A 57,671-nucleotide genomic window follows, 5' to 3' on the forward strand; every position below is an offset into this window, starting at 1 on the left:
TTCCTGCGGATGATTGCCGTCTTTGCTTCTGGTTCCCTCGGCAAAAATCAGATAGTTTCTTCCTGCCTTTACTTCTTTGATAACATTAATGATTACCTGCATAGATTGTTTGACATCATCACGGTCAATCATAAACGCTTTCATGCATGCAAATACCTGCTTCAGAAATGGTACGTTTGTCAGCTCTTTTTTTGCCACTACCGAGAAAGGTACCGGACACACCTGTATGATTGCAAGTACATCAAATAATCCCTGATGATTGGGAAAGAAAATAAACCCATTTTCTTTTGGAATATTTTCCATACCATGACCGTCAATTACCAGATTACCGCCTTTCACTGCTCTGTTATCTACATATTTAAGAAGCTGATATCTCTGTTCTTCACTGTAACGTTCTGCATGCGATGCATACCAGCATAACTTAAACCATCCATATGGAACAAAAAAGAGATTTCTAAATACCATCAGTAATATTCTTTTCATTTTTTTGCCCTCGATATATTACACTCCTGCTTTTTCCGAAATTTTGTCTTCATATCCCGGATTTTTCTTGATAAATGTTTCATATGCTTTGGTATACGTCTTGTAAGCATCTGTCTTCATAAATTGGGCATATGCTGTAGCCGCCTGAGTTTTCATATCATCTGTGATCTGTGATGGTGCCATGATATAATAAGTTTTATCCTGTTTACCAACCATATAAGTTTCAACACATGGATATTCCTGATCATCCTCCAGGATCAGATTGTAGGTTATGTATACATAACTGTACTTGTCATTTTCAGAAAGGATCTCACAATCCTGAACAGATACTTTCTTAGGATTATGTGCCGCAAAATATTTGAGTGTTGCTGTAATCTCTGTCTGAAGATCTGCTTCTGTATTATCTGCCTGGTTATAGCACTCCTTCACTTTCTTTTCTTTCCCGTCAGTATAGGACTGAATCAATTCCTCTGTTACTTTTTCCGGTGATTTATGACTCACTCCCCCGCATCCTGCCACACAGAGTGTCAGTAATACCAACACTCCGGCTGCAAGATATCTGTACCATTTCTTCATGGTTATTCCTCTTCCCCTCTGTTCTCATCCTGTGTCTCCTGATCTGTCGGCTGATCAGATTCTTCTGTTTCTGCACTGTCCGTAATTTCCACTGCTGCCTGCTGTGCATTTGTATCTTTTTCTTCTTTATCTCTCACTTTAGCTACACTGGCTACAGTGACACCCTCTGTAAGATTGATCAGTTTTACACCCGATGTAATTCTTCCAAGAATGGAAATATCAGCGCAGGCGATTCTGATGATAATACCTTCCGTAGTGATCAGCATTACTTCATTATCTTCATTTACAGCTCTTGCTCCGATTACATCACCGGTTTTCTCGGTAATCTTATAACATTTTACACCTTTACCGCCACGATTCTGACAGGTAAATTCGCCCATAGAAGTACGTTTACCCATACCATTTGCAGAAACTATCAGCAGACAATCTCCCTGAGAATTCAGCTGCATTGCTACCACTTCGTCTCCATCATCGATATTCATACCGCGTACGCCCATAGAAGTTCTGCCTGTACTTCTTACATCTGTTTCTTTAAAACGGATACACATACCATCTTTTGTAACAAGTATTATATCCTTCTTATCATCTGTAAGCTTAACCTCGATCAGTTCATCATCATCACGCAATGTGATAGCTGCCAGTCCGTTTTTACGCACATTCGCATATTCTTTAATCGGTGTTTTCTTTACCAGGCCATTCTTCGTAGCCATCATCAGATAATGACCATCTTCAAATTTGCGGAGCGGGATTACTGCAGTGATGCATTCCCCCGGCATAAGCTGTAACAGATTAATAATCGCAGTTCCTCTTGCAGTACGTCCTGCCTCCGGAATCTCATATGCCTTCAGACGATATACCCTTCCTGTATTTGTAAAGAACATCAGATAATGATGGGTAGTTGTCATCAGAAGTTCTTCAATGTAGTCATCCTCAAGAGTCTGCATTCCCTTGATTCCTCTTCCACCTCTGTTCTGGCTTCTGAAATTATCTACTGTCATTCTCTTAATATATCCAAGTTTGGTCATTGTGATCACTGTATTCTCTCTCGGAATCAGATCCTCTGTAGAAATATCGTATACATCATATCCGATAGAAGTCTTTCTGTCGTCTCCGTATTTCTCTGCAATTGCAAGAATTTCTTCCCGAATCACGCGAAGAAGAAGACTTCTGTCCGCAAGGATAGCCTCGTATTTACGGATTTTTTCCATTAAATCAGCATACTCTGCTTCCAGCTTCTCTCTTTCCAGACCTGTCAGAGCACGCAGACGCATATCTACGATTGCCTGTGCCTGAACATCTGTCAGTTCAAAGCGATCCATTAACTCCTGTTTTGCGATCTGCACATTCTGCGAAGCTCTGATAATACGGATCACCTCATCAATATTGTCCAGTGCTTTTAACAGACCTTCTAAAATGTGAGCTCGCTCTCTTGCTTTATTCAGGTCATATTTCGTTCTTCTGGTCACTACATCTTCCTGATGAGCCAGATAATATTCCAGCATCTGTTTCAGGTTTAATACCTTCGGTTCCAGACTTCCGTTATTCGGAATAAGTGAAAGCATATTTACGCCAAAAGTATCCTGTAACTGCGTATGCTTATACAGTAAATTCAAAACTACATTTGCATTTGCATCCTTGCGCAGATCAATACAGATTCTCATTCCCTCACGACTGGAATGGTCATTCAGGTCTGTGATTCCGTCAATCTTTTTATCTCTTACAAGTTCTGCAATCTTTGAGATCAGACGCGCTTTATTTACCAGATACGGAAGCTCTGTGACAATAATTCTGGACTTTCCGTTTGGAAGAGTCTCAATATTTGTCACTGCACGTACACGAATCTTACCGCGACCTGTTCTGTATGCTTCTTCAATCCCTCTTCTTCCAAGAATCGTCGCACCAGTAGGAAAATCAGGACCTTTTACAATATCCAGAATCTCTTCCATAGTCGTTTCGCGTTGTTCTTCAATGATATTGTCTATAATCTTGACAACAGCATCCACAACCTCTCTCAGATTATGAGGAGGGATATTGGTAGCCATACCTACTGCAATACCTGAAGTTCCGTTCACCAGAAGATTCGGATAACGGGACGGCAGTACAACCGGCTCTCTCTCTGTTTCATCAAAGTTTGGCTGGAAGTCAACAGTATCTTTGTTGATATCTGCCAGCATTTCCATGGAAATCTTACTCAGACGTGCCTCAGTGTATCGCATGGCCGCTGCCCCGTCACCATCTACGGAACCAAAGTTTCCATGTCCGTCTACCAGCGGATATCTGGTAGACCATTCCTGTGCCATATTTACAAGTGCTCCATAAATAGAACTGTCACCATGTGGATGATATTTACCCATTGTATCACCGACAATACGCGCACATTTACGATGCGGTTTGTCAGGACCATTATTCAGTTCTATCATGGAATACAATACACGTCGCTGAACCGGTTTCAGACCATCTCTTACATCAGGCAGTGCTCTGGAAGCGATAACGCTCATGGCATAGTCAATATAAGAGTCCTTCATGGTCTTTTCCAGATCCACCTCGTGGACTTTGTCAAAAATATTATCTTCCATTTATCTATTCTCCCTATTATCAGATATCCAGATTCTTTACAAATCTTGCATTCTCTTCAATAAATTCACGTCTCGGCTCTACCTTGTCACCCATCAGTGTAGTAAATGTAAGGTCAATCTCAGAAGTCGCAGCCTCATCCATGGTAACCTTAAGCAGGATTCGTTTCTCAGGATCCATTGTCGTCTCCCAAAGCTGGTCTGCATCCATCTCTCCAAGACCTTTATAACGCTGGATCTTGTTATTTCCGTCACGTCCGATTTCTGTCAGAATCTGATTCAGTTCATCATCGTCGTATGCATACCATACTTTCTTGTTCTTCTCCACCTTGTATAATGGCGGCTGTGCAAGATACACATATCCCTGTTTGATAAGCTCAGGCATAAAACGATACAGGAAAGTCAGCAGAAGGGTTGCTATGTGCGCACCATCGACATCGGCATCAGTCATAATAATAATCTTATGATAACGAAGTTTACTGATATCAAAATCTTCATGAATTCCTGTTCCGAAAGCTGTGATCATAGCTTTGATCTCTGCATTTGCATAAATCTTATCCAGACGTGCTTTCTCTACATTCAGGATCTTACCTCTCAGTGGAAGGATAGCCTGTGTTACACGATTTCTGGCTGTTTTTGCAGAGCCACCGGCGGAATCTCCCTCTACAATGTAGATTTCACAGTTCTCAGGATTCTTATCTGAACAGTCTGCAAGCTTTCCAGGAAGTGACATATTATCAAGTGCTGATTTTCTTCTGGTCAGATCACGAGCCTTACGTGCAGCCTCACGTGCTCTCTGTGCAAGAACTGATTTCTCTACTGTAGTTTTCGCTACTGTTGGATTCTGCTCAAGGAAAATCTCAAGCTGCTTGCTCACCACGCTGTCAACAGCCCCTCTTGCTTCACTGTTTCCAAGCTTCTGTTTTGTCTGACCTTCAAACTGGGGATTCTCAATCTTAACACTGACGATTGCAGTCAGACCTTCGCGGATATCATCGCCACTCAAATTGGGTTCACTGTCTTTAAGCAGCTTGTTCTTTCTGGCATAATCATTGAACGTCTTTGTCAGGGCATTTCTGAAACCTACAATATGAGTACCACCCTCAGGTGTATTAATATTATTTACAAATCCATAGCAGTTCTCTGTATAAGAGTCATTGTGCTGCATGGCAACCTCTACAGACACACCGTTCTGCTGTCCTTCGCAGTAAATGATTTCCGGGTAAAGCGCTTCCTTGCTTCTGTTCAGGTAGCTTACAAATTCACGGATACCACCTTCATAATGGAAAATTTTCTCTCTTTCCATTCCTTCTCTGGTATCTTTAAGAGAAATCTTCAATCCCTTTGTCAGGAATGCCATCTCTCTCAAACGCTGTTTCAGAATGTCATAATCATATACTGTTTCCTCAAATATTTCTTTATCCGGAAGGAAGACAACTGTTGTTCCGGTCTTATCCGGCTGGCAGTCTCCCACAACCTTCAGAGGATACATAGTTTTACCGCGTTCATATCTCTGCTGATAAATCTTACCTTCATGATAGATCCTTACTTCAAGCCATGTGGAAAGTGCATTTACTACAGACGCACCTACTCCGTGAAGACCACCGGATACCTTGTACCCTCCGCCTCCAAATTTACCGCCGGCATGAAGAATGGTAAATACTACTTCTACAGCAGGAATCCCTGCTTTATGATTGATTCCTACCGGAATACCACGTCCGTTATCTACAACTGTGATAGAGTTGTCCGGATTAATAACTACCTGAATCTCTGTACAAAATCCTGCCAGTGCTTCATCAACCGCGTTATCTACAATCTCATAAACCAGATGATGAAGACCTCTGCCGGATGTACTTCCGATATACATACCTGGTCTCTTTCGTACGGCTTCCAAACCTTCCAGAATCTGGATTTGATCCGCTCCGTATTCTGTATTTTCTCCGCCCATTTCTTTCCTCCTGTTATATATACTTATCACCAGAATATATCTGAAAACCCCTGCGTGAAAATTATAGACAGGTTTTCAAATATATTCTGGTATCTGGACATAATAATACAAATTTATTATAGCACAAAAGCCCGTTCCTTGCCACAGCCTGAATAAAAAAGAATCCCCGAAAACGGGAATTCTTCTGTATGTTAATCTTATTCTTCGGTTTTATTGATAAGGTACTGATAGACATCTCTCTTCGTCATTCCTCTGTCATTTGCTACCATTTTCATAGCTTCTTTTCTTGAATGTCCCTGATTTTCATAGATTTCCATGTGTTCTTCTATGGTAATTTTTTCCCAGGATGCCTTCTGTTCCTCTTCCATCTCCTGTCTGCTTCTGCCTTCAATCACAAGCACACACTCTCCAAGCGGCTTCTCTGTCTGATAATAGAGGATCAGCTCCTCGATAGTCGTATGGAATGCAGTCTCATGTCTTTTCGTCAGTTCCCTGCAAAGAGTCATTCTGCGATTTCCGAGAGTTTCCTTCAATTCCTCCAGAGTTCTTACCAGTCTGTGAGGAGCCTCATAGAGAATGATAGTTCTCGTTTCATTCTTCAGTTCTTCCAGAATCAGTTTTCTTTCTTTTTTATCTGCCGGAAGAAATGCTTCAAAAGCGAATCTTCTGGTTGGAAGTCCGGACAGAGTCAGGGCAGTGATACAGGCAGCAGGTCCCGGAAGAGAAGTTACTTCAATCCCCGCTTCATAACACATTGCCGCAAGCTCCTCTCCCGGATCTGAGATTCCCGGAGTTCCCGCATCTGTGATCAGTGCAATATTCTGCCCTTCCTGCATTTTACTGATCAGAACATATGCCTTATCGATTTTGTTGTACTCATGATAACTGGTCATAGGTGTTTTTATATCAAAATGGTTCAGCAGTTTAATACTGTTTCTGGTATCCTCTGCTGCAATAAGATCCACTTCTTTCAATGTTCGAAGTACCCGGAGTGTAATATCCTCCAGATTTCCTATGGGTGTTGCACATAAATACAATTTACCACTCATAATTTGTTTCCTCTCATATTACTTTGCAAATAAAATTCGGTTAAATCATATCATAAATCTTCAGTATATTTTCTGTATAGACTCCCGGCTCTTTATATACGATCAGAGGAGGTTCCACTGTAACTCTGGAATTTCCTCCCTTTAATGCCTCGATCAGAACCATGTTTGGTTCTCTGTCTATGTATGGATATACAAGCTGCATCTTTTTCGGTTCCAGACGATACTTTGTGAGAACATTCATAATCTCAGCCAGTCTGAACGGTCTGTGGACCATATAAAATCTTCCACGTTCTTTCAGAACCTTTGATGCCTGGCTCACCACATCCTCCAGATTACAGAGTACTTCATGTCTGGCAATTGCTTTTGGCATATCCGGATTGCGAAGCCCATGCTGTCCGATCATATAAGGCGGATTACTTGTCACTACATCAAAAGAAGCTGCCCCAAAAATATCAGCAGCCTCCTTAATATCACCCCGTACGATCTCAACATCGTCCTCCAGATGATTATATCTGACACTGCGTCCGGCCATATCTGCACACTCTTTCTGAATCTCAAGACCTGTAAAGTGTTTCCCATTTGTTTTGGTTTTAAGCAGGATCGGGATAATTCCCGTTCCTGTTCCCAGATCCAGAGCAGTCTCACCCTTTTTTACTTTTGCAAAGCCGGAAAGAAGAACTGCATCCATCCCAAAACAGAATTTATCCGGATCCTGTATCACATAATATCCGTTCTGAAGATCATCTATACGTTCATTATCTTTTACCAGCTGATCAGTCATTTAATTTGGAATCTCCTTTTTTATCTTCCAGATTTCCAAGTTCTTTTAATTCTTTTTCAGAGACTTTGACTTTCTTCTTTCTCGGTCTGAATTTCAGGTCATCTACCGGAAATTCCTGAATTTCTTTCTCGTCATTGATCTCTACAATTACCTTTACACGTTGACGAAGCACGTTTACACTGTGTACAGTTCCGGTAAGCCCATCCGGAGTTGTAACTGTATCTCCCAGTCCCGGAAGCTTTTTATTCAGCTCTTCATATGTTTCCTGCTCGTTCTTCAGGCAGCACATCAGTCTTCCGCACACACCGGAAATCTTTGTCTGGTTAAGGGAGAGATTCTGCTCTTTTGCCATCTTTATGGATACCGGTGCAAACTCAGACAGATATGTGTGGCAGCACAGACATCTTCCGCAGATACCGATTCCTCCCAGAATCTTTGTCTCATCGCGAACACCAATCTGACGAAGTTCGATGCGCGTTTTAAAAATTGCTGCCAGATCTTTTACCAATTGGCGAAAATCAATTCTGCCGTCAGCAGTGAAATAAAACAGCACTTTATTATTATCAAATGTATACTCTGCATCTATCAGTTTCATTTCCAGACCATGTTCACGAATCTTCTTCTGACAGATTTTAAATGCCTCTCTCTCTCTGACTCTGTTCTGTGCCTCTCTCTCGTCGTCCTCCTTTGTTGCCACACGAAGAACTTCTTTGAGAGGGTGAACAACATCTTCCTCACCTACTTCTCTTGGTGCAAGTACGACTTTCCCGTATTCAATTCCCCGGGCTGTCTCCACGATCACGTGATCGCCTGTTTTAATTTCATAATCTTTAGGACTGAAATAATAAATCTTGCCTACATTACGAAATCTCACGCCTACTACTTTTGTCATTCTATTTCTCCCTGATCGTCAGGAACAGCAATTCAAATGCCAGATCAAAATTAACATTTGCTTTCAGACGTACCTTTGTCTTCTGAATAGAATCCAGAATGTTCTCCAGATTCTCGTAGGAACGCTGCTTTGCCTGTTCTCTGATAAAATTAATTTCCTGTTTAAATACCAGATTGTCAATCTCCTGTGTTGCCTTAAACATCAGGACATCTCTGAACCAGAACTGGAAAATATCCAGATAATCGTTGATATTCTGTTTGTCCTCAGAAAGACTCTTAATCGCATCTGACAGTTCATAAACTTCCATGGTGTTTGCATATTTAAGAATCCTCAGTGCATTCTGAGTCATCTCTGCAAACTCCTGAGAAGTAGCTGCTTCTTTTGCCCTTCCAATACTGCCCTGTGCAAAGGATGCGTCAATCTCCGCCTGGTAATCCGGAACATGAAGATGCTCCATCAGATATTTCTTTACAAGACCGTCATCCACTACCTTCAGATCAAGACGAACACATCTTGACTGAATAGTCGGCAGCAGTCCCCCGATATTATTAGTCAGCAAAAGAATCACTGCATATTCCGGCGGCTCTTCAATTGTTTTAAGAAGAGCATTCTGTGCCTGTGGTGTCATAAGATCTGCATCTGCAATAATATAAATCTTGTAAGGACTGTAATATGGTCTGATATCTATATCATTGATCACCTGATCCCTGATCTCGTCAATTGTGATCGTTCCAGGTTTCTCATGACTGACCATAATAATGTCCGGATGATTCTTACCCATCGCCTTTTTGCAGGAGTCGCATTTCTGGCAGGGTTCTGTACCTCCGGCCTCACACTGAAGTGTTGACGCAAAAGTCCCTGCGAGGAGCTTTTTACCAGAACCTGGTTCGCCGGTAAAAATATAAGAATGCGATATTTTTCCTGATTCTATTGCATTTTTTAAATGTCCGATAATCTCTTCGTGTCCGATAATATTGTTAAATCCCATCATAAGAATCACCTCACCAGTCCGTTTTGTAAGATATTATACCATAAAAGAAGAACTATTGCACAGACTTTATATAATTTGCGATTTCTTTCACACAGTCATCAAGATTTATATTCTGAAAACGTTTCTCTATCCCTGCGTTCAGAATATTTTCCTCTGAAAAATCCGACTGATCTGCAATAAATCTTCTGCACATTTCCTCATATCTTGGATTTTCCTGTTCTCTCTCTCTATTAAGAGCACGACTCAGTCTTTCTCCATCTTCTACCTGGACATAAACAGGACAGACTGCATCTTCCCCATAGTATTTACGCATCTTTTTAAATGACTCCAGAGTACCGATTCCCAGATAATCGGAATCTGCAAGGTTCACCTGACCATCATCTGCAGTGAAATAAGTCCATATCCCATAAACCGTATGATATGCTCTCTCCTCGATAAGATTTCCGTTTTTTCTGAATTCTTCCAGTTTTCCGTCATCTACAAAATAATAATTTTTTCCATCCTGCTCTCCTACCCTGATTGGGCGGGTTGTATACAGAATAAGTGTTTTCAGATTCAATTCTTTATGTGCGGCCAGAAGTGAATAGATTCTGTCTTTTCCGGATGCACTCTTTCCCATGATGTAAAAAATCTTTCCCATATCTGTTATGTTATTCCTTTGCCGGACTGTATTCTTCCTGTCCAATTTCATTTCGGGCAGCTACGCAGATTGTTTCAGCAGATGTATCACTGAGTCCCTGTACTTCCAGCCCCTGTTCCATGTATCTTCTCACATTTCTTACAAATTGTCCAGTTATCTGCTCTCCCGGCACAATAATCGGAATTCCGGGCGGATACAGATAAGCAAACTCTGCACTGACTTTGCCAACACTTTCTTTCAGAGAATATCGCCTTTGCTGCGCATCCACTGCCTGAGAAATTGTCATAAGCTGTGTCATTCTCGCATGAGAAGTATGATACTGCGATTCCTCCGACTCATCTGTTTGCTGTATCTCTGCATCAATCTCTTCAATTGCAGTACACAGTCTCTCAAATCCCTCTTCTGTATCTCCCACTGCTGCAATTCCAAGAACATATTTCTCAGCCGCCATTTCCATTTCAATATGATATCTGTCACGAAGTATCTGATGGAGAAGGTGTCCGTTAACAGAAGTTCCGACTGTGGAGAACAACAGCTTGGATTTGTCAAAATCATAGATTCCACTGCCTTCGATCATAGAACCTTCGATCAGTTTTATTTTTTCACACTTTGAAAGACGCTGTCTGGCCTTCTCCAGATTGAAGGTAAATTCACGAAACATTTGCTGTCCGTCTTTTCTCAGTTTATCCATACATGCATCCATACTCGCCATCAGAATATACGACGGACTGCTGGTCTGGTAAATCCCCATAAATCTCTTTATCTTTTCCACATCTGCCATATCACTGCATATATGAAGCACCGCCGTCTGAGTCATAGATGGCAGCGTTTTATGGAAACTCTGTATTACAATGTCAGCTCCCAGATCAGCAGCAGACACCGGAAAATATTTAGAATAATGAAGATGTGCACCATGTGCTTCATCCACAATAAGAGGAATCTTATGTCTGTGTACAACTTCTGCAATTGTCTTTATATCAGACACAACGCCGTCATATGTAGGCGAAGTAAGCAGAAAAGCCTGCACATCCGTATTTTCTTCCAGATATCTTTCCACACGTTCAGGGGAAATTCCTCCGTTTATCCCCAGTCTCTGATCTTCATGTGGATAAATATAGACCGGCTGAAGCTCACGTAAATACAATGCATGGTAAACAGCCTTGTGACAGTTCCTCGCGACAAGTATCTTCCCACCTTTATTTACACTTGCACTGACTGCTGCCAGAAGAGCCGCCGTACTTCCATTTACACTGAAGAAACATTTCTTTGTCCCATAAATCTGAGCTGCATATTCCTGTGCTTCTTTCAAAATTCCTTCCGCATGATGAAGATTGTCAAATCCTGAAATCTCTGTAATATCTCTCTCAAAAAGAAAATCATCTGCTGAAGATGCCCGGTTTCTCTTATGCCCCGGCATGTGAAACGGATAATAGTCAGACTGCCCATAGCTTTCTAATTTTTTATATAATCTTTCCATTTTTTTCCTTTTTATACTATTGTGCCAACAAGTTGATTTCTCGAACAATCTTGCGTTCCAAATTTCCCACTGATTATTGCCTTTTCGTGCCTGAAATATGGAACTTCCCTGATTCAGTTAAACTTTAAATCTGTATCCTACGCCCCAGATTGTTTCAATATACTGAGGTTTTGCAGTATTAAATTCAATTTTCTCCCGGATCTTCTTGATATGGACAGTGACTGTTGCAATATCTCCCACAGATTCCATATCCCAGATTTCCCGGAACAACTCTTCCTTGGTAAACACTCTGTTCGGATTCTCTGCAAGGAAGGTAAGCAGATCATATTCCTTGGAAGTAAATGTTTTCTCCTCTCCGTTTACCCATACGCGGCGTGCAGTCTTATCAATCTTGATCCCGCGGATCTCCACAATATCATTTTTGCGTACATTGGAACCGATCAGACGATTATATCTGTCCATATGTGCCTTGACTCTGGCTACCAGTTCACTTGGACTGAATGGTTTTGTCATGTAATCATCTGCCCCCAGTCCCAGACCTCTGATTTTATCTATGTCATCTTTCTTTGCAGATACCATGATGATAGGAGTATTTTTTTCCTGTCTTACCTGCCTGCAGATATCAAAGCCATCCACTTCCGGAAGCATCAGATCCAGAATAATCAGGTCAAACTCCTCATTCAGCGCACGCGTCAGTCCGGTGTCTCCTCTGTTGCAGATTTCAACTTCAAATCCGGAAAGCTCCAGATAATCCTTCTCCAGATCTGCAATTGCCTCTTCATCTTCTATAATTAAAATTCTGCTCATTTCATTGGTACCTCCTGATACTTTCTAAGTACAAAATACATGATTGTGCCGATTCCAAGCCTGCTGGTTGCCCAGACCTTTCCTCCATGATCCTCCAGGATCTTTTTTACAATGGAAAGACCGATTCCGCTTCCTCCCTTGGATGAATTTCTCGACACGTCTGTTCTGTAAAAACGATCAAAAATAGACGGCAGATCCTTTGCTGCAATTCCCTTTCCATTATCTTCAATTTCAACCTGAATAAAATCTCCCACATCCTTTATGCGAATCTGGATGATACCTTTGGGTTTATCCATATATTTGATAGCATTGCTGATAATGTTATGAATAACACGCCGAATCTGTTCTCCATCTGCGATCACCTGCACATTATCCTCAACATAATTGGCATATACCAGTTCAATTCCTCTCGTTTCCAGTTCCAGTCCTACTTCTTCTGCGCAATCACTGAAATAATCTTCTACATTCAGTTTACTGAAAGTATATGGAATTCTGTTGGTATCAATCTTTGAATAAAAAGTCAGCTCATTGATCAGATGATCCATCTCATTCGTCTTATTATAAATAGTCTTCACATAACGGTCTATTTTCTCCGGCGTATCCGCTACGCCGTCCATAATCCCCTCTACATATCCCTTTACCGCTGTGATCGGCGTCTTAAGATCATGAGAAATATTGCTGATAAGTTCTTTATTTTCTTTATCCATAAGAACTTTCTCTTCTGCTGATTCCTTCAGCCGCTTTCTCATCTCCTCAAAATCCCGGCAAAGTTCCGAAAACTCATCGTCACCATCTACTTCCAGAACAAAATCAAGATTTCCCTCTTTGATATTCTGAGTGGCTTTCTTTAATTTAACCAGCGGTGTGGCAATACTTCTGTAAATCCATAATCCAATAGATAAAGCTGTGAATACTAATATTACCGTCGCAGTAAACAGCAGATCTTTTGCAATAATCCTTACCTGTGTCTGGCTGTGGGTGGATTCCCCTACTGAAATATCATACACCACTTCCGAAGAATCCTTTGTCTGCTGTGCAAACTTTGTATGACCTAATCCGTACAAAGTTGCCGAAAATAAAAGCAGAGGAACCAGAATACTCATACCGAATCCAACTATAATCCTTGTTTTTAACTTCATCCCGATCATCCTTTATCTGTTGATTTATAAGGTTTCTATAATTTTGCCCTCTGCAAGCATTATATCATAAAGTCTGTTTTACATATCTAAATTTTCTATAAAAAGAACAGGAATCATCTGTCCTGTTCTTTCAGATAATTCCTGTTTTATCCCATTGCACTGCAATTTTTGTGATATTCTGTAATTATTCAGCATTCCACTGTCTGTGCAAGTACTGAACAGTTACGATTTTCTTATTTAAGCAAGGTATTTCTTAAGGTCATCAACTTTGTCCAGATGCTCCCATGGAAGGTCTACATCCGTACGTCCGAAATGTCCATAAGCAGCTGTCTGTCTGTAAATCGGTCTTCTCAGATCAAGCATCTTGATAATTCCCGCCGGGCGAAGGTCAAAGTTCTCACGAATGATCTCAACCAGCTTTGTATCAGAAAGTTTACCGGTTCCGAATGTTTCTACGTGGATAGATGTCGGATGAGCAACACCGATCGCATAGGAAAGCTGAATCTCACATTTATCTGCAAGACCTGCTGCAACAATATTTTTTGCAACATAACGTGCAGCATACGCTGCGGAACGGTCTACCTTTGTACAGTCTTTACCGGAGAAAGCACCGCCGCCATGACGTCCGGTTCCACCGTAAGTATCAACGATGATCTTACGTCCGGTAAGTCCGCTGTCACCATGAGGTCCGCCGATCACGAAACGTCCTGTTGGGTTGATGAAATATTTTGTGTTCTCATCTACCATATCTGCCGGAATGATCTCATCGAAAACGTATTTCTTAATGTCCTCATGGATCTGCTCCTGAGTTACATCCGGATCATGCTGTGTAGAGCATACTACTGCATCGATACGGATTGGTTTTCCGGCTTCATCATATTCTACAGTAACCTGTGTTTTTCCGTCCGGTCTTAAATATTTTAATGTACCGTCTTTACGGATCTTCGTTAACTGACGTGCAAGTTTGTGTGCCATGTTGATGGCATATGGCATATACTCTTCTGTCTCATTGGAAGCATAACCAAACTGGATACCCTGGTCACCTGCTCCGATAGCATCAATTTCATCTTCACCCATTTTTGCTTCAAGAGCTTTATCTACGCCAAGAGCGATATCAGCAGACTGTTCATCGATTGCTGTGATAACTGCACATGTATCAGCATCAAATCCATATTTTCCACGTGTATATCCGATTTCGCGGATAGTATCTCTTACGATTTTCTGAATATCAACATATGCATTTGTTGTAATCTCACCCATAACAAGTACAAGACCTGTAGTTGTAGCAGTTTCACATGCAACACGACTCATAGGATCTTTTTCCATAAGAGCGTCAAGAATAGCATCGGAAATAGCATCACACATTTTATCCGGATGGCCTTCAGTTACAGATTCAGAAGTAAATAAAATTTTCTCCATTGTGTTCTCCTTTTTTATTCATTTACAATTGTTTCCCGACCGCAGAATAACCCACAGCCATTTATGTACTGTATCAACAGATTATTTCTCTCCGCTGATACTTTTCCGTTAACAAAAAGAAACAGCCCGAAGTAATCGGACTGTCTGATTATCTCAACAATCCTCTTATTGTTCGATCACTCGCTCAGGTTGGCACCTTCCTACACAAACAGGGGTTGCCGTGGCTTCGCAGATCCTTTGTATCTCCACCACTCTGAATAAAAGGCTATTACTAATTATTAACTTGCATTAATTAAGATTGCTGCATATCATACAATATACTTAACCCTTACAAATGTCAAGTAATTTTTTGGTATTTTTTATCATCCCACCCTGAGACGGAATTTCTGGATTTCTTTCTCATTGGATACTCTCTCAATCTCAGCACCGAGAGATCTCAGCTTATCTTCAAAATTCTCGTATCCTCTCTGGATATATACGATATCATCAACAACTGTGATTCCATCTGCTGCAAGACCTGCGATCACCAGGGCTGCACCTGCACGCAGATCCGGTGCACTTACTCTCGCACCTGTAAGCTTCTTCACACCATCAATAATTGCTGAATTTCCCTCAACTTTGATGTTTGCTCCCATACGTGAAAGTTCGTCCGCATACTTGAATCTGTTCTCAAAAATACTCTCTGTTACAATACTGGTTCCCTCTGCAAGTGCCAGAGTTACAGCAATCTGTGGCTGCATATCTGTAGGATATCCGGGATATGGAAGAGTCTTTACATGAGTACGGTGAAGTCTCTTTGGTGCACGTACACGAACTGCATCATCAAATTCCTCAACCTCACATCCAATTTCTTCAAGTTTAGCCGTAGTTGCTTCCAGATGCTTCGGAATTACATTCTTAACTGTTACATCTCCGCCTGTTGCTGCCGCAGCAAACATAAATGTACCTGCCTCGATCTGATCCGGAATAATAGAATACTCTGTACGGTGGAGCTTCTCCACACCTTTAATACGGATCACATCTGTACCTGCACCTTTAATATTTGCCCCCATACTGTTCAGGAAGTTGGCAACGTCAACTACATGCGGTTCTCTTGCGGCATTTTCCAAAATAGTACGTCCCGGAGCCAATGAGGCTGCCATCATAATATTGATCGTTGCACCTACAGAGACAACGTCAAGGAAAATATGGCTTCCATGAAGTTCATCTGCTTTCGCAACAATTGCTCCATGCATGATATCTACATCTGCACCAAGCGCTCTGAATCCCTTCAGATGCTGGTCGATCGGACGGCTTCCGATGTTGCATCCACCTGGAAGCGGTACCTCTGCATGTTTATACTTACCAAGAAGTGCTCCCAGCAGATAGTAGGAAGCTCTGATCTTCTTGATATATTCATAATCAACACTTACATCTCCAATTGTAGATCCGTTAATCTTCACAGTAGATTTATCAATACGGTCTACCTGTGCTCCAATACCAGCGATCGCTTCAAGCAATACATTGATATCCCTTACATCCGGCAAATTCTCTATCAGAATCGTCTCATCAGTCATTATGGCTGCTGCAAGAATAGCAAGTGCCGCATTCTTGGCACCGGCAATCTCAACTTCACCGACTAAAGGGTTGCCTCCTTTTATAACATACTGTTCCATATCACACCTCTTATTTATTTTCACTCCATGAGCAGAATTAATGGTCACTGTTCACTCTGTTTTTCGTTTTCTGCGAACATGTAACTTCTGTTTCAAATGCATATATGTTTATACTAAACGATCATCCTATTTTAAAGTCAGTTGTATATTATATCATATATTTATCATTTGTAAACAAAAATTATTTACCACTGTCCTTTTCCCGAGCTGTAATAATCACTTTCCCTGCTCTTTGATATGTATTATCTCCAGAATTGCCCGAAGACTTTCATCCAAATCTTTCCCCTCTTCATCAATGGTAATATCTGCATATTTCTCGTACAGAGGTACACGTTCCTCATACAGATCTTTCAGGCTCTGACCGTCCTTTAACAGAACTCCGCGGCCTTTCAGATTTCCCAGTCTTTTGGATAAAGATTCCAGTGATAATTTAAGATATATAACCTTACCTATGGACTTCAGATGTTCCATTGCCTCATCACAGTAAATAACACTTCCGCCGGGTGCAATGACCGTATCTGTCACATGAATGTCTGCATTAACCTGATTTTCAATTTCCTTAAATTTTTCCGGTCCGTCCTGCTCTATGATCTCTGAAAGCTTTCTTTTCTCCTGTTTCTGTATCAGAAGATCCGAATCCAGAAATTCATATCTCAATGCTTTTGCAAGAATAACTCCTATTGTACTTTTCCCTGAACCAGGCATTCCTATTAATGTCACATTATTCATGTTTATGTCCTTTCATTTTATCATACATTGTCTGCGTCTGCAAATTGCGGATTACTGTTTCTTTTTTCCGGATTTTTTCTTCTTTTTTTTAACGCTGTATCCAAATGTTCCCAGTTTTTTACCAATTCCCAGATATTCACCATGAGAATACACCAGAGGTTTCGCATCATTCAGATGAAATTTCTTCTTCTCGTCCATATACTGCGGATCAGCATGAACTGCAAGCACATCCGCCAGAAACATATGGTGGGAACCCAATTCCAGAACCTGCCTTACTTTGCATTCAATACTCACCGGAGATTCTGCGATCATGGGAACTTTCACAAAATCCGCCTTCTCTTTGGTAAGCTTCATTTCTTTAAATTTATCAACATCCCTGCCGGAACGGACTCCACAGTAATCCGTTGCATATGCCAGTTTCTCTGTTGTCAGATTTATTACAAATTCTCCCGTCTTTCTGAGCATATCATAGGAAAAACGGGATGGTCGCACAGAAATAGACACCATCGGCGGATTCGTGCAGACAGTTCCTGCCCATGCAACTGTAATAATATTGTCATTCCCCTCTCCGTCAGAAACACTTACCATAACTGCCGGAAGTGGATAAAGCATATTTCCTGCTTTCCAGGTTTCTTTTTCCATTTCTTATTATCCTCAGCTATTCTGTCTGCTGCCATCAGTTGTAATCGTTCTGTCCGGCCTGTGCAGCTTCCATAAGTGCCGGAATCAGCTGTTTCTTACGTGAAACAACGCCTTTCAGATCAAATACACCATCCTTTGGCTCCATATGGAAAGCAATACGTGCCATTTCCTCACTTCCCTCACCATAATAGAGAAGCTCTGTAGATTCCTCAATAATATTGGTAAGCATAAAGAATACGCGGGTAACACCATGACGGCCACACTCGCTGACCATAAACGGAACCAGACGCTCTTTGATTTCTGCCAGCTCATCGCTGTCCATGGAACTGATCTGTCCAACACCAAAGTTGATCTCATCCTCAGCAATAAATTTCTTATAATCCTGATAGAAAATTTCTTCCGGTGATTTGTCTTTCAGGTTACTTCCTGCTTTAAACATCTCTTTTGCAAACTGCTCAATATTGATTCCTGCAATAAGTGCCAGCGCACCTGCAGCCATCTTGTCAGATAATGTGCAGGTAGGTGAACGGAACATCAGTGTATCTGAAATAATCGCAGCACAGAGAAGCCCCGCAATACTCGGTGAAATCTCAAGTTTCTGCTCCCCATACATTTCATACAGAATCGTTGCTGTACATCCGACCGGCTGATTTCTGAAAGAAATCGGTACCATAGTTTCCAGAGAACCCAGTTTATGATGGTCGATAATCTCCACGATTTCAGCTTTATCGATATTGTCAACTGCCTGATCTTTCTCATTATGGTCCACAAGTGCTACTTTTTTCCTGTGCATATCCAGGAAATTTCTTCGGGAAATTGTTCCGATACATTTTCCCTTTTTGTTAATTACAGGGAACGCACGATGACGGTGTTTGATCATCTCATTCTGAATATCATCCGTAAAATCCTCTGTATTAAAAGTAACCAGATTATCTGTTTTCATAATATACCGTACAGGAATACTCTGGTTGATCAGTCTTGCGATCGTAAATGTATCATACGGAGACATAATAATTACAATTTCTCTCTCATGAGCAAGCTTTATCACCTTTTCGCTGACTTCAATTCCCATACCAACGATAATACAGCTAACATTCTGCGCAATCGCCTGAAGATGATCCTCTTCTCTGTCTCCCATGATTATCAGGTCATCCGGTTCAATATAGGCTTTGAGCATTTCCGGATTTGCAGTTCCCACCAGAACTTTTCCTTTTGTAAAATATCCATGCTCATTTCCCTCTACTACGGTACCTGCAATTGTCTCGGCAATTCTTCTGTACTGTGTCTTCGCTCTTGACAGCAGATAACTGTCCGTTGTATCCATATAAGTCTTAGCAATATCACCGATTGTGATCAGACCTTCCAGCTGTCCTTCTCTGTCTCTGATCGGAAGAGATACGATACTTTTCTCCATCATCAGATCCCATGCATTTTTCAGGGACATACTCTTATCAGCTTCCGGACTCATACGGATATCCATATCTTTTATCTGTGTTCCAATGTTAGACAGATATCCCGGCGGCTGCATGCCGAAACGATTTAACACATATTCTGTCTCTTCATTGATCTGTCCTGCACGCTTTGGAATGTATTTCACCTTCTGAGAAGTCCTGTTTTTGATGTCCGCATAGGCAATTGCTGAACAGATGGAATCCGTATCCGGATTCTTGTGACCTATTACAAATATTTTTTCCTGATTTCTCATACAGATTCTAACCTCAATTATCTAATTTAATGTTTGCAAAAAGTGCGCCAAGAGATGTGGAAGCCTCTTCCTTTGAATCTGGAAGCTCGATCACTTCCTCCTCAATTTCCTTAGCCATCATATCTGTTGCCTCTTTGATGCTCAGACTTAATTTTCCATCTTTGACAGCAGTTACTTTTACCTTTACTTTATCTCCAACTGTCAGAACTTCTGATGGTTTCTTAATTCTCTTCTCACAGATCTGTGAAATATGAACCAGACCTGACAGACCATTTCCCAGATCTACGAATGCACCATATGGCTGTAAGCTCTCAACAACACCTTCTGTTACAAGTCCGACCTGCACATTGGAGATTTTTGTTTTTCTCTCCTCTTCTGCTTTTTCTCTTAATATTTCCTTTGCAGAGAAAATTAATCTTCCTTTTTCTTTATCAATATCGAAAACCTGAACCTGGATTGGTTTGTTCAGATATTCGTTTGTATCCTCCACATAATTCAGGGCAAGCTTTGAGGCGGGAATAAATCCACGTACACCTTCTACATAGGCGATCACGCCGCCATTTACAATGCCTTTTACCACCACATCAATTACTTCTTTTGAATCCTTTAATTCTTTCAGCTTATCCCATGCAAGCACATCTGCTGCTTCTGTTCTGGACAACAGAATATTTCCATTTCCATCGTCTTTACTCACAACAGTCGCAGAAACTTCATCTCCCACATTCACCTGTTCCTTTAAAGAAAATCCCGGTTCTCTGCTGTAATCCTCTGCCGGAATAATGCCTTCCGCATAATACTTCAGATCTACCACAACTTCTTTTTCATCTACACTGATGACAGTTCCTGTAAGAATATCCCCTTCTTCAATTTTCTTAAAAGAGGCTTCCAGTTCTGTTTCGTAATCTTTCATTGATTCAGCCATTATCTGTTTTCTCCTTTACCTGGAATAAATGTAACTCTTCTCCATCTGTTACAGGATACTGAACAGTTACAAATAAAGTATATCATGTCAGCTATTTTCAAACATTATAACACAATCACTTTAATAATGGAAATCTGAATTTTCATACAGATAGTTCACACAAACGGATATTTATATGTTACAATAATATCATCAACCAACTATAGCAAATCTATAAACAAGTCCCCTGTGAGATTACAAAAATCAACGGGGAACTGCCTGTATCAGGAAAGGATATTATTATACATGAATTATGATTCTGTCCCCTTGAGGGATTTTAAAGAACTGAATGACTGGGAGACAGTTATTTTTGTCTATCAGTCTGCCCTTAAACAGGTAGAAACAAAGATTGATATTCTAAACGGTGAATTTCAGCACAGACATAAATACAATCCAATCGAACATGTAAAATCCAGAATCAAAACTCCGGAAAGCATTGTAAAAAAACTGAAACGACATGGATATGAATCCAGTATCGAGAACATGGTACGCTATGTAAATGACATCGCAGGAATCCGTATCAGCTGTTCCTTTACATCTGATATCTATCTGATCGCAGATATGATTTCCAAACAAAATGACCTGACGATCCTTGCAAGACGTGATTATATGAAAAATCCTAAAAAGAGCGGTTACCGCAGTTATCATATGCTGGTTACCACACCGGTCTTTCTCTCCGACAGTATCATTGATACCAAAGTAGAGATTCAGATCCGCACAGTTGCACAGGATTTCTGGGCGACTCTGGAGCATAAGATGCATTACAAATTTGAGGGAGACGGACCTGACTATATCACAAAAGAATTAAGAGAATGTGCGCGATATGTAGCAGAACTGGATACCCGCATGGAAGAACTCAATAATGAAATCCAGAAATATGGAAAATTATCAGATAAAAAATAAAAAATCCCCGTAAAACGAGGAGTGCCCCGGCAGTGGTTTACCGGGGCTATTATTATGAAAAAAATTTATGTGTAATGATAACACATTACAACGTCTTTCGTAGGTTCTTTCGAACTATCTATATAGTAGCAATCATTTATGAACAAATTATGAACTCGCAGTTAACTTTTCGTTTATTTGCACAATTATTTTATATTTTTTAATATTTTTTTATAGAATTACCACATATTTATAGTTCTTGTTTTATTTTATGCTTGTCTATCTTGTATATCTCCCATAATCTTCCATAACTATTTCGTCTTTTCACAGTTACGATTTGAGAATGAGCAGATTTTACTCAAAAAGACTCTTTGCAAAATCAGCCAGTTTATGCAGGATTCCTTTTACCTCTTCTTTACCAATCCCCATTTCTTCCAGTTTATCATATGCCTTCGTCACAGCACTCCTGAGCTGTTCCTCATCAATATCAGAATCCTTGATCTGTTTAACGATCTTTATGATTCTGTTCTCTTCTTCCTCCGAAAGGCTAACTCCTGCAGTACTCTCCGCAGTCTGGATCAGCGATCTGATCTGATCATCTGAAATATCCTGTTTTGCTGCCTCATTTTTCACATACATAATGATATCAACTACTTTGTCCGGATCTGATACAAGAGAATCAATCTCATTATCAGAAATAATCTCCTGTACAGATTCCGAAGTATCTGCTGCCATCACCGGTACTGCCGGTGTCGTACATGTAATTGCTGCCGCAATAATAAGTATTCCTGCTTTTTTTATTCTCATGATTTAATTACCTCCATACTTTTGCCAGTCAATAATAAGTCTCTGTCTTTTCACTGTCAGCAGATTACAGACAATGAACAGGCATTTTCATTTACCGGCTCATTATATCAGAAATCTTATGCCTTCTGTAAAATAAATATCCCAATTTCTGTCTTCATAATTCCTTCGACATTTGTTCAAATTTTTTTCACATCTTAAACACGATTTTCTCATAATTGCAGGATATACTAAAGCTATAAAAATAATAAAGCCAACGTTATTTTTATAAAATTTCTTTTTCATATGTTGATTGCCGGAAGAGGCAATTAACTCTCCTTCCTTTTAAAAAATAAATTTGAACGTAATATAAAAAGCATCCGCTTAGCCACCGGATGCTTTTTATATTTATCTTTTTATAAAATTTCTGTAAATGCATTTGCCAGCTGTGCAAACTGTGCCAGTGTCAGTGCTTCTCCTCTGACACTCAGGGAAAGTCCACACATCCCCAACGCCTGCTCAATCTGTTCTTTAGAAAATGGTATCTCCTGTGAATTCTTCAGACCATTCACCAGTGTCTTCCTTCTCTGGTTAAAAGATGCTCTGATAATACGAAACATCAGCTTCTCATTCTTTACCTCAACCGGCGGTTTTTCATATCGTTCCAGTCTGATCACCGCACTTCCCACTTTAGGTCTTGGCATAAAACAGTTGGGCGGTACATTTGCCACGATCTTTGGTTTCGCATAATATTGCACAGCCAGTGAAAGCGCCCCGTAATCTTTTGTTCCGGGTCCTACCTGCATTCTGTCCGCAACTTCTTTCTGTACCATAATAGTAATAGAATCAACAGGAACCTGATTCTCAAACAATCCCATGATGATCGGGGTAGTAATGTAATATGGCAGATTGGCAACAACCTTGATCGGACGCCCCTGATTTTTTTCCAGTGCAAGCTGGCGGATGTCTACTTTGAGGATGTCGTTGTTGATGACTGTCACATTATCCCAATCTTTCAGAGTGTCGTCCAGAATAGGAAGCAGTGTTTTATCAATCTCAACTGCTGCCACTTCCCTTGCTGCTTCAGCCAGATACTGTGTCATGGTTCCGATTCCCGGTCCAATCTCCAATACAAAATCATCCTTTGTGATCTGTGCAGAATCTATAATCTTATCCAGAACATGAGTATCGATCAGAAAGTTCTGACCAAACCTTTTCTGGAATGCAAAATTATACTTCTGAAGCACTTCTATGGTATACTTTGGATCTCCTAGATACGGTCTGGGCATAATCTTTACTCCTTTTTCTTTATTACCTGTAACTGTACAAATACGCATTATTTAGTAAAATCTTTCTCGTACAGAACAATATATCCATCTCTGTCTATACGTTTCTTAGATACATTTCGTTTAAATTTACGGATTCCTCCCTGTGATTTTGCAATCGCAGCATCTATCAGTTCTTTTACTGCGCCAACATTCATAGGAGAATCCTCTTTCTGGTTAATTCCAATCAGATTATACAGCGCAAGCATTCCCATCTGATCAATAGCATAACCATTCTCTTTTGTATAAACCCTTGCAAAATTGACAAGTTCATCATTGGTAAATACAGGAATATTGATCATTGAAGTAAACTTCTTTGCGAATTTCGGATATCTGGCAATCAGTTTTCGCATACCAATCTTCTCATCTTCCACGATTACTGTAAGTCCGTCTGTGTTAACTTCCATGGCTTTGTCAAGCATCTCTACTGTTTCCGGTGTCAGCTGATTTGCATTTTCGATCACAAGAAAGCCACCTGCCAGCTTTGAAAAAATCTTATAAATATTTTTTCCGTTGATCTGATCTGCAAAAACATATGCTACTTTTGACGCTTCCAGATTCAGTTCTTTACAGATTGCCGGAATCAGGCCTGAGATCAGTCTGGTCTTTCCGCATTCCTTACCGCCCATCACAATAATATTTCCAGTTTTAGAAGTCTTGTCTGCTGCAGCCATCTGTACATCATATAAAGTATCCACAAGCTGCTCTTTCATACCCGGAACCTTTACAAAATATGTAAATAACTGCTTCTCATCATCTGTAAGTTCTTTTTCTCTTGGTACAATATCCCTTGGATCTGCTCCATTTTCCGGCTGGATAGATTCTATAAAACGTTCCAGCTCCTCTTCTTCTGTCAGGGGTTGGGCTTCTTCCGTTCCCTCTGTATCATCTTCCGGATTCAGATCTGTATTCCCCATCGGTCCATGGAGAAATTCCTCTTCAGCTCTTCTGAGATCTTCTTCTGTAACCTCATCTTCTTCTTCAGCTTCTTCTATTTCCGGCTGCACCGGTATTTCCTTTTTCGGTTCTTCATCCGGCTTTGGATCAGCAACCTTTATATCTTGTATATCTCCGCTGAGGAAATCCGGTTCTTCCAGTTCCTCTGAAATATCATGGGCTTTTATTTCTTTATCATCAACATCAGTTTCTGAACTTTCTTCCTGTACTTCTTCTGTTTTTGACTCTTCTTCCTTCGGAATCTCAATTCCCTGCGCACTGGCAGCAGCAAGGATCGTATCCTCCAGATTCAACTCTTTCCCTTCCAGATCAAAAGAATCCATATTCAGTTTCGTCTCAGCAACTTCCTCAACTTTCGGCGGTTTGCTCAGTTCCATATTTTTCATGGATGCCGGAATATTTAATTCAGGCATCTTAATTGCAGCCATGGGTTCTGCCCCCGGTTTTTCAGGTTCTGCCTCCAATTCCGGAACATTTTCAGGTTCTTTCTGTGACGCATCACTCTTTATGATTTCTTCCGGAATCTCATCTTCCCTGGTGATACCGGCCTCGTTAACCATATCCATGGATTCTTCCGGAAACTCTTCTTTCTCTTCCTGAGTCTTACCTCCAAAGACATCCCTGATCCCCTTTGAAATCTTTTCCTGAATGCCTTCCATGCTGACCTGAACTTCCGGCTCATTGTTTTCTGTCGTTTCTTCCACTTCTTCAGCTTCAGGCTCTTCCTGCGCTTTTACTTCTGTTTCCGTTTTTTTCTTCTCCAGTTCTTTCGCCTGCTCTGGTGTAAGAAGTTTCGGAACAAACTGTTTCTCAAATTTTGCTTTCTCAGCACCTGTCAGCTCACCCATTCTCATTTTAAGATCATAGGCTTTCATAACATATTTGCCTTCACTGAACCAGAGAATGATTTCATTGCATAAATCCAGACATTTCTGTTTTTCTCCTGCTTTGTAATACAGGGCTGCCAGTTCATATGACCATTTCTCTGTAAATTCCTGTTCTTTATACTCTTCCAGGATTCTGATCTGCTCATTTAATGAAGAATTTTTTGCCCTTGCAATCTTGTACTGCAGAATATATTGTGTACTGTCATTCGAAGCCACCTGCTTATACTCTTCAAAAAATTCTTCTGCTTCATTGATATCATCCATTCGCAGAGAGATCTCAATCAGACGGTAAAGAATATTTTTTCCAATAGATGCCTTATGATATGCAAGAAGGAAAATCTCCTTACTGTCCTCATATCTTCCGTTTGCTGCATATATTTCACCGACAACACATAAGGTGCGGACATTTTTGACGCGTCTCCAGTCTATGCTGTCTACAATGTTCATGGCACCTTTATAATCTTTGTCCTGAACCAGCTTATTAATCTCTTCAAGTTTTATCCGAAATTCTTCTTTATCCAATGCATTCACCAACTTTCCATAATTACGCTCAGTGTATCATAAGCCCGTACCCTTGTCAAAAGATTGTTTCTTCTTACACAGGCTGTGATACTGTTCCCTGAACTACCTGAAATACCTTATTTATCTGAAACTGATGACTGATAAAATCATCCAGCCCTGTACATGTTATCAATGTCTGGATATCACTGATACTGTCCAGAAGATAATTCTGCCTGCTGCTGTCCAGCTCGGACAGAACATCATCCAAAAGCAGAACCGGTGTGTCTTTTATTTTTCTCTTTACTATATATATTTCTGATAATTTAAGTGAAAGTGCCGCTGTCCTCTGCTGTCCCTGAGAACCGTATTTCCTGATATCAATCCCATTTGCCATTACACACAGGTCATCTCTGTGTGGGCCTGCGGATGTCAGTCTCATCCTCATATCTCTTTCTCTGTTGGCACAAATGGTACTTTCCAGTTTCTCTGCTGTACAGTCCGGTTCATAAATAACGTTCAGTTCTTCCAATCCCCCTGTAAGATTACCATGTATTTTTCGAACCGTTTCATTTAGTTCTTTAATAAATTCACTGCGCTTGTCAATAATCTTCCGTCCATATTCAGCCATCTGTATATCCCAGATATCCAGTGTATCTTTAAGTGAAGGCTGAACACTGAGATCCTTCAGCAATTTATTTCTCTGATTTACAATATGGTTATATGAAGCCAGATCTGTAAGATATATTTTATCTAACTGGCACAGTTCCAGATCAAGAAATCTCCTTCTCTCACCCGGACCATTTTTTATAATATTCAGATCCTCAGGAGAAAAAAACACCAGATTAACTACTCCGAAAAGCTCACTGGCCTTCCGGATAGGAAGACCATTGATCGCAACGCCTTTTGCTTTATTCTTTTTAAGATGCATATCAATCCTGTAGGAAAGCTCATCTCTTTTTACCATCATCCTGATATGAGATTCATCCTTTCCAAACTGAATCATATCCTTATCTCTGCTTCCTTTATGCGATTTTGTAGTTCCGCAAAGATAAAGTGCCTCCAGGATATTGGTCTTTCCCTGAGCGTTATTGCCGTAAAATATATTCGTCCCCTGTGCCAGATCGAGTTCCAGAGAATCATAATTTCTGAAATTTTTTAACTGAACAGATTCAATATACATTTATTCACCTGATCACTTTAATTTCTTTTCCATCATAAGAAACGATGTCACCTTCATAAACCTTTCGGCCACGACGGTCATCTACCTCTCCGTTTACTTTTACCAGTCCGTCAGTGATCACATATTTCGCTTCAACCCCGTCCTGAACCATATCTGCAAGTTTCAGTAACTGTCCCAGTTTTATAAATTCATCTCTGATCTTAATTTCTTCCATTTTCATTTACTCCCTATCTTGCCTGATTCTGGTTGATATTTACAGGCAGAATCAAATATGTGTAATTTTCCTCGTCATCCCTGATAAAACATGGTGCTTTTGGATTTACGAGGTAGATACTGATTGTTTCATCATCGATTACTTTGAGTGCATCGATCAGAAATCTTGGATTAAAGCCAATAAGGATATCTTTGCCCTCTTTATCAATATCAATATTTTCATTCATGGAACCCATTGCAGAATCAATACGTAATTCCATAGAATTATCTGTAATTTCAATAATGATCGGTTTCTTTTCTCCTCTCTCTTACCAACAGAGTGGCTCTGTCGATACAGTCCAGAAATTCTTTTTTATTAATTTTAATTTTGGTTTCGTAATCGCTGGAAAGCATCTGATCAATACGGAAATATTCTCCATCGATTAATCTGGAAACAACAATAGTCTGGTCAAACTCAAATAAAATATGATTTTTTGAGAAATAAATATTTACAATATCATCAATTTCACCGGATAAAATCTTACTGATCTCATTAAGTGTTTTGCCAGGTACCACCACTTTGCGGTCAGCATAATCTTTTTTCAGTTCCATACGTCTGATCGCAATACGATGTCCATCGAGAGATACTATTTTCAGGTAGTTATTTTTGATTTCAAAAAGTTCACCGGTCATCAGCTTATTGGTTTCATTGGAGGCAATTGAGAAAATAGTCTGTCTAATCATCTCTTTTAATGTGAATTGAGAGATAGTAAGACTTTCTTCTTTCTCAATCAGTGGGAGATATGCAAAATCTTCTCCGGATTTACCAGGTATCGTGAATTTTGCTTTCTCACAGGTAATGGTGGCAGTAAGTTTCTCATCTGTTTTAATAGTTACCGTATTGTCTGGCAATCGACGAATGATTTCATAGAAAATTTTTGCATCCAGCGCAATAATTCCTTTTTCTTCAATGGTTCCATCAACAATTGTTTCTATACCGAGTTCCATATCATTAGTAGTAAATTTGATCTGGTTTGTAGTAGCATCAATCAGAATACATTCCAGAATTGGCATTGTTGTTTTAGAGGGAACTGCTTTCAGTGAGATGTTTACACTTTTGAGCAAGTTGATTTTCTGGCAAATGATTTTCATAATGTGTATAACTTCCTTTCTTGGGTGATGTGGTTTTTTATAGATAAATATATAAAAGGAATCCGTCGTCGCCGCCGTAGGGGATGTGAATATGTGAAAAACTCCATTGAAGGTTGATTTTTCAAGGAGTTCAGATATGGATAACTTCGTGTAAAGGTGTGCTTAAAGTATGTGTATAACTTGTGTATAACCGAAGCGCCAAAAAAGCGGCGAAAAGTTATACACACTTATACACATTCAATCAACATCTTATACACATGTTATACAGTCAGTTATCCTCATCCCTGTGGATTAATTTTTTTCTTTAAAGTTTCAATGGTGTTTTTAAGGTTTTCATCGTTGTTGATTTCTTTTTCAATTTTGTCGATGCCGTGCATAATGGTAGTATGATCACGATTTCCAAGACATTTTCCGATAGATTTCAGCGGAGTTGAGATGATTTCTCTGCATAAATACATGGCAATCTGGCGGGGGGTTACAATTTTGGAGTTACGCTTATTTCCACAGAGGTCATCCACTGTAACATCAAAATGTTCAGCAACCATGGAAATAATATAATCCGGCGTGATGACTTTCTTTTCATCAGGAGAAATAATATCCTTTAACGCCTGTTCGGCAAGTTCAAGTGTAACTTCCTTTTTTTCAAGTTTGGCAAAAGCCATCACCTTGTTGATCGCGCCTTCCAGTTCGCGGATATTGGATTTAATATTGTTTGCAATGTATTTGATTACTTCCTCGTTAATATCATATCCATCCATTTCTTCCTTCTTATGAAGAATTGCCATTCGGGTTTCGTAATCCGGCAGTGTGATATCTGCGATCAGGCCCCATTCAAATCGTGAACGGAAACGTTCTTCCAGGATTTCCATATCTTTTGGAGGTTTATCTGACGAAATAATAATCTGTTTTTTGGCACTGTGCAGGCTGTTAAAGGTATGGAAAAATTCTTCCTGTGTAGATTCCTTTCCTATAATAAACTGAATATCGTCGACAAGAAGAACATCAATGTTTCTGTATTTTTCACGAAATTTGGTCATTGCCGAGTTATTTCCATTACGGATTGTTTCGATCAGTTCGTTGGTAAACTCTTCACTGGTAACGTAAAGTACTTTGCTGTTTTCATCATGATCAATAATGAAATGAGCAATAGAATGCATCAGATGAGTTTTTCCCAGACCTGCACCGCCATAGATAAAGAGCGGATTGTATGTATCACCCGGGGATTCGGCAACTGCAAGAGCTGCTGCCTGGGCAAATTTATTATTGCTTCCGACTACAAAGGTATCAAAAGTGTATTTTGGATTCAAATGAGCTTCCTCGCAGCGTGCGTCCTGAGACTGCGCTTTTGGAGAAACTTCCTCTTTTTTCGGAACATCTTCCGGCAATATGAAATTGATGTCACAGTTTTCCATTCCGGTAACTTCACTGATCGTTACCTGAAGTGGAAGTTTATATTTTTTACTTATATAATTGAGACCTACCTGCTCTGAAGGCACGATAATAGTGACAACATTGTCAACTACTTCGTAAACAGTAAGTGGTTTTAGCCAGGTATTAAAAGAAACGTCGGACAGATCATGTTCTGTCTTGACGATTTGCAGGATTTCGTCCCATTTTTCCACAACTTTGTTCATTTTCTGGTTCTCCCGGTTCGTATTACTTCTATATTAAGTGTGTATTGATAATATTGAGTTTTCCACAAACTCTGACCGTATTCTTAAAAAAGACATAAATATCCTTATATATATTATAATAAAATGCCTGTTTTCGCAATGTATATTTGAGGGAAATGTGGAAAAAAGTTATCCCCACTTTTTATGTGGATTAGTGTGGATAACAGTGGAAAAGCCAATTCCGGTTACCATAATGTGACGTTATTCTTTTAAAAACGATAAAAAATGGGGATAATTTTATGCACAGTAAGAAAAGTAGAAATAAAAGCATTTTTTTGAAGATATGTGTAAAATAGACAGGAGAAAGTGGAAAGATATATAGGTATTCCACAAGTTATCCACAAGTTATCCACAAAATGTGGATAATATTACGTAAACCAATTATGTAATCCACAATGGCATAAAAAACCATTTAAATCTTTGTGTAAATAATACTTGACGAATCCACCCTTTATGAATATAATTGAAATGATGTTCTAATAAGTAAAGTTGGCGGGCAGGAGAGCTGTAGAATCCGGTGTCTGTCATACTTAAAAAGTTACAAAATTTAACATGGATAATAGATAAAGGAGGTGCTTTACCTATGAAAATGACATTTCAGCCAAAAAAGAGATCTAGAGCAAAAGTTCATGGTTTCAGAGCTCGTATGAGCACAAAGGGTGGTCGTAAAGTATTAGCTGCCAGAAGATTAAAAGGAAGAAAGCATTTATCAGCCTAAGAATAAGACCGCAATTATGTGGTCTTTTCTTCTCTTAAAAAAGAGATCAGGAAAGGGGATTCTATGCAAAGATCAGAGTCCTTAAAAAAAAATCAAGATTTTCAAAAAGTATACAGAAATGGAACATCAAAAGGTAATCGGTATCTGGTGATGTACGTACTGAAAAATCAGTACATGAAGAATCGTCTGGGAATATCAGTAAGTAAAAAAGTAGGGAATAGTGTGGTTCGCCACAGACTCACCAGATTGATAAGAGAGAGTTATCGGTTGAATGAAGCGGAATTTGAAAACAGTTTGGACATTGTAGTAGTTGCACGCCCACAGGCAAAGGACAGAACCTATCAAGAGATAGAGAGTGCGCTGATGCATCTGGCGGGAAAGCACTGCATAGCAGGTAAGAACAATGATAAAGAAGTTTCTGATCAGAATAATTAAACTCTATCAAAAGTATATATCACCGATGAAGAGAACAAAATGTCCTTATATTCCCACATGTTCTCAATATGGTTTAGAAGCAATCGAAAAATATGGTGCATTAAAGGGTGGTCTTCTTGCGGTATGGAGGATACTTCGCTGTAATCCTTTTTCCCACGGAGGCTATGACCCTGTACCGTAAAGACAGGAATGTACTTGAAAATTGAATATTGATCGATCGAAGGAACCTCCTGTCATTTATGGATTCTAGGAGGAAATGAACTTGGAAATGATTTTAGCGACAAAGAGCAGCACTCCTATCATTGGTCAGCTTGCGACCGTTATGGGATGGATCATGGATGGTATTTACAGATTGCTGAATATCTTTGGAATTCAGAATATCGGTCTTTGTATTGTCATCTTCAGTATCCTTATTTATGCTCTTATGACCCCACTGCAGATCAAACAGCAGAAATTCTCTAAGCTGAGTGCAATCATGCAGCCGGAACTTCAGAAAATTCAAAAGAAGTACAAGGGAAAAAACAACGATACTGCTGCAATGCAGAAAATGCAGGAGGAAACACAGGCTGTATATCAGAAATACGGCGTATCTCCTACAGGAAGCTGTGTACAGCTTGCAATCCAGTTCCCTATTTTGATGGCCTTATATCAGGTAATTTATAAAATTCCGGCATATGTAGGAAGTGTAAGGGATATCCTTGCATCTGCAGTTACCAGTATTACAGGTGTAAACGGATATACAGATATCCTTCAGCAGTTTATCACAGATAATAAGATGACAAGAGTTCAGCTTATTATGGATGGAAGTAAAGCTACAAGTAATTCAGTCACAGACTTTTTGTATGCATTATCACCTTCCCAGTGGAAAACACTTGCTGAGACAAGCCAGTTTGCAGGATTTACTGATACGCTGAACAGCACTGCAAAAGAGATTTCACATGTGCAGAATTTCTTTGGTCTGAATATCGCTGATCAGCCACTGACTTATATTAAAGCAGCTTTTGTAGGTGGATCTGCTCTTCTTGCTATCGTTGCGATTCTTATCCCGATTCTTGCGTGGGCTACACAGATGATCAACTTAAAACTGATGCCTCAGGCAGCACAGCAGAGCGGCGATTCACAGCAGGATGCAATGATGAACTCCATGAAGACAATGAATATGGTAATGCCGTTGATGTCAGCAGTATTCTGTTTCACATTCCCTGTAGGTCTTGGTATTTACTGGGTAGCAAGTGCTGCAGTAAGAAGTGTGCAGCAGGTTGTTATCAATAAAAAGATGGATAAGATCCAGATTGAAGACCTGATCAGTGAGAATATGAAGAAGATGGAAAAGAAGCGTGAGAAAGCGGGACTTCCACCTCAGAAGATTACAAATCAGGCCCATCAGAGCGCCAAGAATATCAATAAGATTGAAAAAGGCAGCAGCAATACAAATGTTGAGACAAGAGCCAAGAAGGTTGAAGAAGCTTACAAAGACGCTGCGAATGCAAAACCTGGCAGCATTACTGCAAAGGCCAATCTGGTAAAAGCATTTGATGAGCGTAATAAGAAGAAGTAGTCAGGAACGGAGGGGTTGGCATGGAGGATTATATCCAGTTTTCAGCGAAAACAAAGAGTGAAGCAATTACAAAAGCATGTATCGAGCTTGGCGTATCCAGTGACCAGCTTGAGATTCAGGTAATAAGTGAAGGCAGCAACGGATTTTTCGGAATCGGAAGCAAGCCTGCAGTAATTAAGGTTCGTAAGATTGAGTCGGTTTCTGAGGAAGAAGAAATGAAGGAGATCGTAGAGACAGTGAAACTCGATTCCTTCAAAGAGGAAGCCCCGGTTCAGGAAGAAAAGAAAACGGAAGCTATAAAACCGGTAAAGAAAGAAATCAAAGAGCCGAAAGCTGTTTCTGAGAAACCAAGACAGCCAAAACCTGTAAAGGAAAGGGCTGCAAAAGAAAAACAGCCGAGAGAATTCAGAGAGCCAAAAGAGAAACAAGTCAGAGAAAAGACGACTAAACCGGTAAAGCCTGTTGAGATCCTTACAGATCCGGAAGAGATTAAAGAAGTAGAAAACAGAGCAAAGGTATTCCTTCGTGATGTATTTGCGTCCATGAATCTTGGAGAAGTAGAGATTACATCTGAATATAACACAACGGACGGAAGTCTGGAAGTTGACTTTGAAGGCGAAGATATGGGAATCCTTATCGGCAAGAGAGGCCAGACTCTGGATTCTCTTCAGTATCTGACGAGTCTTGTGGTAAATAAAGGTAAATCAAATTACATTCGTGTAAAACTTGATACAGAAGATTACCGCAAGCGCCGTAAAGAAACTCTTGAGAACCTTGCAAGAGGTATTGCTTATAAAGTAAGAAAAACCCGCAAGCCGGTTATTCTTGAGCCAATGAATCCTTATGAGAGAAGAATTATCCATTCTGCTCTTCAGGGAAATAAATTCGTTGAGACAGTCAGTGAGGGTGAAGAGCCTTACCGTCATGTAGTGGTAAAATTAAAAAGAAATTAATAATATGACTGCTTCATTGCAGATATGAAAAAAGAATGTTATTCTAGGTGAAAGCGTGAATAGCACGTAACTTTGCGTGTGTACTTTTGCCTGGAGTAACATTTTTATTTTACGGAAAGTCTTGTATATATACCAGAGAGATTACACACTTGCAGAAAAAAATGTTACTGTTCACTCCGTTCTCAGTAACGTAGCCAAAATTCATTCCAGATTGCCTGCGGCAATGGAATTTTGGCTTGTATGTCTCGGGATTTTGGCATATTCATGCCAAAACACCTCGCGGGATAGTGGTGTGTGAAAAGTAACGAAAAAATAACAGTAGTCAGTGTGATTTTCCTGTTATGTATATAAGATGACAGAATTATTGTAACAGTCTACTGTTCCGCAGGGGCGGAACTATTATAGAACAGGCAAGTGAGGAGAAAAAAATGGAAACAACAATCGCAGCAATTTCCACAGCCATGAGTGCGTCCGGAATCGGAATCATCCGTATCAGCGGCGAGAATGCCATGGATGTGATTTCCCGTATCTACAGATCAAAAGGCGGGAAGAAAAAAATAAAAGAAGTTCCGACTCATACCATTCATTATGGATATATTTATGATGGAGAGGAACTGATTGATGAGGTTCTGGTAATGATCATGCATGCACCGAGGACTTTTACAGGAGAAGATACAGTAGAAATAGACTGTCATGGTGGTGTATATGCTATGCAGAGGGTTTTGGATACAGTGCTGAAAAATGGTGCCGAAATTGCAGAACCAGGAGAATTTACCAAACGTGCCTTCCTGAACGGACGGATGGATCTATCCCAGGCAGAGGCTGTTATGGATGTTATACAGGCGAAAAATGAATATGCGCTTCGCAGTTCCATGGATCAGTTAAGAGGTTCTGTGCAGAAAGCAATCCGAGATATCAGAGAAAAGCTGATTTATCACATTGCATATATAGAATCGGCACTGGATGATCCGGAACATATCAGTCTGGATGGATATCCCCAGGAACTTCTGGAAGTTGTGGATAATGAACAGAAAGAAGTGAAGCGCCTGTTGAAAACTTCTTCTGACGGAAAGATGATCCAGGAGGGAATCCAGACAGTTATCCTTGGAAAACCAAATGCCGGAAAATCCTCACTGTTAAATCTTCTGATCGGAGAAAACCGGGCTATTGTGACAGATATTGCAGGAACGACCAGAGACATTCTGGAGGAATATATCACACTTCATGGAATATCTCTGAAGATTATTGATACAGCCGGAATCCGGGAAACAAAGGATATTGTGGAAAAAATAGGGGTAGACAGAGCCAGAGAAATGGCACAGAAAGCAGATCTGATTCTTTATGTAGTGGATTCTTCTGTTCCGCTTGATGAAAATGATGAAGAAATCATGGAAATGCTTACTGGAAAAAAGGCGATTATCCTGTATAATAAAACTGATCTTCAGCCGGAAATCCAGCCGGAAATCCTGGAAGAAAAAACAGGACATCCTGTAATTCCGATTTCTGCAAAAGAAGAAAAAGGCATTACAGAACTGGAAGAACAGATTAAAGATATGTTTTTTGGAGGAGAGATTTCCTTTAATGATGAGGTATATATTACAAATGCCCGTCATAAAGCAGCACTGGAAGAGGCTGACAGAAGCCTTGATCTGGTCAGAAACAGTATCGAAATGGGAATGCCGGAAGATTTCTTTTCTATAGATCTTATGAATGCATATGAAAATCTGGGTAAAATCCTCGGAGAGTCTGTTGGTGAAGATCTGGTAAATGAGATATTCAGCAAGTTTTGCATGGGTAAATAAAAATCAAAAAATCGCCTTCGGCGATTTTTGAAAGAATAGAATGAGCAGTTGTAAAATAAAAGGAGACAAAATGAGAACGTTAGTAGAAGATTATGATATTGTTGTAGTCGGTGCCGGTCATGCCGGATGTGAAGCAGCACTTGCGGGCGCGCGCCTGGGCCTGAATACAGTGATGTTTACTGTAAGTGTAGACAGTATCGCATTAATGCCATGTAACCCGAACGTAGGTGGCAGTTCCAAAGGCCATCTGGTAAGAGAGCTTGATGCCCTGGGCGGTGAAATGGGAAAAAATATTGACAAGACCTTTATCCAGTCCAAAATGCTTAACTGTTCCAAAGGACCTGCAGTGCACTCCTTACGTGCGCAGGCTGACAAACAGGCATACAGCAATGAAATGAGAAAAACGCTTGAAAATACACCTAATCTGACTATTAAACAGGGAGAAGTAACAAAACTTCTGGTCGAGGACGGAAAGATTACAGGGGTAAAAACATATTCCGGTGCAACTTATAACTGTAAAGCTGTGGTCCTCTGTACAGGAACTTATTTAAAAGCAAGATGTATTTACGGTGATGTAAGTAATTATACAGGACCAAACGGACTGCAGGCAGCCAACTACCTGACTGATTCTCTGAAAGAGCTGGGAATTGAAATGTTCCGTTTTAAAACAGGAACACCTGCCCGTATTGCCGGAAATACAATTGACTACAGTAAAATGGAGGAACAGTTTGGAGATGAGAGAGTTGTACCATTTTCATTCTCAACTAATCCGGAAGATGTTCAGATAGAGCAGAAATCCTGCTGGCTGACATATACAAATGAGAAAACTCATGAGATCATTCGTGCAAACCTTGACCGTTCTCCATTGTATTCCGGTATGATCGAAGGAACCGGTCCGCGTTATTGCCCGTCAATTGAAGATAAAGTAGTCCGTTTTGCAGATAAGAATCGTCATCAGGTATTTATTGAGCCGGAAGGTCTCTATACAAATGAGATGTATATTGGTGGAATGTCCAGCTCTCTGCCGGAAGATGTGCAGGAAGAAATGTATCATTCCGTACCGGGACTGGAACATGCAAAAATCGTAAAAAATGCATATGCCATCGAATATGACTGTATTAATCCACGTCAGTTATATCCTACACTGGAATTTAAGAAAATCAAAGGACTGTTCAGCGGCGGTCAGTTTAACGGAAGCTCAGGGTATGAAGAAGCAGCGGCGCAGGGACTGATCGCAGGAATTAATGCTGCTCTGGAAGTTAAAGGTCAGGAACAGCTGATTCTTGACCGTTCTGAGGCTTATATTGGTGTTCTTATTGATGATCTGGTAACAAAAGAAAACCATGAGCCATACAGAATGATGACCAGCAGAGCGGAGTACAGATTACTTCTCCGACAGGATAATGCGGATCTGAGACTTCGTAAAAAGGGATATCAGGCAGGGCTCATCAGTGAAGAGGATTATCAGAAAATCCTTACGAAAGAAGAACAGATAAAAACAGAGATCAGCAGAGTAGAACATACAAATATCGGAGCAAACAAAGAGGTTCAGACCCTTCTGGAAAGCTATAACAGCACACCGCTGAAATCCGGAACCACTCTGGCAGAACTGATCCGCCGTCCGGAACTTTCTTATGAAGCAATCAAACCACTTGATAAAGAACGTCCGGAGCTGCCATGGGATGTACAGGAACAGGTTGACATTAACATCAAGTATGATGGATATATCCGCAGACAGTTAAAACAGGTAGAACAGTTTAAGAAACTGGAAGCAAAGAAAATCCCGACAGATATTGATTATGAGAAAGTTGGAAGTCTGAGAATCGAAGCACGTCAGAAACTGGAAGCATACAGACCGATTTCAATCGGACAGGCTTCCCGAATTTCAGGAGTTTCTCCTGCTGATATATCAGTTTTACTGGTGTATCTTTCCAGTACGAAATAATTAATATAATACGCTTTAATGTGCTTATAAAAACAAGAAATTGGCAAAAAATATTAAAATAGTACATAAAAGAGTAAAATAACGGACTATAAATAACAGATAAAATCATAAAAACACATAAAACAACCCTGTAAAATATACAAAAATAATAAATAAAGGTAGAAAAAGGAGAATAATACATGCCGTATAATCTGACGACATTGGAAAATGGATGCAGAGAACTGGGTATAGAGCTGAGCCAGAAGCAGAAAAATCAGTTTATCCAGTTTTATGAATTTCTGGTAGAAAAAAATAAGGTTATGAATCTGACAGGTATTACTGAGTTTGAGGAAGTTCTTACAAAGCACTTTCTTGACAGTCTTGCCTGTGTAAAAGCCATTGATATGACAAAAGTAAAAACAATTATGGACATCGGTACAGGTGCCGGATTTCCAGGTGTGCCTTTGAAAATTGCTTTTCCACATCTGGAGGCATGTCTGCTGGATTCTCTGAAAAAGAGGGTAAACTTCCTTGAGGAAAGTTTTGAGCTTCTTGGATTAGAAGGGATTAAGGCGATTCATGGAAGAGCAGAAGAGTATGCAAAAAATAAAGAGTATCGTGAGAAATATGATCTCTGTGTATCCAGGGCAGTATCAAACCTTGCAACTCTGTCAGAATATTGTCTTCCTTATGTAAAGATAGGAGGAACTTTCATTTCCTATAAATCAGGAACTGTACAGGAAGAGGCAGAAGAAGCAGAGAAAGCAATCAATATCCTCGGTGGTCAGGTGAAAGACATCACATACTTTAAATTGCCGGACTCCGAGATTGACCGATCCCTTGTCATTATAAATAAGAAAAAATCTACACCTGGAAAGTATCCGCGTAAAGCAGGAACACCATTAAAAGAACCATTGTCATAATAAATCTATGTATAGTTGTCTCATGAAATCTTCTGGCAAAAAATGCCGAGATTTCGGGACAGCTATTTTTTTCAAACAAACATCACAGAATAATCACACTTTTATCCTAATTTCATCACAACTTCATCATAAACTATTTTTATAGAGATGTCCTCGGGTTCCCCCATTCTCTGTTTCACCTGGGGACATTTTCTATATTTTATTTTGGCAAAAATTAAGAGGAGGAGAACACATTGATTGAAGTAAACAATCTGGTCAAACGATATGGTAACCATACGGCAGTTGACCACCTTTCCTTTAAAATAGAGAAAGGCAAAATCTATGGATTTCTGGGGCCAAACGGTGCAGGAAAATCCACTACAATGAATATGATAACCGGATACATCGCATCCACCGAAGGAACCGTCAAAATTGACGGACACGATATCCTCGAAGAACCGGAAGCGGCAAAGAAATGTATCGGTTATCTGCCTGAACAGCCGCCGGTCTATTTTGATATGACTGTCCTGGAATACATGAAATTTGTGGCAGATCTCAAGAAAATCCCAAAAGATAAAAAAGCAAACATGATCGAAGAAGTCATGGATATGGTAAAGATTTCAGACATGAGAAACCGTCTGATAAAGAACCTGTCAAAAGGTTACAGACAGAGAGTTGGTCTTGCTGAGGCGATTATGGGGTATCCGGAGGTGATCATCCTGGATGAGCCGACAGTAGGTCTTGACCCTAAACAGATTATTGAAATCCGAACCTTAATTAAAGAATTAAAAAAGAAACATACCGTTATTCTCAGCTCGCATATACTTTCTGAAGTAAGCGCGGTATGCGATTACGTGCTGATCATTTCTCATGGAAAACTGGTAGCAAGCGATACTCCTGAGAATCTTGGAAAACTTGCAGAAGGATCCAATACTCTGGAGATGCTTATTAAAGGTGAAAAAACACAGATCAGGCAGGCTCTCGAGGGAATCGAGGGAGTCAACAGCGTAACAATGGAAAAAGATGAGAAACAGAATCTCTGGAGTGTGAAAGTTTCAACAGAGGAGCAGAATGACATTCGGGAAGAAGTATTCTACAAAATGTCGGAGATTAACAGCCCAATCTATGAGATGAAGTCTAGGAAAGTATCACTGGAGGAAATCTTCCTTGAACTTACTGCATCTGATAAACCAATATCTGCAGACGAAGTCCCAAATACACCTGAAGATAAAGATACTGATGCCGGTAAATCAAACGAGACAAACGTAAAACAGACATCAGCAGAAATACCGGAAGAACAGAATAATGATAAAGGGGGAGAGAAATAACCATGACAGCTATATATAAAAGAGAGCTGAAAAGTTACCTGACATCCATGGTAGGATATTTATTTATCTTTTTCATTCTTGTACTGACAGGTATTTATTTTTCAGCATATCAGCTTTCAGCAGCATATCCGAAATTTGAATACACCTTAAGTGCAATTACCTTTGCATTCCTGATCGGAGTACCGATTTTGACTATGCGTGTACTTGCAGAGGAAAGAAAACAGAAAACAGATCAGCTGCTTCTGACAGCACCGGTTTCTGTGAGCGGTATTGTAATAGGTAAATATCTTGCACTGGTAACTGTATTTGCTGTTCCGATGGCAGTTATGTGTACTTATCCGCTGATTATGTCCAGGTTTGGCACAGTAGAGTTTGCATCTGCATATACAGCAGTCCTGGGATTCTTTCTCCTGGGATGTGCAAATATTGCAATCGGTGTATTTATGTCAGCATTAACTGAGAGCCAGGTAATTGCAGCGGTACTCACATTTGTTTTCTTATTTGCATTTTACATGATGAATGGTATTTCTTCATTCTTCTCTCAGACATCTATGTCGACATGCGTGACATTTGGGTTATTGATCCTGGCAGCAGCCATCATTATCTATACCATGATCAAGAATATTCTGATCTCAGCAGTGATCGGTGTGATCGGAGAAGTGGCACTGATTATTATTTATGTAGTAAAATCCAGTATTTTTGAGGGCGGTATTCAGAAAGTCCTGGATGTGTTTAATCTGAGCGGACACTTTGATAATTTTACAAGTAACATCTTTGATATAAAAGGAATTGTATATTTTCTTTCTGTGATCGCAGTATGCCTGTTCCTTACAACACAGTCTATTTTGAAGAGACGCTGGAATTAGTGGGGAGGTGAAAGAAAATGAAACTGAAAGAAAAGATGAAAAATAATAACCATAAAAAATTTGACAAAAAGAAACTGATTGGCACCATCAGTAAGAAGCATATCAAAAACGGCTCTTACACAATGGTTATGTCAGTGATATTTATTGCAGTAGTTGTAGTGCTCAACATGATCGTAAATGCGATTCCGTCCAAATATTCAGAAATTGATATCAGCAGCCAGAAACTCTACAGTATTGGTGATGATACAAAAGCAATGCTGAAAGATCTGGACAAGGACGTAACAATTTACCAGATTGCACAGAGCGGTTCTGAAGATGAGAATATTACCAATCTGCTTAAGAAATATGAAGATGAATCCAAGCATATTAAAGTAGAGCAGAAGGATCCTGTAGTAAATCCTAAATTTGTAACGGAATATACAAGTGATGATCTTTCTGCAAACAGTCTGATCGTTGTATGCGGCGACAGAAATAAAGTCATTGATTACAACAATATCTATGAGAGCACAATTGATTATCAGACCTACAGCTCTCAGACCACCGGTTTCGACGGTGAAGGTCAGATCACAAGTGCGATCGGATATGTAACATCCGAAGATCTCCCGATCCTTTATACACTCGAGGGACATGGTGAGAAGGAGATGGATTCTACTATCAAAGAAGACATCGAGAAGGCAAACATGGATATTCAGTCTCTGAATCTTCTTACAGAGGGAAGTGTTCCGGATGATGCAGACTGCCTGTTCATTGATTCTCCATCCACAGATATTTCAGAAGATGAAAAGACTGCTATTATTGATTATCTTGAAAATGGCGGAAAGGCGATGATTTTCTCTGATTATACAACAGAAGACCTGCCAAACTTTGATGCAGTTCTGGAAAACTATGGTGTTCAGAGAGAAGCTGGAATCGTATTTGAAGGTGATAATCAGCATTATGCAATGCAGATGCCATATTATCTGGTTCCGACTATAAACAGCACAGATGCAAGCTCTGAGACTGTTTCCGGAGGATATTATGTACTTGTACCATATGCACAGGGAATCAAAAAAATGGATGATGTAAGAGATACCGTAACGATCAACAGTATCCTCACCACATCAGACCAGGCATATTCCAAGACAGATCTGAACAGTGATACTCTGGAGAAAGAAGACGGAGACGAAGCTGGCCCATTTGATCTGGGAGTAAGCATCACAGAGACTCTGGATGATGACAAAGAAACGCAGATCGTATACTATTCAACTTCCAATCTGATGGAATCACAGGTAAATCAGATGGTATCCGGCGGAAATGAGAAGCTGATCATCGAATCTCTGAAGTGGATGACAGACACAGAAGACAGTGCAACCGTATCTATCCCATCCAAGAGCCTGTCTGTATCTAATCTGACACTTACAGACTATGATGCTGCATTCTGGAAGATCTGCACCATCGGTCTGATTCCTGGATTCTTCCTTGTTGTAGGGTTTGCAGTTTGGATGAAGAGGAGAAAAGCTTAAATGAAGAATAAAACTGTAAAAATGGTTCTTGCAGTTGTAGTTCTTGGTGTCTGCTGCGGGGCTTACGCAGGTGTAAAAACCTACGTAGCCCATCAGGAGCAGAAAGAATCCGAAGAAGATTCTGAAGAAAGCACAACTGTATTTACTGCATCAACAGATAACATTAAATCTCTGGATTTTATGGTTGATGATACAGAGACAACATTTGAAAAAGATGATGACAGCTGGGTAAAGAAAGACGAAACAGATTTTCCGGTAAATCAGACTACTCTGGACAGTGCAGCATCTGCTATTGCATCTGTCGATTCAGACAGAGTTCTGGAGGACGTAGATGATCTTTCAGAATATGGTCTGGACTCTCCGTCAAACACGATTAAGATTGTAACAAAATCTGATGAGGAAGATGGCGATGACATAACAACTACACTGTATGTGGGAGATGAAAATTCCTCCACCAGTCAGTATTATGTAAGAAAAGATGATGATGAGAAGACAGTATACCTGATAGATTCTTCCTGCGTAGAGCCGTTTGCCAAATCATTGAATGATTATGCGCAGATGGAAGATTTCCCTGCAATTTCCAATACAGATACCATTACAAAAATTTCTGTAGACGGCGATAATTCCTATGAATTATCAAAAGACGAAGATACAAGTACCTGGTCAGTAAAAGGCAGCGAGGATGAAGAAAAAGCAGACTCAGCTACCGTAAGTTCTTTGGTATCTTCATTCGGAAGCATGGCATATAGTTCACTTGCAGATTATAAATGTGACGACAAGAGCAAATATGGTCTGGATAAACCATATGCAACAATCACAGTAGATTATCAGGAAGAAGTTGCTGATGATGACACTGATGAAGACACACAAGATGATACGACAGCTTCCGGTGAGACGGCAGATGAAGATGCTTCATCTGTGGAAGAAAACAGTGACGATGCTGAACAGGATACAGAATCAGACGAAAGTGTAAGTGAAACTACGGATGAAACATCTGAGGCTGAAGATACTGACGGTGAAGAAGCAGAAGATGAAACATCAGAAAACTCAGACAGTGCATCAGACAATGAGGATTCTTCGGAAGAAGAAACTAAGATGGCAGATAAGCAGCTTACAATTCTTGTTGGAAATGAAACAGATGACAGCAGCAGATATGTCATGGTAAATGACAGCAATGAAGTCTATACGATGTCAACGGATACTCTGTCCGCGCTAACTGATAAATCAGAAGAAGACTTCTGGGATATGACAGTAAGTTATGTATCTTTAAACAGCCTCGGAAGCCTCAAAGTAAATTATCAGGGCAGTGATTATAAAGTAAATGTTTCACGTGAAACATCCACAGATGATGATGGAAACGATACAGAAACAGTTACCTATAAACTGAATGGTTCTGATCTGGATGAAACAACATTTACAACATTCTACAATAAACTGATCAACATGACGGCTCAGAAACGTCTGACAGATAAATATGAACCTGACGGTGATGCAGAACTGACAGCTATATTTACAGAAGAAGACGGTGATACACAGGAAGTTGCATACTATAGCTACGATACAAACTATTATGCGGCAGTGGTGGATAATAAAGTATATCTCGTAAATAAGATGAATGTAAAAGAACTGTTCACAGCATTTGAATCAGTTGTCGGAACAGAAGAAGACAGTTCAGATAAGACAGATTCAGACGAAGCAACAACAGATGATACTAAATCAGATTCAACAGATATGCCAGGTGAGAGCATAGAAGAGTCCGATGACAGTACATCTGAAACAGCCGGCATAACAAACGATTCTGATACATCCGAAGAGGAGAATACAGATTCTCAGGAAACGGACAGTACAGAAGAGTAAAAGAATAAACGAATCTATAAAAGAGTGAGGCAGGCATATAGAATTTCTTACATATGCCTGCCTCATTTTTTGTTGTATTAGAGCGTGTTTGAAAAATCATTCCCACAATCTGCACGCCCCATTTTGCGGTATATTTTGTCCGAATTCGGTTGCTGTAGTCACCGCAACGTCGCCTTCTTCCGACTTGAAATAAAAAAATTTATCCTTCAAAACTGTCTCAAAATCAACTCGTCGACTCATTCTGGCTTAAATATAAGGCTTAAAAGAAGATTTTAACCTGTTCAAGAAACGCTTCAGGTGCTTCAACATGTGGAAGATGTTTTGTTTCTTTGAGAACAGAAACTTCAATAGCCGGGTTGGAGGCACAATAATCATCAGTGACAGCCTTTCCGTTTGGCTCTGTTTCACCTTCAACAATATAAATACTGTTATCCAGTGCCTTAAGTGCATGACAGATATTTATATTTATATACTTAGCTGCAAGACTGGAGTACAAAAATCTGGTATAATATCCACCTTTATGAGCTGCTTCATAATAAGCATCTGCCATTTGATTATCCACATGGAATGGATTATAATACATCTTCTCGATAAAAAGATTATTTATATTATCACGTGATACGATCATATGATAAACCAGAGTTCCGAAAATCGGAATTTCCAGAGCTGCTTTTAACAGGCGGTCCTTTCTGTTTGGCATCTGTTTTAATTGAGTCAGGCTGGGCGGATTTACCAGCATGATTTTGTTAAAAAGTTCTTTCTCATTGTGACAGGCCATAGTAACAAAAGAGCCTGAAAAACCACTTGCAATCACATCTGTTTTCTGACCAATTATTTTTTTGATAAAATCACTGATCATCTGAACATAAACAAAATTTGTATAGGTAATGCTGGATTTGTCCGAACGTCCGCATCCTAACAAATCAACAGTATATACGGTATGGTCAATTGCCAGTTCGTCTTCAATTTTGCTCCATTCATACCCGGAAGCTCCAGGTAAAGTGTCATGAATCAAAAGAATCGGTGACCCAGTTCCCTTTTTGGTATAATAAATGTTCCCAAAGCGCCATTCAAAGTAATTGTCATTAGAAATGTGGAGCATCTGTTTTAATTGTGCAGCAGTAGCAATCGTGTGGTTAATGAAATGAACAGCAACAGTTGCGCCGGTCATCAGAGCAGCAAATGTAAGAAATTTGTGCTTGTTTTTACTCATTTTCGGCCTCCTTTATCAAGCATAACAAGTGATTAGCCTGCTAAAATTATATACCCATATTATACCGCGATACTGTCTGTTTTACAAGAAAATATGATGCGAAAAAAAGAACCATATGGATTGATGATGTTACTGTTCACTCCGTTCACAGCAACACGCTTCGCGATGCACAGACTTTATGCTAATCGCATAAATTCGCGCGGTATGTCTCGGGTTTTCTGTGACCTTCACTCACAAAAAACACCTCGCGGGATATTACCAGTGAACAGTAACTTGATGATTACTGTTCACACATCACAATCCCGCGAGGTGTTTTGGCATGAATGTGCCAAAATCCCGAGACATACAAGCCAAAATTCCATTGCCGCAGGCAATCTGGAATTTTGGCTGCGTTACTGAGAACGGAGTGAACAGTAACGATTGATGGAAAAAGAAAATGTCAATCACCACAAAATATACAATATTTATGTTAAAAATAATGTGTTTTTTTATGTTTCACGTGAAACATTATGTGGCATGATTAAAATAAAAGTGTTATAATAAACATGCATATGCCTGTTGGCATTATAAAAAATAATGTAACAGGCAAAATAGGAATAACTACAATTAAAACCTCATAAAGGAGGAATGAAGTTGGGAAGAATTATAGCAGTTGCTAATCAGAAAGGCGGAGTTGGAAAGTCAACAACTGCAATTAATCTTTCAGCATGTCTTGCAGAAAAAGGGAAAAAGGTTCTCGCAATTGATATGGATCCACAGGGAAATACTACCAGTGGTTTCGGCGTTGATAAGAACGGCATAGAAAATACATTGTATGAACTTTTGCTTGGAGAGGCAGAAACGAAAGACACGATTGTAAAAGATGTTGTTGAGAATCTTGACCTGATTCCATCTAATATTAATCTTTCCGGTGCAGAAATCGAGCTGGTAGGAATCGATGATAAAGAATTTATCTTAAAGGGAATCACAGATAAGCTTCGACGTAAATATGATTACATAATACTGGATTGTCCGCCATCATTAAATATGCTGACGATCAATGCATTAACCGCAGCTACATCTGTATTAGTGCCGATCCAGTGTGAATATTATGCGCTGGAGGGACTTTCACAGCTGATTCATACCATTGATCTGGTAAAAGAAAGACTGAATAAACGTCTGAAAATGGAAGGCGTAGTATTCACAATGTATGACGCAAGAACAAACCTGTCTCTGCAGGTAGTGGAAAACGTAAAAGAGAATTTAAATCAGAATATTTATAAAACAATTATTCCACGTAATGTAAGACTGGCGGAGGCTCCAAGCTATGGACAGCCGATTAATATCTATGATCCGAGATCAGCAGGAGCAGAAAGCTACAGGCTTCTGGCAGAGGAAGTGCTCAACAGGGAGGATAATTAATGGCAGGAAGAAAAAACGGTCTTGGCAGAGGCTTAGATGCATTTTTTCCAGACAGAACATCTGTTGTCAAAGAACCTGCCAGAAAGACAATAACCAAAACAGTTAAAACAGAGAAGAAATCTGACGTAGCTGAAAAACAGACAAACCCTACTGTTGCAAAGAAGCAAACAGCGGATTCGAAAACAGGGGCAATGATCGTAAAGATCTCAAGTGTAGAGCCGAATATGGATCAGCCACGTAAACAGTTCGATGAAGATGCACTCATGGAACTGTCTGAGTCTATTAAACAGTACGGCGTACTCCATCCGCTTCTCGTGTCTGATAAAAAGGACTACTATGAAATAATTGCAGGTGAAAGACGATGGAGAGCGGCAAAGCTTGCCGGACTGACAGAGATTCCTGTAATTGTTAAAGAGTTTTCTGAGCAGGAATTAGTAGAAATTTCCCTGATTGAGAATATTCAGCGGGAAGATTTAAACCCTGTGGAAGAAGCGATGGCATATAAACGACTGATTGATGAATTTCATCTGAAACAGGATGAAATCGCAGAGCGTGTAGGGAAGAGCAGAACAGCAGTAACAAATGCAATGAGACTTCTCAAACTCAGCGAAAAAGTGCAGCAGATGCTGATTGATGAGATGATCACTGCCGGTCATGCCAGGGCAATCCTTTCGATAGCAGATAAGGAAAAGCAGGAATCAATTGCAATGAAGGTTTTTGACGAGAAATTAAGTGTTCGTGAAACAGAAGCGCTTGTAAAACGTATGCTGGAGCCGCCAAAAACAGCAAAGAAGAGCAAATTCAGTTCTGCTGAGGATGCAATATATGAGAGTCTGGAAGAAAAAATGAAAAGTATCATGGGTACCAGAGTCCAGATTCACAGAAAGAAAAATGACAAAGGTAAAATTGAAATTGAATATTATTCCAAGGATGAACTGGAAAGAATCATAGATCTTTTCGAATCCATTGGTTAGGAGTGACAGTAATATGAGTGGCATTTTTGAAAATCTTGGAATTGATTCCGGGATCATCATTATTATACTGCTGATTCTTACTATCTTCCTGCTGGTAAGGAATATCAGTATGAATATGCGCCTGAGCCGTCTGGAACGTAAATATAAGACGTTCATGAAAGGTTCAGATGCACAGTCTCTGGAAAAAGTATTCGTTAGAAAATTCGCTCAGATAGATAAGCTCTATGATGCGAAGGAAGAACATGATCATGATCTTCTTTTTATCAAAAAGAATCTTGATAAAATGTTTAATAAATATGGTGTAGAAAAGTATGACGCATTTGATGATGTAGGTGGAAAGTTAAGTTTTGCGCTGGCTTTGCTGGACAAAGAGAATACAGGTCTTATCTTAAATGCAGTACACAGCCGGGACAATTGTTTTTTGTATATGAAAGAAATTGTAAAAGGCGAATCCTACGTTATGCTCAGCCAGGAAGAAGTAGAGGCACTTCGTAAGGCAGTGAATTTTGGACTGGATAATATTGAAGAATAAAGTTTTTTAAAAGTTACTGTGAACGGAGTGAACAGTAATGTTTAAAAGCTGAAAATAAGAGCATACTAAAAGAGAATCTGTTTTGTGCAGGAATGCACATGATATGATAAATTGATATCAGGGGGAAAGTTGTTGCCAGATTTTACCCTGACATCATTACATAATGTAATAGAATATTTCAGGAGGAACAAGATGTTAGATATTAAATTTGTGAGAGAAAATCCGGAAGTTGTAAAACAGAATATCCGCAACAAATTTCAGGATAATAAACTGGAATTAGTGGATAAAGTTCTGGAACTGGACAAAGAGAATCGCGAAATCAAACAGGAAGTAGAAGCTCTTCGTGCAGAGAGAAATAAAATTTCCAAACAGATCGGTGCACTGATGGCACAGGGAAAGAAAGAAGAAGCTGAAGAAGTAAAGAAACAGGTAGCTGCTTCCGGAACCCGTATTGAAGAACTTTCCACAAGAGAAAAAGAGGTAGAGGAAGAACTTCTCAAAGATATGATGGTAATTCCGAATATCATTGATCCATCTGTACCGATCGGTAAAGATGACAGCGAGAACGTAGAAATCGAGAAGTTTGGTGAACCGGTTGTTCCGGATTTTGAAGTGCCATATCATACAGAAATTATGGAAAATTTTGATGGAATCGATCTTGACAGTGCAAGACGTGTTGCGGGAAATGGTTTCTACTATTTAATGGGAGATATCGCAAGACTTCACTCAGCAGTAATTTCCTATGCACGTGACTTCATGATAAACAGAGGTTTTACTTACTGTGTACCTCCTTTTATGATCAGAAGCAATGTTGTAACAGGTGTAATGAGTTTTGCTGAAATGGATGCCATGATGTATAAGATTGAGGGTGAAGATTTATACCTGATCGGAACAAGTGAACATTCCATGATCGGTAAATTTATCGATCAGATCATTCCTGAGGAAGAACTTCCGAAAACTCTTACAAGCTATTCTCCATGTTTCCGTAAGGAAAAAGGTGCTCATGGACTTGAGGAGAGAGGCGTTTACCGTATTCATCAGTTTGAAAAACAGGAAATGATCGTTGTCTGCAGACCGGAAGAGAGTCCGATGTGGTTTGATAAATTATGGCAGAATACAGTAGATCTGTTCCGTTCTCTGGACATTCCGGTTCGTACACTTGAGTGCTGCTCCGGTGACCTGGCAGACCTGAAAGTAAAATCTCTTGACGTAGAAGCATGGTCTCCACGTCAGAAAAAATATTTCGAGGTAGGAAGCTGTTCAAACCTTGGTGATGCACAGGCACGTCGTCTTAAGATCCGTGTAAACGGAAAAGATGGTAAGAAATATCTTGCACATACATTAAATAATACTGTTGTAGCACCGCCTAGAATGTTGATCGCATTCCTGGAGAATAACCTGAATGAAGACGGTTCTGTAAGTATTCCTAAAGCTCTGCAGCCATACATGGGTGGTATGACAAAGATTGAGAAAAAGCACGCTTAATGGAGGGTGAGCTTTTTCAGGGAGGTGTTCTTATGCACAGTTATCTGAGGGCAGTTGGTTTTTCCAGGATCACCAAAAGAAGCAGTATCAGACAGATCATTACGGATGTGGTTGAAACTTATGATGAGAAAACGGTCATAGAGAACTACCCTGATGGTATGTTTGCAGAGTTTTCCAAGAATTATGGATGCGATTGTGGAATTACTGTCTGCGGGCAGTATGATGAAAACAACGTATTTTATCCGGATTATTATTTTCCTTTTTTTCGCGGAACAGGCATTACAACACAGGAGAGTGTTGTGATAGAAAGACATGCAGACAAAGAATCTTTTGCAGGTGCCTGTGACGATCTGAGAATTGGGGTTACTTTAATTTTCTATCTTCAGAATGCTGCTGAGTATCTGCAACAGCGTGAAAAAGGCAACATACTTCCGGGTGGCCAGCCTTTAACCCTTTCCGGGCTGGCCAGGGAAGGAAAAATCCTTTTTCCTGTAGAGAAAGATAAAGAAGCAGTAAAAGCAGAACGTGAACTGACAAAGAACAGAAATCATCTCATTGCAGCCGCCAGAAACGGTGATGAAGAGGCTATGGAGAGCCTCACGATGGAGGATATGGATACATATTCCATGATTTCTCAGCGTATAGTTACAGACGATATTTTTTCTATAGTGGATTCCTATTTCATGCCATATGGAATTGAATGTGATCAATATAGTATCATGGGTGAGATTCTGGATTTTATGACATTCAAGAACATTATAACAGGAGAAGAAATCTGCCAGCTTACATTAGACTGTAATGATATGCAGTTTGATGTTTGTATCAATAAGAATGATTTGCTGGGGGAGCCAAAGATCGGACGTAGATTCAAAGGAATCATATGGCTCCAGGGACAGTTGCACTATTAATTAAAATGATTTATGATGGCATGGACGAATATTTCGCCTATGCCATCTTGTGATTTACAAGAATATGTTTCACGTGAAACATGCTTATAACAATCCGCTTGACGAGGGAGTGTTATAGATATACATTTGTTACTGTTCGTACACCACTATCCTGCGAGGTGTTTTGGCATGAATATGCCAAAATCCCGAGACATACAAGCCAAAATTCCATTGCCGCAGGCAATCTGGAATTTTGGCTACGTTACTGAGAACGGAGTGAACAGTAATATACATTTCACGCCGGATATTTGCAATTTATTCCAAGGGTAAGAAAAGAAAGAATTACTATGATATACTTGGGGCAGGTAAGTCGGAAAACTAAAAAAAGGAAGATGACATTATATGAAAAATAAATTATGGAAACAATGGATGTTAAGTGGAGTTCTGGTTTCTGCAATGGTTGTATCATGCGGGGTATCTGTAAGTGTACAGGCAGAAGAAACAACAGAGACAGAAGAAGCAGCAGAAACCGATTCCTCTGCTGAAAGTGAAGATGATCTGCGGATTCTTTTTGATCAGGCAGTTGAAGATGCGATGATTGCTGAGGATGGTGAGATTCTTCCGGTAGTAAGCCTGGATGAGGGAGAGCCTTATGCAGTTTATAATGAAGAGGGAAGAGTTCTTCTATATACATTCCATAAATATCCGGACAGTTATCCGGATGGCACTGATGTGAAACTGGAATGGGGAAATGTATGGACATTTACAGGTGGTGAACTGGAAGACTGGTACCAGGAAAATAAAGAGGGTGTAACAGACTGGCAGACAAGAATGAAAGAATTGCTTGGTCTGACTCCTGATAATGAATCTAACTATGTTACAGCTATGTGGGTAAAACCGGAAGATGTTTTTCGTCCGGCATATATTTCGGATATTGGAACAGTAGAAATGACAGATTCATTCTCCGAAGATGTTGATGCGGATTATAAAGCATGGTTTGATGCGAACATTATTTCCAGCTATTATGATGGCGAATATCCATGGACAAGATTGGGATATACTTATGACTGGGCGGATAATGGACAGGCTTACGGGTTGTCTGAGTTTATCGTTAAACAGGATAGTGATGTAAAAGTAGCATATACTGTTGAACTGGGTGAGATGATTCAAAAGCTGGAAGATAATACATGGAATCCGGAAGCAGAAAATTAGATAAGAAAAGCCAGATTGCACTTGTAATTTTCTTTGAAATATAGTATATTAGTTACTGTTCATACACCATTATTCCTCGAGGTATTTTTGCAAAAATATGCCAAAGTCCCGAGACATACAAGCCAAAATCCCATTGTCGCAGGTAATCTGGAATGAATTTTGGTTAAGTTACTGAGAACGGAGTGAACAGTAACTTATATTATGGGTGTTGATTAAATGTCCATATAGCTCAGCTGGATAGAGCACTCGCCTCCTAAGAGAAAGCCGAGGCATTCCCCAAAGGAAAAAATGAAAAACAACTTTCAGTTCGAATCTATTCTGAAAAATGCCAAAGGTGACAACAAAGCATTCCCCAAATTTGGGAACGTTCTAATGTTACCAACTCAAAAAAATCTGTAGATTGACAACTCAAAAAAGAGTTGATAATCTTATATATGGCCGAAGGGAAAAATCCCAGAACCCCAGTAAAATCAAGGGTTTGCGGCATGTGTCGTCATAGCTCAGCTGGATAGAGCACTCGCCTCCTAAGCGAGGGGTCGGAGGTTCAAATCCTCTTGGCGACGGGCTTCAAAGCGTTCGAAAATGTTAGCTGGATTAGCTGACAACGAACGCTTTTGTTATTTTTAAATCACGTTCGTGACACAAAATTCCATTCAAAATGATCAATTTCTAGCTAACGAAATCCGATTTTTGTTAGCTGACAGCTAATCAAAATTACCGGTTTGCAAACATGGGTTTTAAGAAGTCCAGCTAACATTTGGGTTCCGCTCCGTTGTCACCCCTTATTCGGGGATGTAAATCAGAAAAAAGGCGGGAAAAGAAACAATCTCTCCCAAACCTGCAAACATGAATTAGCTGAAACAGTATTCAATTCTATTAGCTACAGCTAATGGTCAAACAGCAATGTCTGTTTGGAACTTTACTATCTATAAAAGTTCCAGGCAGGCATTTTTTATTTCCTGAATCCTGGAGGAAAGGAGTCAAGATGACTGAGCCAAACAGACAATCAGGAGAAAACGAAGAAAGAATCATAGAAATTGAGATTGAGCGTCTTCGTCCGTTCAAAGAGCACCCGTTTCAGGTAAAAGATGATAAGGAAATGTTTCTTTTGCAGGAAAGCATTGAGAAGTATGGAATTTTAAATCCGCTGATCGTCAGACCGGTACCGGATGGATACTATGAGATCATATCCGGTCACAGAAGAAAACATGCTGCTGAGAAACTGGGATAGCGTAAAGTACCGGTAATCATCCGGGTATTAAGTGAAGATGATTCCATCTTGAGCATGGTAGATTCCAATCTTCACAGAGAACGGATCAGCTACAGTGAAAAAGCTTTTGCTTACAAACTGAAGAATGACGTATTAAAAAGAAAAAGTGGTCGAAAAAAGAGCCAAGTTGACCACAAAACACCAAGAAAGCGGGCAATAGAAATCATCAGTGAAGATTGTGGTGATAGCCCAAAACAGGTGCAGCGTTATATCTCACTGACAAAACTGATACCGGAGATGTTGCAGAAACTGGATGATGAGATTATTTCTTTTTGTCCGGCTGTAGAGATAGCTGCATTAAGTGAAAAAGAACAAAGAGAACTGCTTGTAGCAATGGAGTATGCACAGGCAATCCCATCACTCTCACAGGCCCAGAGGATCCGGCAACTGAGTAAAGAAAAACAGTTGTCACTGGAAAAGATGGAAGAGATCATGTGTGAAGTGAAAAAGGGTGAGATCACAAGAGTGGCATTCACAAACGAGCAGTTGCACAAGTATTTTCCAAATTCTTATACACCGGCAATGATGAAACGGGAAATACTGGCACTGTTGAAATTATGGAAAAAAGAATCATGGGAAAGTTAAAGGAGGAAGAAATCATGTGTAAAGTTATATCCGTAGTAAACCAGAAAGGTGGCGTCGGAAAGACCACCACAACCGTAAATGTAGGCATTGGACTGGCAAGAGAAGGTAAGAAAGTGTTGCTGATCGACGCGGATCCACAGGGAAGTTTAACCGCAAGTCTTGGATATGAGGAACCGGATGATCTTCGCATCACACTGGCAACGATTATGATGGATGTCATTAACGAAGAAGAAATCTCTCTGGAAGATGGTATCTTACATCACCAGGAAAATGTAGATCTACTTCCGGCAAATATTGAGCTTTCTGCCCTGGAAGTAACGATGGGAAATGTTATGAGCAGAGAAATGATCATGAAGGAATATATCGATGCGATAAGAGGCCGATACGATTATATCCTGATCGACTGTATGCCAAGTCTTGGTATGATGACAATCAATGCACTGGTCTCTTCCGATTCCGTGCTGATACCTGTACAGGCCGCATATCTGCCGGTGAAAGGACTTCAGCAGCTGATCAAGACCATTCTTACAGTAAAGAAAAGGCTGAACCGGAAACTGGCGATTGAGGGCATTCTGTTGACTATGGTTGATTTCAGAACCAATTACGCAAGGGACATTGCATCGAGAGTACATACAACATACGGAAGCCAGATAGAAGTATTTGAAAATGTGATCCCGATGTCTGTAAAAGCAGCTGAGACCAGTGCAGAGGGAAAAAGTATTTACATGCACTGTCCGAAAGGAAAAGTTGCCGAGGCATATAAGAACTTAACACAGGAGGTTTTGAAGAATGAAAAATAGAAGTGGCGAAAAGATTAAACTGGCAAGCATAGATGAACTGCTTGGTGTGGTAAATGAAGAATCTGCAATGGAGATAGAGATCAGTAAGATCCATCCGTTTAAGAATCATCCGTTCAAGGTGCTGGATGATGAAAAGATGCAGGACCTGGTTGAAAGCGTAAAGATCAATGGAGTATTGACACCGGTACTACTTCGCATGAATGAAAATGAAGAATATGAAATGGTATCCGGTCACAGAAGAATGCATGCGGCACATCTTGCAGGACTTACGACTATTCCGGCAATCGTAAGAGAATTATCGGATGATGATGCCATTGTGGCCATGGTGGACGCTAACATTCAGCGAGAGGAACTGTTGCCAAGTGAGAAAGCTTTTGCTTATAAGATGAAACTTGAGGCAATGAAAAGACAAGGAAGCAGGACAGATATAACTTCTGGTCAAAATGACCAGAAGTTGAAACCAGTAATATCGAGAAATATACTTGCAGATCAAGTTGGAGAAAGTTCTAAGCAGATTCAGCGTTACATCCGACTGACAGAGTTAATACCAGAACTTCTTGATCTGGTAGATAACAAAAAGCTTCAGTTCACGGTTGCCGTAGATATTTCCTACATCGATAAGGAAGTACAGGAATGGATTTACGAATATATCAGCGACACCGGATTTATTAAGCCAAAGCAGATTGCAGCACTCAGAAATCAGCTGAATGATGGACCAATCAATCAGATCCAGATGTTATCAATTTTCAATAACTGTGTGATGGCAAAGAAAGTATCCAGGTCTCTCACTTTCTCAGAAAAGAAACTGACAAAGTACTTTCCGGATGATTATACAGCCAAAGATATGGAGCAGGTGATTGAATCATTATTAGAAAAGTGGATGCAGGAACAGTCCTGTTAAGGATAGAAAAAGCTAAGAAAACAAAGTCAAAGAAGTTTAAAAAGAGGACTTCTTAGCAGAAAATGAAAGGAGGAAATTATGGAGAAAAAAATGACATTTAATTATTTTTACGGTACCGAAGCTGATCAGTTCAGCTTCTACCGCATACCAAAAGCATTATTTACAGACAGTTACTTTAAAGATTTATCGAGCGATGCTAAAATTTTATATGGACTGATGTTGGATCGAATGTCTCTTTCCATCAAGAATCAGTGGTTTGATGACAAAAACAGAGCATATATCTATTTTTCCATCGAAGATATCATGGAATTACTGAACTGTGGCAGAAATAAAGCCATCAAATCCATGAGAGAACTGGATGACGAAACAGGAATTGGTTTGATTGAAAAACGCAGACAGGGATTTGGAAAGGTGAACGTTATCTACGTGAAAACCTTTATGCCCGAGAAAACAGATGAGAAAAAATTTGAAGAGGAATTAAAGAAGTTTAAAAAACAAACTTCTGTGGAAAATGAGGAATCTACAGAAGTTTACAATTCAAACTTCATGAAGTCCCAAAATCAAACTTCTAGAAGTCCCGAAAACAAACTTCAAGAAGTTTACATTTCAAACCCTAATAATACTAATCTTAGTGATACTGAAATGAATGATAATAAATCTAATCCTATCATATCTGTGGATGAGAAAAGATTTGATAGCGATAATCACTCTGAGGATTATCAGGCTTATGAAAACCTTGTCAAAGAGACCATTGATTATGAATCACTGAAAGTAACCCATCATGACGATATGCGAAAGGTAGATGAAATCGTGAACCTGATCGTAGAAACTGTGATGTGTAAAAACGACAAGATATTGATTGCCAGCAATTGGTATCCGGCATCACTGGTGAAGAAAAAATTTCTGATGCTGACCTATTCACATATCGAGTATGTCTTACACTGTATGAGTGGTAACACCACAAAGGTGAAGAATATCAAGAAATATTTGTTAGCAGCCCTGTTTAATGCACCGTCAACGATGAACGGGTATTATCAGGCAGAGGTGAACCATGATATGCCAGGACTGGTAAGATAGGAGGTGCACATGTTTATTTTAAAATTTGCTGGGAAGATATTATTACTGCCGGTATGGCTGATTCTTTTTGTGATCGGCCTGGCAGTGAAGATGACAGTACAGACTTATGCGGTTGTCAGAGGGATCCTTGGGTTTATATTCACTTTGTTGATTATAGCGACTGCATACTGTTATCATGACTGGGTACAGGTTGCATTTCTATTTTCGCTGAGTGTAATTCTGTATCTGATCCTGTTTGCAGGAGTATTCGTGGACACTGTACTGGACATGACAAGAGAACGTCTTATTGATTTTATTATATCGTGAGGAGGATATGAAAATGAGCGAAAACAATGATTATATTCAGTTACCACCACTAAAAAAAGACACACCAGCCGATGTGGTAGCATTTATGTGGGAGTACATGAAAGTACCGGAGGATTCAAGAGAAAAAGTTAAGAATCTGCTTAAAGATGCAAATGAAAATGGAGTAAAAATAAGTCATCAGGCACCAACACTGTATGATGTTGTTCCGAAAGAAGAAATTGCTGAATTTGAAGAGCTTATGCGCAAAACCATAGCTGACATTGTATCAGAAGCCAGTAGCGTTGCCTGTTGGGTGTATGTGCAGAAATATGTGAAGCACAAAACCCTAAACGAAATGCTGCAAGAATTGCCAGACGTAGGTCAATTCATCCTAGCTATGGATACCTGGTTTGAAAAACTGATGGAGAAATAATCTAGGAAAATAGTTTAAAGTTTACATGTTATGATCATGTATGAAGTTGGAACAAAATAAAAGATTGTGCTATACTATTGTTCAAGAAAAAAACTCATTGACATATTTCAATCTATTTAGGAGGATAAACGATCATGTGTACAGCAGCAACTTATAAAACAAAAGATTTTTACTTTGGACGAACCCTCGATTATGAATTCTCTTATGGTGATCAGATAGTAATTACACCACGTAATTATGCGTTTAATTTTCGCCATGTTGGCGATATGAAAAATCATTATGCAATTATTGGAATGGCTCATGTTGCAGAGGATTATCCTTTGTATTATGATGCTATGAATGAAAAAGGAGTGGCAATGGCAGGACTGAATTTTGTCGGAAATGCTGTTTATGCCGCGATTAAGCCAGATGTGGAAAATATTGCACAGTTTGAATTTATTCCTTGGATTTTAAGTCAGTGTTCTTCTTTAGTTGAAGTTCGCGAGCTTCTTGAACGAATTAATATTGTTAATACTCCTTTCAGCGAGCAATTGCCATTAGCACAATTACACTGGATCATTTCTGATGAGAATGAGTCAATTACGGTAGAATCTATGTCAGATGGTTTGCATATTTATGATAATCCAGTAGGAGTGCTTACGAATAATCCGCCATTTCCACAGCAGATGTTTCAACTAAATAATTATATGTATTTATCTCCTAAACAGCCCAGAAATACTTTCTGCGAAAATTTGGCTCTTGATGCATATAGTAGAGGTATGGGAGGATTAGG

Annotated in this window: 50 protein-coding genes, 1 tRNA gene, 3 pseudogenes and 1 riboswitch (2 of these 55 running past the window's edge); of the genes and pseudogenes, 28 read left to right on the plus strand and 26 right to left on the minus strand. The window is 39.8% G+C overall.

Annotated features, from left to right (window positions below; all coding sequences use genetic code 11):
• From AC075L_RS01785 to AC075L_RS01870, 18 genes are all read right to left on the minus strand, one after another.
• Positions 1-483 carry the 5' portion of a lysophospholipid acyltransferase family protein gene (locus AC075L_RS01785; RefSeq protein WP_008707970.1) on the minus strand. Its footprint begins 231 nt before the window's first position, so the window shows 483 of its 714 coding nt (coding positions 1-483); the start codon lies at positions 481-483; the stop codon falls past the left edge of the window.
• 18 nt (positions 484-501) lie between these two features.
• Positions 502-1,059, minus strand: coding sequence for a hypothetical protein (locus AC075L_RS01790; RefSeq protein WP_118593308.1), 558 nt, complete (start codon positions 1,057-1,059; stop codon positions 502-504).
• Positions 1,060-1,061: 2 nt separating this feature from the next.
• Positions 1,062-3,635, minus strand: a complete 2,574-nt coding sequence (gene gyrA / locus AC075L_RS01795; protein ID WP_022380443.1) for a DNA gyrase subunit A — start codon at positions 3,633-3,635, stop codon at positions 1,062-1,064.
• A 19-nt stretch (positions 3,636-3,654) separates the two neighbouring features.
• The gene (gyrB, locus tag AC075L_RS01800; RefSeq protein WP_118331274.1) at positions 3,655-5,580 is read right to left on the minus strand and encodes a DNA topoisomerase (ATP-hydrolyzing) subunit B; all 1,926 of its coding nucleotides are present in this window, start codon (positions 5,578-5,580) and stop codon (positions 3,655-3,657) included.
• Positions 5,581-5,777: 197 nt separating this feature from the next.
• Positions 5,778-6,629 (minus strand): 16S rRNA (cytidine(1402)-2'-O)-methyltransferase, encoded by an 852-nt coding sequence (gene rsmI / locus AC075L_RS01805; RefSeq protein ID WP_008707974.1) that lies wholly within the window; start codon positions 6,627-6,629, stop codon positions 5,778-5,780.
• A 40-nt stretch (positions 6,630-6,669) separates the two neighbouring features.
• Positions 6,670-7,410 carry a tRNA1(Val) (adenine(37)-N6)-methyltransferase gene (locus tag AC075L_RS01810; RefSeq protein WP_025578485.1) on the minus strand — a complete coding sequence of 247 codons (741 nt, stop codon included), beginning with the start codon at positions 7,408-7,410 and terminating at the stop codon, positions 6,670-6,672.
• Positions 7,403-8,302: a PSP1 domain-containing protein gene (locus tag AC075L_RS01815; protein WP_025578483.1), complete on the minus strand. Its 900-nt coding sequence runs from the start codon at positions 8,300-8,302 to the stop codon at positions 7,403-7,405. Before AC075L_RS01815 ends, AC075L_RS01810 begins: the two co-directional genes overlap by 8 nt.
• A gap of 1 nt (position 8,303) precedes the next feature.
• On the minus strand, positions 8,304-9,293 hold the full coding sequence (gene holB / locus AC075L_RS01820; RefSeq protein WP_008707979.1) for a DNA polymerase III subunit delta': 990 nt from the start codon (positions 9,291-9,293) through the stop codon (positions 8,304-8,306).
• A gap of 52 nt (positions 9,294-9,345) precedes the next feature.
• A complete protein-coding gene (locus AC075L_RS01825; protein ID WP_055200613.1) occupies positions 9,346-9,933 on the minus strand; it encodes a nucleoside/nucleotide kinase family protein in 588 nt (195 codons plus the stop codon).
• A gap of 10 nt (positions 9,934-9,943) precedes the next feature.
• Positions 9,944-11,410, minus strand: coding sequence for an aminotransferase class I/II-fold pyridoxal phosphate-dependent enzyme (locus tag AC075L_RS01830; RefSeq protein WP_476387076.1), 1,467 nt, complete (start codon positions 11,408-11,410; stop codon positions 9,944-9,946).
• 117 nt (positions 11,411-11,527) lie between these two features.
• Positions 11,528-12,217 (minus strand): response regulator transcription factor, encoded by a 690-nt coding sequence (locus tag AC075L_RS01835; protein ID WP_020993338.1) that lies wholly within the window; start codon positions 12,215-12,217, stop codon positions 11,528-11,530.
• Entirely contained in the window at positions 12,214-13,356 is a 1,143-nt protein-coding gene (locus tag AC075L_RS01840) for a sensor histidine kinase (protein WP_020993339.1), read from the minus strand. The genes AC075L_RS01835 and AC075L_RS01840 overlap by 4 nt, the downstream gene beginning before the upstream one ends.
• 237 nt (positions 13,357-13,593) lie before the next feature.
• Positions 13,594-14,775: a methionine adenosyltransferase gene (gene metK / locus AC075L_RS01845; RefSeq protein WP_055053965.1), complete on the minus strand. Its 1,182-nt coding sequence runs from the start codon at positions 14,773-14,775 to the stop codon at positions 13,594-13,596.
• A 162-nt stretch (positions 14,776-14,937) separates the two neighbouring features.
• A riboswitch (SAM riboswitch) is annotated at positions 14,938-15,039 on the minus strand.
• A gap of 98 nt (positions 15,040-15,137) precedes the next feature.
• Positions 15,138-16,430 carry a UDP-N-acetylglucosamine 1-carboxyvinyltransferase gene (locus tag AC075L_RS01850; RefSeq protein WP_008707990.1) on the minus strand — a complete coding sequence of 431 codons (1,293 nt, stop codon included), beginning with the start codon at positions 16,428-16,430 and terminating at the stop codon, positions 15,138-15,140.
• A gap of 216 nt (positions 16,431-16,646) precedes the next feature.
• Entirely contained in the window at positions 16,647-17,159 is a 513-nt protein-coding gene (locus tag AC075L_RS01855; protein ID WP_022380404.1) for a shikimate kinase, read from the minus strand.
• Between the two features lie 51 nt (positions 17,160-17,210).
• Positions 17,211-17,801 (minus strand): flavin reductase family protein, encoded by a 591-nt coding sequence (locus AC075L_RS01860; protein WP_008707992.1) that lies wholly within the window; start codon positions 17,799-17,801, stop codon positions 17,211-17,213.
• Between the two features lie 34 nt (positions 17,802-17,835).
• Positions 17,836-19,506 (minus strand): putative manganese-dependent inorganic diphosphatase, encoded by a 1,671-nt coding sequence (locus AC075L_RS01865; RefSeq protein ID WP_008707993.1) that lies wholly within the window; start codon positions 19,504-19,506, stop codon positions 17,836-17,838.
• 13 nt (positions 19,507-19,519) lie between these two features.
• Entirely contained in the window at positions 19,520-20,428 is a 909-nt protein-coding gene (locus tag AC075L_RS01870; protein WP_055060216.1) for a S1 RNA-binding domain-containing protein, read from the minus strand.
• Between the two features lie 285 nt (positions 20,429-20,713).
• Here AC075L_RS01870 and AC075L_RS01875 point away from each other — a divergent pair, with 285 nt between their 5' ends.
• The gene (locus AC075L_RS01875) at positions 20,714-21,370 is read left to right on the plus strand and encodes a GTP pyrophosphokinase (RefSeq protein ID WP_020993340.1); all 657 of its coding nucleotides are present in this window, start codon (positions 20,714-20,716) and stop codon (positions 21,368-21,370) included.
• Positions 21,371-21,703: 333 nt separating this feature from the next.
• Here the strand turns inward: AC075L_RS01875 and AC075L_RS01880 are convergent, their stop codons facing one another.
• The 7 genes and pseudogenes from AC075L_RS01880 to dnaA form a co-directional block, all read right to left on the minus strand.
• Entirely contained in the window at positions 21,704-22,156 is a 453-nt protein-coding gene (locus tag AC075L_RS01880) for a DUF1002 domain-containing protein (protein ID WP_055053964.1), read from the minus strand.
• Between the two features lie 392 nt (positions 22,157-22,548).
• On the minus strand, positions 22,549-23,421 hold the full coding sequence (gene rsmA / locus AC075L_RS01885; protein WP_118567025.1) for a 16S rRNA (adenine(1518)-N(6)/adenine(1519)-N(6))-dimethyltransferase RsmA: 873 nt from the start codon (positions 23,419-23,421) through the stop codon (positions 22,549-22,551).
• 47 nt (positions 23,422-23,468) lie between these two features.
• Complete coding sequence (locus tag AC075L_RS01890; RefSeq protein WP_226839649.1) at positions 23,469-25,823, minus strand: tetratricopeptide repeat protein; 2,355 nt, start codon at positions 25,821-25,823, stop codon at positions 23,469-23,471.
• A 73-nt stretch (positions 25,824-25,896) separates the two neighbouring features.
• Entirely contained in the window at positions 25,897-26,982 is a 1,086-nt protein-coding gene (gene recF, locus AC075L_RS01895; protein ID WP_008708000.1) for a DNA replication/repair protein RecF, read from the minus strand.
• Between the two features lie 4 nt (positions 26,983-26,986).
• Positions 26,987-27,196, minus strand: coding sequence for an RNA-binding S4 domain-containing protein (locus tag AC075L_RS01900; RefSeq protein WP_008708001.1), 210 nt, complete (start codon positions 27,194-27,196; stop codon positions 26,987-26,989).
• Between the two features lie 13 nt (positions 27,197-27,209).
• A pseudogene (dnaN, locus tag AC075L_RS01905) lies at positions 27,210-28,326 on the minus strand (DNA polymerase III subunit beta).
• 278 nt (positions 28,327-28,604) lie between these two features.
• The gene (gene dnaA, locus AC075L_RS01910) at positions 28,605-29,960 is read right to left on the minus strand and encodes a chromosomal replication initiator protein DnaA (protein WP_008708003.1); all 1,356 of its coding nucleotides are present in this window, start codon (positions 29,958-29,960) and stop codon (positions 28,605-28,607) included.
• A 622-nt stretch (positions 29,961-30,582) separates the two neighbouring features.
• On the opposite strand from dnaA, the gene rpmH reads away from it, so the two are divergent.
• The 13 genes and pseudogenes from rpmH to AC075L_RS01975 form a co-directional block, all read left to right on the plus strand.
• Positions 30,583-30,717, plus strand: a complete 135-nt coding sequence (gene rpmH / locus AC075L_RS01915) for a 50S ribosomal protein L34 (RefSeq protein ID WP_008708004.1) — start codon at positions 30,583-30,585, stop codon at positions 30,715-30,717.
• A 63-nt stretch (positions 30,718-30,780) separates the two neighbouring features.
• Positions 30,781-31,152, plus strand: coding sequence for a ribonuclease P protein component (gene rnpA, locus AC075L_RS01920; protein ID WP_008708005.1), 372 nt, complete (start codon positions 30,781-30,783; stop codon positions 31,150-31,152).
• Positions 31,121-31,333 carry a membrane protein insertion efficiency factor YidD gene (gene yidD / locus AC075L_RS01925; RefSeq protein WP_008708006.1) on the plus strand — a complete coding sequence of 71 codons (213 nt, stop codon included), beginning with the start codon at positions 31,121-31,123 and terminating at the stop codon, positions 31,331-31,333. The genes rnpA and yidD overlap by 32 nt, the downstream gene beginning before the upstream one ends.
• Positions 31,334-31,420: 87 nt before the next feature.
• Positions 31,421-32,710 carry a YidC/Oxa1 family membrane protein insertase gene (locus AC075L_RS01930; RefSeq protein ID WP_029676933.1) on the plus strand — a complete coding sequence of 430 codons (1,290 nt, stop codon included), beginning with the start codon at positions 31,421-31,423 and terminating at the stop codon, positions 32,708-32,710.
• 20 nt (positions 32,711-32,730) lie between these two features.
• Complete coding sequence (gene jag, locus AC075L_RS01935; protein WP_008708008.1) at positions 32,731-33,663, plus strand: RNA-binding cell elongation regulator Jag/EloR; 933 nt, start codon at positions 32,731-32,733, stop codon at positions 33,661-33,663.
• 428 nt (positions 33,664-34,091) lie between these two features.
• Entirely contained in the window at positions 34,092-35,465 is a 1,374-nt protein-coding gene (gene mnmE / locus AC075L_RS01940; RefSeq protein WP_026649417.1) for a tRNA uridine-5-carboxymethylaminomethyl(34) synthesis GTPase MnmE, read from the plus strand.
• 70 nt (positions 35,466-35,535) lie between these two features.
• On the plus strand, positions 35,536-37,410 hold the full coding sequence (gene mnmG, locus AC075L_RS01945) for a tRNA uridine-5-carboxymethylaminomethyl(34) synthesis enzyme MnmG (protein WP_055060218.1): 1,875 nt from the start codon (positions 35,536-35,538) through the stop codon (positions 37,408-37,410).
• A 179-nt stretch (positions 37,411-37,589) separates the two neighbouring features.
• Positions 37,590-38,312, plus strand: a complete 723-nt coding sequence (gene rsmG, locus AC075L_RS01950) for a 16S rRNA (guanine(527)-N(7))-methyltransferase RsmG (RefSeq protein WP_025578457.1) — start codon at positions 37,590-37,592, stop codon at positions 38,310-38,312.
• A gap of 233 nt (positions 38,313-38,545) precedes the next feature.
• Positions 38,546-39,619 carry an ABC transporter ATP-binding protein gene (locus AC075L_RS01955; protein WP_008708017.1) on the plus strand — a complete coding sequence of 358 codons (1,074 nt, stop codon included), beginning with the start codon at positions 38,546-38,548 and terminating at the stop codon, positions 39,617-39,619.
• A 2-nt stretch (positions 39,620-39,621) separates the two neighbouring features.
• On the plus strand, positions 39,622-40,485 hold the full coding sequence (locus AC075L_RS01960) for an ABC transporter permease (protein ID WP_025578455.1): 864 nt from the start codon (positions 39,622-39,624) through the stop codon (positions 40,483-40,485).
• A 17-nt stretch (positions 40,486-40,502) separates the two neighbouring features.
• Positions 40,503-41,987, plus strand: coding sequence for a GldG family protein (locus AC075L_RS01965; protein WP_055150982.1), 1,485 nt, complete (start codon positions 40,503-40,505; stop codon positions 41,985-41,987).
• Positions 41,988-43,844: a DUF4340 domain-containing protein gene (locus AC075L_RS01970; RefSeq protein ID WP_025578452.1), complete on the plus strand. Its 1,857-nt coding sequence runs from the start codon at positions 41,988-41,990 to the stop codon at positions 43,842-43,844. It abuts the gene before it with no gap.
• A gap of 121 nt (positions 43,845-43,965) precedes the next feature.
• Positions 43,966-44,037: pseudogene (locus tag AC075L_RS01975) on the plus strand (hypothetical protein); the annotation flags it as partial.
• Between the two features lie 66 nt (positions 44,038-44,103).
• On the opposite strand, the gene AC075L_RS01980 reads toward AC075L_RS01975, so the two are convergent.
• On the minus strand, positions 44,104-45,057 hold the full coding sequence (locus AC075L_RS01980; protein ID WP_008708024.1) for an alpha/beta fold hydrolase: 954 nt from the start codon (positions 45,055-45,057) through the stop codon (positions 44,104-44,106).
• Positions 45,058-45,690: 633 nt separating this feature from the next.
• Between AC075L_RS01980 and AC075L_RS01985 the strand changes: the two genes are divergently transcribed.
• From AC075L_RS01985 to bsh, 14 genes and pseudogenes are all read left to right on the plus strand, one after another.
• Positions 45,691-46,458 (plus strand): ParA family protein, encoded by a 768-nt coding sequence (locus AC075L_RS01985; RefSeq protein WP_025578451.1) that lies wholly within the window; start codon positions 45,691-45,693, stop codon positions 46,456-46,458.
• On the plus strand, positions 46,458-47,432 hold the full coding sequence (locus tag AC075L_RS01990; protein ID WP_025578450.1) for a ParB/RepB/Spo0J family partition protein: 975 nt from the start codon (positions 46,458-46,460) through the stop codon (positions 47,430-47,432). Before AC075L_RS01985 ends, AC075L_RS01990 begins: the two co-directional genes overlap by 1 nt.
• Positions 47,433-47,445: 13 nt before the next feature.
• Positions 47,446-47,964, plus strand: a complete 519-nt coding sequence (locus AC075L_RS01995) for a DUF4446 family protein (RefSeq protein ID WP_020993348.1) — start codon at positions 47,446-47,448, stop codon at positions 47,962-47,964.
• Between the two features lie 192 nt (positions 47,965-48,156).
• Entirely contained in the window at positions 48,157-49,449 is a 1,293-nt protein-coding gene (gene serS / locus AC075L_RS02000) for a serine--tRNA ligase (protein ID WP_008708031.1), read from the plus strand.
• Between the two features lie 32 nt (positions 49,450-49,481).
• Positions 49,482-50,357, plus strand: a complete 876-nt coding sequence (locus AC075L_RS02005; protein ID WP_008708032.1) for a DUF3881 family protein — start codon at positions 49,482-49,484, stop codon at positions 50,355-50,357.
• A 381-nt stretch (positions 50,358-50,738) separates the two neighbouring features.
• A complete protein-coding gene (locus tag AC075L_RS02010; RefSeq protein WP_020993350.1) occupies positions 50,739-51,548 on the plus strand; it encodes a hypothetical protein in 810 nt (269 codons plus the stop codon).
• Between the two features lie 489 nt (positions 51,549-52,037).
• Positions 52,038-52,111: transfer RNA gene (locus tag AC075L_RS02015), tRNA-Arg, on the plus strand.
• Positions 52,112-52,437: 326 nt separating this feature from the next.
• Positions 52,438-53,403 (plus strand): annotated as a pseudogene (locus tag AC075L_RS02020) (ParB/RepB/Spo0J family partition protein).
• 14 nt (positions 53,404-53,417) lie between these two features.
• A complete protein-coding gene (locus tag AC075L_RS02025) occupies positions 53,418-54,203 on the plus strand; it encodes a ParA family protein (RefSeq protein ID WP_005334870.1) in 786 nt (261 codons plus the stop codon).
• Positions 54,193-55,104 carry a ParB/RepB/Spo0J family partition protein gene (locus AC075L_RS02030; RefSeq protein WP_025580967.1) on the plus strand — a complete coding sequence of 304 codons (912 nt, stop codon included), beginning with the start codon at positions 54,193-54,195 and terminating at the stop codon, positions 55,102-55,104. The genes AC075L_RS02025 and AC075L_RS02030 overlap by 11 nt, the downstream gene beginning before the upstream one ends.
• A gap of 78 nt (positions 55,105-55,182) precedes the next feature.
• On the plus strand, positions 55,183-56,181 hold the full coding sequence (locus tag AC075L_RS02035) for a DUF6017 domain-containing protein (protein WP_025580966.1): 999 nt from the start codon (positions 55,183-55,185) through the stop codon (positions 56,179-56,181).
• A 9-nt stretch (positions 56,182-56,190) separates the two neighbouring features.
• Entirely contained in the window at positions 56,191-56,487 is a 297-nt protein-coding gene (locus tag AC075L_RS02040; protein WP_055060223.1) for a hypothetical protein, read from the plus strand.
• Positions 56,488-56,494: 7 nt separating this feature from the next.
• Complete coding sequence (locus AC075L_RS02045; RefSeq protein WP_055060224.1) at positions 56,495-56,899, plus strand: hypothetical protein; 405 nt, start codon at positions 56,495-56,497, stop codon at positions 56,897-56,899.
• Between the two features lie 134 nt (positions 56,900-57,033).
• Positions 57,034-57,671, plus strand: the 5' portion of a protein-coding gene (gene bsh, locus AC075L_RS02050) for a choloylglycine hydrolase (protein WP_005347230.1). 340 nt of this gene lie beyond the right edge of the window; only the first 638 of its 978 coding nucleotides appear in the window; its start codon is at positions 57,034-57,036; its stop codon lies beyond the right edge, outside the window.

This window comes from Blautia sp. ZXY-1-B12 (assembly GCF_056339915.1).

Bases quoted from the DNA above. Each gene is read 5' to 3' on its own strand.
- AC075L_RS01790 (WP_118593308.1), bottom strand. From the start codon at position 1,059: ATGAAGAAATGGTACAGATATCTTGCAGCCGGAGTGTTGGTATTACTG.
- gyrA (WP_022380443.1), bottom strand. From the start codon at position 3,635: ATGGAAGATAATATTTTTGACAAAGTCCACGAGGTGGATCTGGAAAAG.
- gyrB (WP_118331274.1), bottom strand. From the start codon at position 5,580: ATGGGCGGAGAAAATACAGAATACGGAGCGGATCAAATCCAGATTCTG.
- rsmI (WP_008707974.1), bottom strand. From the start codon at position 6,629: ATGAGTGGTAAATTGTATTTATGTGCAACACCCATAGGAAATCTGGAG.
- AC075L_RS01810 (WP_025578485.1), bottom strand. From the start codon at position 7,410: ATGACTGATCAGCTGGTAAAAGATAATGAACGTATAGATGATCTTCAG.
- AC075L_RS01815 (WP_025578483.1), bottom strand. From the start codon at position 8,302: ATGACAAAAGTAGTAGGCGTGAGATTTCGTAATGTAGGCAAGATTTAT.
- holB (WP_008707979.1), bottom strand. From the start codon at position 9,293: ATGATGGGATTTAACAATATTATCGGACACGAAGAGATTATCGGACAT.
- AC075L_RS01825 (WP_055200613.1), bottom strand. From the start codon at position 9,933: ATGGGAAAGATTTTTTACATCATGGGAAAGAGTGCATCCGGAAAAGAC.
- AC075L_RS01830 (WP_476387076.1), bottom strand. From the start codon at position 11,410: ATGGAAAGATTATATAAAAAATTAGAAAGCTATGGGCAGTCTGACTAT.
- AC075L_RS01835 (WP_020993338.1), bottom strand. From the start codon at position 12,217: ATGAGCAGAATTTTAATTATAGAAGATGAAGAGGCAATTGCAGATCTG.
- AC075L_RS01840 (WP_020993339.1), bottom strand. From the start codon at position 13,356: ATGAAGTTAAAAACAAGGATTATAGTTGGATTCGGTATGAGTATTCTG.
- metK (WP_055053965.1), bottom strand. From the start codon at position 14,775: ATGGAGAAAATTTTATTTACTTCTGAATCTGTAACTGAAGGCCATCCG.
- AC075L_RS01850 (WP_008707990.1), bottom strand. From the start codon at position 16,430: ATGGAACAGTATGTTATAAAAGGAGGCAACCCTTTAGTCGGTGAAGTT.
- AC075L_RS01855 (WP_022380404.1), bottom strand. From the start codon at position 17,159: ATGAATAATGTGACATTAATAGGAATGCCTGGTTCAGGGAAAAGTACA.
- AC075L_RS01860 (WP_008707992.1), bottom strand. From the start codon at position 17,801: ATGGAAAAAGAAACCTGGAAAGCAGGAAATATGCTTTATCCACTTCCG.
- AC075L_RS01865 (WP_008707993.1), bottom strand. From the start codon at position 19,506: ATGAGAAATCAGGAAAAAATATTTGTAATAGGTCACAAGAATCCGGAT.
- AC075L_RS01870 (WP_055060216.1), bottom strand. From the start codon at position 20,428: ATGGCTGAATCAATGAAAGATTACGAAACAGAACTGGAAGCCTCTTTT.
- AC075L_RS01875 (WP_020993340.1), top strand. From the start codon at position 20,714: ATGAATTATGATTCTGTCCCCTTGAGGGATTTTAAAGAACTGAATGAC.
- AC075L_RS01880 (WP_055053964.1), bottom strand. From the start codon at position 22,156: ATGAGAATAAAAAAAGCAGGAATACTTATTATTGCGGCAGCAATTACA.
- rsmA (WP_118567025.1), bottom strand. From the start codon at position 23,421: ATGCCCAGACCGTATCTAGGAGATCCAAAGTATACCATAGAAGTGCTT.
- recF (WP_008708000.1), bottom strand. From the start codon at position 26,982: ATGTATATTGAATCTGTTCAGTTAAAAAATTTCAGAAATTATGATTCT.
- AC075L_RS01900 (WP_008708001.1), bottom strand. From the start codon at position 27,196: ATGGAAGAAATTAAGATCAGAGATGAATTTATAAAACTGGGACAGTTA.
- dnaA (WP_008708003.1), bottom strand. From the start codon at position 29,960: ATGAACAAAGTTGTGGAAAAATGGGACGAAATCCTGCAAATCGTCAAG.
- rpmH (WP_008708004.1), top strand. From the start codon at position 30,583: ATGAAAATGACATTTCAGCCAAAAAAGAGATCTAGAGCAAAAGTTCAT.
- rnpA (WP_008708005.1), top strand. From the start codon at position 30,781: ATGCAAAGATCAGAGTCCTTAAAAAAAAATCAAGATTTTCAAAAAGTA.
- yidD (WP_008708006.1), top strand. From the start codon at position 31,121: ATGATAAAGAAGTTTCTGATCAGAATAATTAAACTCTATCAAAAGTAT.
- AC075L_RS01930 (WP_029676933.1), top strand. From the start codon at position 31,421: ATGATTTTAGCGACAAAGAGCAGCACTCCTATCATTGGTCAGCTTGCG.
- jag (WP_008708008.1), top strand. From the start codon at position 32,731: ATGGAGGATTATATCCAGTTTTCAGCGAAAACAAAGAGTGAAGCAATT.
- mnmE (WP_026649417.1), top strand. From the start codon at position 34,092: ATGGAAACAACAATCGCAGCAATTTCCACAGCCATGAGTGCGTCCGGA.
- mnmG (WP_055060218.1), top strand. From the start codon at position 35,536: ATGAGAACGTTAGTAGAAGATTATGATATTGTTGTAGTCGGTGCCGGT.
- rsmG (WP_025578457.1), top strand. From the start codon at position 37,590: ATGCCGTATAATCTGACGACATTGGAAAATGGATGCAGAGAACTGGGT.
- AC075L_RS01960 (WP_025578455.1), top strand. From the start codon at position 39,622: ATGACAGCTATATATAAAAGAGAGCTGAAAAGTTACCTGACATCCATG.
- AC075L_RS01965 (WP_055150982.1), top strand. From the start codon at position 40,503: ATGAAACTGAAAGAAAAGATGAAAAATAATAACCATAAAAAATTTGAC.
- AC075L_RS01970 (WP_025578452.1), top strand. From the start codon at position 41,988: ATGAAGAATAAAACTGTAAAAATGGTTCTTGCAGTTGTAGTTCTTGGT.
- AC075L_RS01980 (WP_008708024.1), bottom strand. From the start codon at position 45,057: ATGAGTAAAAACAAGCACAAATTTCTTACATTTGCTGCTCTGATGACC.
- AC075L_RS01990 (WP_025578450.1), top strand. From the start codon at position 46,458: ATGGCAGGAAGAAAAAACGGTCTTGGCAGAGGCTTAGATGCATTTTTT.
- AC075L_RS01995 (WP_020993348.1), top strand. From the start codon at position 47,446: ATGAGTGGCATTTTTGAAAATCTTGGAATTGATTCCGGGATCATCATT.
- serS (WP_008708031.1), top strand. From the start codon at position 48,157: ATGTTAGATATTAAATTTGTGAGAGAAAATCCGGAAGTTGTAAAACAG.
- AC075L_RS02005 (WP_008708032.1), top strand. From the start codon at position 49,482: ATGCACAGTTATCTGAGGGCAGTTGGTTTTTCCAGGATCACCAAAAGA.
- AC075L_RS02010 (WP_020993350.1), top strand. From the start codon at position 50,739: ATGAAAAATAAATTATGGAAACAATGGATGTTAAGTGGAGTTCTGGTT.
- AC075L_RS02025 (WP_005334870.1), top strand. From the start codon at position 53,418: ATGTGTAAAGTTATATCCGTAGTAAACCAGAAAGGTGGCGTCGGAAAG.
- AC075L_RS02030 (WP_025580967.1), top strand. From the start codon at position 54,193: ATGAAAAATAGAAGTGGCGAAAAGATTAAACTGGCAAGCATAGATGAA.
- AC075L_RS02035 (WP_025580966.1), top strand. From the start codon at position 55,183: ATGGAGAAAAAAATGACATTTAATTATTTTTACGGTACCGAAGCTGAT.
- AC075L_RS02040 (WP_055060223.1), top strand. From the start codon at position 56,191: ATGTTTATTTTAAAATTTGCTGGGAAGATATTATTACTGCCGGTATGG.
- AC075L_RS02045 (WP_055060224.1), top strand. From the start codon at position 56,495: ATGAAAATGAGCGAAAACAATGATTATATTCAGTTACCACCACTAAAA.